Below are 56,761 nucleotides of genomic sequence, written 5' to 3' on the forward strand. Positions count from 1 at the left end.
CCTGTACAAGCGGCGCAACGTGGTCGAACGCTGCATCGGCCGCCTCAAGCAATGGCGCGGCATCGCCACCCGCTACGACAAACTCGCCCGCAACTACCGCGCAGCGATCGTCCTGGTCACAGCCCTGTTCTGGATCAACACATGATCCACCGGACAGAACCTAGGCAGCCCGCGAGCCTTAGCACGCGCCCGCCCCGCGACTAGAGGAAATCCCTCCCGAGCCGGGGCGCGAACGCTGGCAGACATTGCCCGTGCCCCGCGTCCCGGCATTGCGGATCATGAGCCTCTCCCCACGCGAGAGGTGATCCCATGCGGCCCTTCGCTGCCTCCGCCGCCGCGCTCGCGCTCAGCGCGGCCCTGGTCTCACCCGCCCACGCGGCCCCGGGAGGGGCCGCGAAGGAGCAGATCGTCCGGGTGGACGTCCCGGACGCGCCCTCGGCCCGGCGCCTCGCCGGGCTCGGCCTCGACCTCGCCGAGGCGTCCGGCCCCGGGTGGGCGGACGTCGTCCTGCGCTCCCCGTCCGACGCGGCGGCGCTGCGCGGGGCGGGGTACACCTGGCGCGTCCGCGTCGCCGACCTCGGCGCCGACCGCGAACGCGACCGCGCCTACGCCGCGCGGACCGCCCGGTCGCCGCTGCCCAGCGGCCGCACGTCCTACCGGACGCTGCGCGACTACGAGTCGGAGATGGCGGCGCTCGCCCGCCGCCATCCCTCGCGGGTCCGCGGGTTCACGCTGCCGGAGCGGACCCTGGAAGGGCGCCGGGTCCGCGGCATAGAGATCGGCCACCACGTGTCCGCCCGCGACGGGCGCCCGGTGTTCCTCATGGTCGGGCTGCACCACGCGCGCGAGTGGCCGTCCGGCGAGATGGCGATGGAGTTCGGCTACGACCTGCTGCGCCGCGACGGCCGGGACCGCGAGATCACCCGGCTGCTCGACACGACCCGCGTCGTGCTCGTCCCGGTGGTGAACCCGGACGGCTTCAACCTCTCGCGCGGCGGCGGCGCGCTGGAGTACAAGCGGAAGAACTGCCGCGTCGTGGACGGGAAGGACGCCCCGCCGCCGCTGTGCGCCAAGCCGGCGAACGAGGAACTCGGCGTGGACGTGAACCGCAACTACGGTTTCGGCTGGGGCGGCACCGGGTCGAGCGCGGACCGCACCGCCGGCGACTACCACGGCGCGGGCCCCTTCTCCGAGCCCGAGTCCCGCAACATCCGCGACCTGGTGTCCTCCCGGCAGGTCACGACGCTGATCACCAACCACACCTACGGCGGGACGATCCTGCGCCCCTACTTCTCCAAGGCCGAGGGCGTCGCCCCGGACGAGCGCGCCTACAAGGCGCTCAGCGACGCGATGTCCGCGCAGAACGGCTACACGGGGATGCGGTCGGGCGACGACTACGAGACGACGGGCGAGACCAACGACTGGTCCTACTACGCCACCCGCGGCCTCGGCTACACGATCGAGTTCGGCCGCAAGTCGTTCCACCCGGCGTTCGAGACCCTCGTCGACGAGTACCACGGGACCGGCCCGACGGCGGGCAAGGGCGCGCGCGGCGCGTTCCTCGTCGCGCTCCGCAACGCCGCCGACCGCGGCGCGCACTCGGTGCTGCGCGGCCGCGCGCCCGGCGGCGCCACGCTGAGCATCACCAAGGGCTTCACGCTGTGGACGTCGCCGGTCGGCGCCCGGAAGCCCCGGCCGGTGCCGACGCGCCTGACGTCCTCGATGCGGGTGCCCGCGAACGGCCGCTTCGTGTGGGACGTGAACCCGTCGGTGCGCCCGGAGCCGCCCTTCACCCCGGCCGGGCAGAAGCCCGTCACCGGCCTGCTCCAGGAGAAGTGGACGCTCACCTGCACCGCGCGCGGCCACTCCTCGACGGTCAGGGTGCTGGTCGACCGGGGGCGGCAGGCGTACCTCGACCTCGGCCGCTGCCGCTGACACCGCTCCCGCCGCCGCTGAACAGCGCGTCGAGGTGGTAGCGCAGGACGTCCATCGCCGACTCCGAGGTGCGCCGCCCCACCAGCACGCTCGTCCCCAGCCCGTGGACGAGGGCGAGCAGCCGCGCGGCCTCGGTCGCGGTGTCGGCCGACGCCGCGACCGAGCCGCCCGCGACCGCGGCGTCCAGGGCCTGCGCGAGCTGCCGCTCCAGCCGGTCGGGGCCGTCCACGAACGGCTGGTCGGCGAGCGAGGGGTCGGTCATCGACAGCACGGCGTAGGACGTCCACACCTGGTGGAACGCGCGGCTGTCCGGGTCGGTCGGCAGCGCCTCGGCCAGCAGCGCCTCGACGAACGCGCGCGGTGCGGGCGCGGGCAGCGCGGCCAGCCGCGCCGCCCACCGCTCGCGGCTCAGCCGCTCCAGCCGCTCCAGCGCCGCGTTCATGAGCTGCGCCTTGCTCTCGAAGTAGTACTGGACGAGCCGCAGCGAGACCCCCGCCTCGGCCGCCACCGACCGCATGGTGACGGCGTGCAGCCCGTCCCGTCCGGCCACCCGGACCAGCCCGTCGGTGATCTGCGCGCGGCGCGCGTCGTGATCCGCGGTTCTCGGCACCCCCCGATCCTCTCGCACGGCCCCGCCGGTCGTAACATAATAATACATCCGTATCATAATGGACCGACCATGACCCGGCGGTGCTCGTCCACACGTGCGCGGCGCAGTTCATGGTCGTCCTGGACGTGTCGGTGGTGAACGTCGCGCCGCCCTCCCTCCAGGCCGACCTCGGCTTCAGCACGGTGGACCTGCGATGGGCCGTCAACGCCGCCACGGCCGTCCCGCCGCCCGGACGCGCACCGGGCACGCCCGCCCCGGACGCGGCGGCATAATGGGCCGCGTGACCACGACGCGCGGTAACCCCGGCGGGCCCCGCCCGCGCCGCACCGCTCCCGCCCGCCGCCACGGGGGCGACGCCCCCGCCCCGGTCTCCCAGCGGCGCGAGCACCTGGTCAGGCTGGCGGCCGACCTGTTCGCGGAGAAGGGCTTCCAGGCCACGACGGTGCGCAACATCGCCCAGGAAGCGGGCATCCTGTCGGGGAGCCTCTACCACCACTTCGACTCCAAGGAGTCGATCGTCGACGAGATCCTCACCGGCTACCTCGACGAGGTCATGCCCGCCTACCGCAAGGTGGTCGCCGAGCGCGGGAACCCGCGCGCCACGGTCGAGGGGCTCGTCCGCGCCGCGTTCGCCTCCCTCGCGCCGCACCGCGCCGCCGTCACCGTGCTGCAGAACGACTGGAGCTACCTCCAGGGCATGGACCGGTTCGCCTACCTGGCCGACGCCGAGCGCGAGGCGGAGCGGATGTGGGTCGGGGCCATCAAGGCGGGCCAGGCCGAGGGGCTGTTCCGCACCGACATCGACCCGGGGCTGACCTACCGGATGATCCGCGACACGATCCGGCTCGCCGTCCGCTGGGCGGGGCCCGGCGGACGGCTCGACACCGGCGCGCTCGCCGACCACTACGTCAAGGTCATGTTCGACGGCGTCAACGCCCACTGACCGGCTCGACGTGCACCGCGTCCCCGTGCCCGGCACCGGAGGGAAGCAGCCGCGCCAGCGCGCGGGGCATCCACCAGTTCGCCTCACCGAACAGCTCCATCAGCGACGGGACGAGCACGAGCCGCACGATCGTCGCGTCCACGACGATCGCGACGCCGAGGCCGAGGCCGATCTGCTTGACCGCGACGTCCGCGCCGAGCAGCACCGACAGGAACACCATCACCATGATCGCGGCCGCCGCGGTGATCACGCGGGCGGTGTGGGTGAGGCCCTGCGCGACGGCCTCCCGGGTCTCCACGCCCGTCCGGTGGACCTCGCGGATGCGCGAGACGAGGAACACCTCGTAGTCCATCGAGAGCCCGAACAGGATCGGGAACATCATCAGCGGCACCCACGTGGTCACCGGCATGTCCGTGGGGAACCCGAGCGCGCGGCCCGCCCAGCCCCACTGGACGACGGCCGTCAGCACCCCGTAGGCCGCCGCGATCGACAGCAGGTTCATCAGCGCGGCCTGGACCGCCACCGTGACCGACCGGACGAGCGCGACCAGCAGCAGCAGCGACAGCCCCACCACGACCGCGATCAGCCACGGCAGCCGCTCGCTCACGCTGTCGGCGAAGTCGATGGACGCGGCGTTCGGCCCGCCCACGTAGGCGCGGACGCCCGTCCCGGCGGTGGCGGCGGGGATGACCCTGTCGCGCAGCTCATGGACGAGGCGCGGCGTCCGCTCGTCCTGCGAGCCCGTCGTGGGGAACGCCATGACCACCGAGACCGCGCCGTCCCGGCTGGCGCGCGGCGGCTGGACGGCGGCGACGCCCGGGGTCGCGCGGACGGCGGCGGCGACGGGCGCCGCGTCCCCGCCCCGCGTGACGATCACCAGCGGCGCGGCGGTGCCCGCCCCGAAGCCCTCACTGAGGATCTCGGCGGAGGCGTAGCCGCTGGTGTCGTGCGGCTGGGTGCTGGAGTCGGGCAGGCTGAGCCGCATCGACAGCGCGGGCGCGGCGAGCACCAGCAGCACCGCCGCCGCGCACAGCCCGGCGGCGACCGGATGCCGCTGGACGGTCCGCGCCCAGCGCTCGGCGAGCGGGCGGCGCGCCCGGCCGAGGCCCGGCACCCGGAACCGGTCGATCGCGCGGCCGGTGAAGCCGAGCAGCGCGGGCAGCAGCGTCACCGCGCCGAGCATCGTCATCAGCACCGCGAGCCCCGCCGCGACCGCGACGCCGTTGAACAGCTTCTGCTGCATGACGAACAGGCCCATCATCGCGATCACGACCGTGGTCCCGGCGAACAGGACGGCGCGTCCGGCGGTGGTGATCGCGGTGACCGTCGCCTCCTCCGGGTCGCTGCCGCCGTGCAACTCCTCGCGGTAGCGGGTGACGATGAACAGCGCGTAGTCGATGCCGACGCCGAGCCCGATGAGCGCGGCGACGATCGGGCTGAACGACGGGGCCGGCAGCAGGTGCCCGAGCAGCGCGATCAGGCCGAGGCCGGAGCCGATGCCGAGCAGCGCCGTCACGATCGGCAGCCCCATCGCCAGCACCGACCCGAACGCGACGAGCAGGATGACCACGGCGGCGAGCACGCCGATGCCCTCGGCGGGGCCGCCGCCCGGCGTCTCCGCCGCGTCCACGGCCGACCCGCCGAGCTCCAGCCGGACGGGCCCGTCGCTGGAGCGCACGTCGTCCAGCAGCTCGGTGACGGCGCCGGTGGGCATGTCCTCGGAGGTGACGTCGAGGTTGGCGGTGGCGAACGCCGTCCGGCCGTCCCGGGAGATCTGGCCCGGCTGGCCGTAGGGCGAGGCCACCGACGTCACGTGCGGGGTCCTGCCCATCCGGTCGAGGGCCTGCCGCACCTTCGCCTGGACGTCCGGTGCGCGCACGCCGGCGTCCGCGCGGACGGCGAGCGTGATGCTGTCGCCGCTGCGCTCGGGGAAGTGGTCGTCCAGCAGCCGCTCGGCCTTCGCCGAGCCGGAGTCGCCGCCGGAGAAGTCGTTCAGCGGCTCGGCGGCGAAGCCGAATCCGGTGACGAGCACGACGATCGTGCCCAGCACCCAGGCGGCCACGGTCAGACGCCGCCTCCGGTAGCAGAGCCGGGCGAGTCTGGCCAGTCTCATGGGGAACCACCTTCGCGGACATGCCGCTCACAGGGAGAATTGCCTACCCGTCGAGCCTGGCGCCCGGGGCGCCGCGGGACATCCGGCGCACGGCGTCACCCGATCTTCGGCGTACTTCGGTTGGAGTACGTCCGGCGCGGTATCCCACGGCATGGGCCCCCTAACCCCCATAGTGTGCTTAGTCACAATTTGACGAGTAGGGGTGACGCTTTGGCCCTTGGGGACGCTGTTACCGGAGACATCTACGGGGGGAGGCGACATGTCGGCTCAACGGGGCGCCGCCGGTCGTGAGGAACCCACGCCGGCGGCGCTGCGCGCCGCCACGGCGCGGGGATTGCAGGAGCAGTTCCCGGGGGTGCGGGTCTGGTACGGCGAGGCCACCGGATCGTGGTGGGCCCTGGTCCCACGGCGGGACGGTCCGCGGCTGCTGGAGGCGGCCTCGGCCCAGGAGCTGCGAGAAGAGATCATGAGCGCGCGGAACCGGGGGTGACCAGCCCGCACTCGTAGGCCAGCACGACCAGCCGGACCCGGTCGCGCGCGCCGAGCTTGCCCATGGTCCGGCTGACGTGGGTCTTCGCGGTGAGGGGGCTGACCGCGAGCGCGTCGGCGATCTCCTCGTTGGACAGCCCGCGCCCGACCAGCCGGAGCACCTCGCGCTCCCGGCCGGTGAGCACGTCCAGCAGCGCGGCCGCGGCGGGCGCGACCCCGAGCCCGGCCCCGCCGCCGGGCGGGCCCGGATCCGGCGCCCGCGCCACGAACCCCTCGATGACCGCCCGCGTCACCGCCGGCGCCAGCAGCGACTCCCCCGCCGCGACCACCCGCACGGCGCGCAGCAGGTCGGCGGGCTCGATGTCCTTCACCAGGAACCCGGCGGCGCCCGCGCGCAGCGCCCGGTAGAGGTTCTCGTCCTCGGCCCAGGTGGTCAGCACCACGACCCGGACCTCGGCGAGCGCCGGGTCGGCGGTGATCCGGCGGATCGCGGTGAGCCCGTCCACGCCGGGCATGCTCAGATCCATCAGCACGACGTCCGGGCGCAGCTCGCGGGCCAGCGCGATCGCCGCGCCGCCGTGCTCGGCCTCCCCCACCACCTCGATGCCCTCGGCCGACCGCAGCAGCATCCGGAAGCCCGCCCGCACCAGCGACTGGTCGTCGGCGAGCACGACGCGGATCACGGCACGCCGCCCGCCACGTCCGCGAGCGGCGCCCGCGCGGCGGGCAGCGACGCGGCCACCCGGAAGCCGCCGGACGCGCCGGCCCCGGCGGCGAACGTTCCACCGAGGGCCTGGACGCGCTCGCGCATGCCGTTCACGCCGTGCCCTCCCCCGGCCCCCGCGGCCGGGCCGCCGCCGTCGTCGACGATCTCCAGATCGAGCCCGGCGTCGTCGTAGGCCATGCGCACGCGGACGCGCACGTTCGTCCCCGCATGCCGCAGGACGTTGGTGAGCGACTCCTGGAGGATCCGGTAGGCGGCGTGGTCGGCGCGCTGGTCGAGGTCCCGCACCGTGCCCGTGACCGCCAACTCGACCGGGACGCCCGACGCGCGGACCGCCTCCAGCAGCGCCGGGAGCCGGTCGAGCCCGTGGGTGTCCGCGTCCGCGCCGGACCGCAGCGCGCCGAGCGTCGCGCGCATCTCCCGGAGCGCCTGCTTGCTCGTCTCCCGGATCGCGGCGAGCGCCGGACGGGCCCCCTCGTCCTCCTCGCCGAGGACGTGCAGCGCGCTGCCCGCCTGCACGGTGATCGTGGCCATGCTGTGCGCGACCGTGTCGTGCAGCTCGCGGGCGATGCGGACGCGGTCCTCGGCGACCCGCCGGGCGGCCTCCGCCTCGCGCTCCTCGGCGGCGAGCCGCAGCCGCTCCCGCGTCTCCGCGGCCAGGGCGCGGCGGCTGCGCAGCACCTCCGCCAGCAGCATCACGGTCACCGCCAGCGCCGTGTGCGTGAGGAAGTTGGCGAGCGCCTCCAGCGGCTTGCCGTGCTTCAGCGAGACGATGACGAAGCCGACGGTGAAGTACCCGGCGCATACGCCGACCGCCCAGCGGGGCCGCCCCGCGTACACCGTCGAGAAGAACGGGACGGCCAGCAGCGCCGTCGGCGGAATCCCCGGATAGCCCAGCGAGTAGTACACGAACAGGCCCGCGCTGCTCAGCAGCAGCGTCGCGACCGGCTTCCGCCGGTGCAGGACGAGCGGCAGCGTCATCAGGGCGCAGACCAGGTAGGCGCCGGCGTCGACCGGCCGCGCGTGCTGCTCGTCCGACTCGTGGATCATGATGGTGGTGACCGCCCCGACGGCCAGCGCGACGCCCGCGTCCAGCAGGGGCCCGCGCCAGGTCACCGGGCGGAGGATCTTCACGCGTCAACCGTACGACGATCCCACCCGGTATGGCGCCCGCTCAGGGACGAGTCAGGGCCCCCTCAGGGACACACCAGGGTCCGCGGAGAGTACGCCGCACAAGGACCTCGACCGTCACGCGAGTGCGTGGCTGACCGAGGGGGCGCGTGGGCGGCGACTTCATAGGTCCGGTCCGCCGGGGGCGGGGCGCGATCCGCCCCCGGTGGACGTCCGGTGAAACTAACCCGAAACAGGTTCGGGTTCAAGCGCTTGTTCGGTTTCGGCCCGCACTACAGCTCGTACTGGATCGCGGCGCGCGCCGCGGCGATCGGCGTGACATACCTGTCGACCACCTCCCGGTGCGCCGGATGGTCGCGGTAGGCGAGGTAGGCGTCCCGGTCGGCGAAGTCCGCGACGAGCACGAAGTCGTAGGAGGAGGGGTTGATGCCCGCGTCCGCCCCGACGCTGTACTCCCGGATCTGCGGGATGATCCCCGGCAGCTCACCGAGCCGGGCCGCGACCTCCTCCTGCTGCCCGGTCGTCGTCCCCTCGGCCCAGATGAACATCGCCACATGGCGCAATCCGCTCATGGCGGCACGCTACCGCCGTCCGCCCGGCGGCGTCCGGCTCACACCTCGCCGATCTCCGCCGCCGCCGTCGCGCCGAGCTCCCAGCACGCCTCCAGGTCGGCCTTGCCCGGCTCGCCGGTGACGACCACCGGCGGCAGGACGGCCCGCCACCGCAGCCCGGTCGTGATCGACTCCAGGGCCCGCAGCGCGCCCGACGCGTCGCTGTTCCCGTGCAGGAACGCCCCGAACGGGCGCCGGATTGTCTCCTCCAGGCAGGGGTAATACATCAGATCGAAGAAGTGCTTGAGCGCCCCGGAGAGGTACCCGAGGTTGACGGGCGAGCCGAGGAGGTAGCCGTCCGCCTCCAGGACATCGACGGGAGAGGCCGCCAGCGCCGGGCGGGTCACCACCTCAACGCCGCCGACCTCGTCGGTGGACGCGCCCGAGCGCACCGCCTCGAACATCGCCTGCACCGACGGCGACGGCGTGTGGTGGACGATCAGCAGCCTCCTCATCCCACGAGCCTAGCCACGCCGCGGGAATGGGTACCCCGAGGCCGTGGTTGTCGGCTCAGCGGAGGTGCCCACATGCCAGATCCCGCGGACCGGCCGGTGCTGCCGCTCGCGGCGGCGACCGCCGCGGTCGCGGCGCTGGTCGCGGTCCCGGCGACCGGCGCCCCGCGCTGGCTCGACCGGCTGTCGCTGCTGGCCACCGGCCGTCCGCTCGCCGCGGCGCACGCCGTCCTCCTGGCCCTGGTGTTCGCCCTGGTGGCGCGCGGCGTGCTGCTGCGGCGCCGCGCCGCCTGGTACGGGCTGCTGGCGCTGGTGTCCGCGGGCCTGCTCGCCGTCCTCGCCGGCGAGGACGCGCCCTGGCGGCTGCCGCCGCTGGTCGCCGCCCTCGCCGCGCTGTGGACGCTCCGCGACCGGTTCACGGTCCGCCCGCACCCCAAGCGCGTCCGCGCGGCCGTCCGGGCCGGCGCCTCACTGACCCTCGCCGCGACCGTGCTGCTCGGCGGCGCCTCGTGGCTGCCAGGCGTCCTCGGCATGGCGGGGCTGCTCGTCCTGGTCGGCATGCTCCTCGCGCCCGCCCCCGCGCCGCCGCCCGGCGACGACGCCGAACGCGCCCTCGTCGCCCGCCTGGTCGCGCGCTCCGGCTCCGACACGCTCGCGCCGTTCGCGCTGCGCCGCGACAAGACCTATGTGTTCAGCCCGGACGGCCGCGCCGCCATCGGCTACCGCGTCATGTTCGGCATGGCGGTGGCGGGCGGCGACCCGGTCGGCGACCCGGGCTCGCGGGAGGCCGCCGTCCGCGCGTTCCTCGCCCTGTGCCGCCGGACGGGCTGGCGCCCCGCCGTCCTCGGCGCCGGGACCGCGCTGCTGCCCGCCTGGGCTCCCCTGCGCTCCTTCGGATACGGGGACGAGGTCGTCGTGCACCCGTCCGGGTTCACGCTGGCGGGACGTCCGATGCGCAACGTCCGGCAGGCGGTCGCCCGCACCGCCAACGCGGGCGTCACGTCCGAGATCGTCGCCGAACGCGACCTGTCCCCCGACCTGCGCGCCGCGCTGCTGGACGTCGCGTCCCGCTCCCTGGGCGGCGCGGCCGAGCGCGGCTTCTCCATGAACCTGGACGAACTGCTCACCGGCCACCACCCCGGCGCGCTCGTCGCCGTCGCCTACGGCCCCGACGGCCCGCCGATCGCCTTCCAGCGGTACGTGACCTCCGGCCGGGCCGTCAGCCTGGACGCGATGCGCCGCGCCCCCGGAGCCCCGAACGGCGTCAACGAACTGCTGATCGTCGAGATGATCGGGTACGCGTCCGAGCACGGCCACGACCCGGTGTCGCTGAACTTCGCCGCCTTCCGCGCCCTGCTCGACTCGCGGGACCGCAGCGTCCCGCAGAAACTCGGTTACCAGGCGCTCCACCTCCTGGACCCGCTGATCGCGGTGGAGTCGCTCTACCTGTTCGACAAGAAGTTCAGACCCGCCTACGAGCCGCGCAGCATCGTCTTCCGCTCCTGGTTCGACATAGGACGCCTGGCCGCGGCACTGCTCACCCTGGAGTTCGCCCCGCCCCGCAGAACCGGCGCACCGCTCATCGCCGGTAACGTGCCGGTTCATGGAGGTACGCGACCTGCACCCATGGCCCACCAGCGCCGCCGAGGCGAAGGCGATCCAGGACGGCCTACGCCCCCTCCTCGACCTCGGCACACCGGGCCCCGCTGAACCCCGCACGGTCGCCGGGCTGGACGTCTCCTACGCGGGCGACGGCACCGGCGCGCCCCTGGCCGCCGCCGTGGTCGTCCTGGACACGACCACACTGGCCGTCCTGGAGGAGTCCGTCGCGGTGGGCAGGGCCGCCTTCCCCTACGTCCCCGGGCTGCTCGCCTTCCGGGAACTCCCCACCCTGATGGACGCGCTGCGCGCCCTCAAGACGACCCCCGACCTGCTCGTCTGCGACGGCTACGGCCTCGCCCACCCCCGCCGCTTCGGCCTGGCCTGCCACCTCGGCGTCCTCACCGGCCTCCCGACGATAGGCGTCGCCAAAACGAGCTTCGTCGGCACCTTCACCCCACCCGCCCCGCAGCGCGGCGCATCGAGCCCCCTCGTGAACGACGACGAAGAGGTGGGCCGCGCCCTCCGAACCCAGGACAACGTCAAGCCCGTGTTCGTCTCCGTCGGACACCGCATGAGCCTCGACAACGCGTGCCGCACCGTCCTGAGGATCGCGCGCCACCGCCTGCCCGAGACGACCCGCCGCGCCGACCGCCTCTCCCGCGACGCGCTCTCTGGCGCATGACCATCGCGTCCTGCCAGGATGGAGGCCGGCAGCAAGACCCGCTAAGGACCGCTGGACGGTGCCCATGGACACCCGGCCCATGCGGGCCGACGCCCGCCGCAACTACGACCGCCTGGTCGCCACCGCCCGCGTGGCCTTCATGGAACACGGCACCGGCGCGTCCCTCGACGACATCGCCAAACGCGCCGGCGTCGGCTCCGGTACCCTCTACCGCCACTTCCCCACCCGCGACGACCTCCTCCACGCCGTCCTGCGCGACCGCGTCGACTCCCTCCTGACCCGCGCCGCGGACCTCCTCACCGCCCCCACCCCTGAACCAGCACTGGCCACATGGCTGCGCTTCTACCTCGCGGGCGCCGCGACGCCCCGCGGCACGTCCACCGTGATCATCGACGCCCTCTCCCCCCGCTGGACCGGCACCGCCCTCGGCTCCTGCGCGGACGCGATCTGCGAAGCCCTGGGCCACCTCCTGGACCGCGCCCAACACGCGCGTGCCATCCGCCCCGACATCGACCCCCGCGACCTCCTCCGCCTCACCAACGCCATCGGCGTCGCCGCCGAACGAACCCCCGACCCGGGCGAATACGCCGACCGCATGCTGGCCCTCCTCTTCGAAGGCCTCCGCGCCCGATAAGCCGCTGGCCCGCACGGCCCCCGAGCGGGGTCAACGGGGCCGTGCGGGCCAGAAACCTGTCTCATACAGGAACCTCAGTCGACGTTCACTCTGCTCTCCGCCTGAACACCTCCGCCGTCTTCGGATGTGACACCCAGAACGCTAATCCGCCCACCCCACCCCACCCACCCCCTTAACCCTCACTTAGGGAACCGCTGAGCAACGCTTATGTCACTCTCTGTTCGGGCAGGTCAGGTCGCCTTCGTGCTTGCCGCGTATGCTCGGCGGCTGCGGTATCTGAGAAGGGGTTCTGTGAGCGAGAGCGTCACCAATGGCCAGGTCTGGGATCCGTTCGGGACGCTTCGGCGGGTCTTGTGGATCGGCGGCGGGCAGTGGGCCGGGAAGTCCACCGTGGCGCGGATGCTGGCCGGACGATACGGGTTGACCGCCTACCACTACGACTACCACGACCCCCGCGGTCACAACGATCGCCGGATCGCCCGTCGGGTCAGGCTCGGACATTCGACCGATGATCCGGACGGCGAGACCACCTGGGTCAACACCACACCGCAGGACATGGCCGCCGAAACTCTCGCCGGTTTCCCGGTCCGCTTCGAATGGGCCTTGGACGACTTGCGGGCCCTCTTTTCCGGTCGCCCCGTAATCGCCGAGGGCTGGGGGTTGCGCCCTGAGTTGGTCGCCCCGATCGTCGACTCGCCCCGGCAGATGGTCGTCATGGTTCCCACCGAGGCTTTCCGCGATCGACAATCGCGTGAACTCGCCCGGGCCGGCAGCGTCGGGCATGACCTCAGCGATCCCGCTCGGGCCCAACGCAACCGGCTCGAACGGGACCGCCTCGTCGCCGAGGACGCCGTGCGTTCCGCTCAGCGGCTCGGCATCCGTGTGATCGAAGTCGACGGAAGCCGCGACGCCGACGCCATCGCCGCCATCGTCGCCGATCACTTTGCTCTGCCAGCCTCAGAAGCTCGCACACTCTGAGAATGCATTCTCTTTTTCCTGGCTAGCTGGGCTGGGGGCGGTCGGGGTGTGAGCTCTGGCGAGGCGGTGGTGTGAGCGTTGTTGTCTGCTTTTGATAGGCCGTCTCGCTGAGGGCAACGGCGCTCGGTCTGCCGGGAAGGACTCTGATCCGCACCTTTCGTTCGAGCGAGTTGTGGCGTAGCTGAGTTCCGTGACGCGGCCAACGTTCCGGGACGGGAGCCTGCGGCACATCCGCTGTTCGGGAAAGGAGGTCGGGCGAGTTCCTCTCCCGCGCCCAGATCGTGACGGCAACGCGGTTGCGGGCGCCTGGTTCGCGGCGTGCGTCTTGACCGTGCTGGGCGAGATGAACAGCTCGGTGCCGATCTCCGCGTTCGCAATGTCGGTCTCGCGACGGAGAGGTCGCAGTGTGTTGGGCGGGTTGACCAGCGCCTCGCCCTTGACTGCCTCGATGGGCCGGGTCTGAGCGTTTCAGGATGGATCCGTCGGCGCCCGCCTGCGGCGCACGGTGCGCGCAGGTTGCGACCACGACGACCCGGCGTCGAGCACGGTGGTCGGTTCCAGGCCGTTCATCCTGGGCATCCGGACGTCGGGCCGAGGGCGGTGGGGGTCGTCCGCCGTCATCTCCGGTTCGTGTGAGAAGCGTGCCAGCGCCCTCACGACGACGCGGTGGGCGGCGAGGCTGGGCTTGGCGTTCAGGGTGGCCCGCGCGTCACCGGGCGGGGCGAAGCCCGGTTGTTCAGGCCGGTGGCGTTCTCTCGCGGCAGCCGGTTCATGGCGGTCCGGGGCGGGAGCGCTGGGCGTCTCCTCGTGCGGGGTGGGGCGCGCTGATTGCGGGTGCTGTTCGTCTGGTCCCGCTGGGGTTGAGCGAGTGCTGATGGGGGCCGCTGCCCCCGAGTCTGGTGTGCGAACGGCCGGGTGGCGGGGCTTGGGCGCGCCAAGAAGAGTCTTCGTTACTCAGTGAATATGATTCATTACGCTCGGTAAGAAACCGGGCTGTAGGTCGGACAACATGGAGGGACAGATGGACGTTGGACGAAGGCTCGGCACGGGGCTGCTGGCGGCCGCGCTGGCGGGGACGGCCCTGACCGTCGGGACGACGGGCGCCGGGGCGACGCAGCCGCCGCCGCACCCGAGGGGCGACGCCCAGCCTCAAGCCCAGCCTCAAGCCCAGGCCCAGGCTCAGCCGCAGGCCGAGCCGCAGCCGGAGGGCGAGGAGGAGGAAGGGCAAGGCCCCGGTGCCATCGAGGTCGGCCCGGAGGGCGACCAGGAGGCGATGGGGCGCCTGCTGGAGCGGGACGAGCAGCGCGTCCGGCTGTGCCGGGGGACGGTGGCCGTCGCCCACCTCAACGTGCGGACCGGCCCGGGGCTCAGGTTCCACAAGGTCGGCTCCCTCGCGCACGGCACGCGGGTCACCACGGACTGGGACACCATCCAGCGCCGGGACGGCTACCTGTGGGTGAGGCTCTACCACAGCACCCACTGGATCGCCGACTACAAGACCGGTGACGGCAACGGCAAGTGGTACGTGCGCTACTCGCACTGCTGACGGCCGGGGCGCGGCCGGTGACCCGAGCGCGGGGCACCGGCCGCGCCGCCGTTAGGGTCCCGGTATGGAACAGGTGCCGTTCACCGGCGGTGAGAAGGAAAGTCTGCGGGTCGCGCTCGACCGGCATCGGGACGCGGTGCTGTGGAAGCTGCGGGGGCTGGACGAGGAGTCGGCCCGGCGGCCGATGACCCCGTCGGGGACGAGCGTGCTGGGGCTGACGAAGCACCTGGCGGCGGTCGAGTACAGCTGGTTCTGCGAGACGTTCGGGCGCGAGACCGAGCCGCTGCCGCTCGACGACGACGATCCGGACGCCGACCTCAGGGTCGAGCCGGACGAGACCATCGCGGGGATCGTCGCGTTCTACGGGCGGGCGCGCGCCGCGTCCGACCGGGTGATCGAGGAGCTGGACCTGGAGGACACCGGGACGGCCTGGCACGGCGCGACCGTGTCGCTGCGGTGGGTCCTCATCCATTTGGTCGAGGAGACCGCGCGGCACGCCGGGCACGTGGACATCCTGCGCGAGCTCATCGACGGGACGGTCGGCGACCACGACCGGGCGCCGGCCTAGGACGCGCGGGAGTGGCGGCGCCGGACGAGCCGCCGCGACCGCCGGGCGGGGGGCAGCCACCTGGTCCGGAACCACATCTGCACCTGGGCGCCGCCGAGGACGCTGCGGTGGATGCGCAGGTAGCCGCCGGTCGACTCGGCGGCGCGGCGGGCGATGTCGAGGCCGAGGCCGGTGGAGCCGGCGGCGCTGCTGCCGCGCCGCAGGGCGGAGTCCGGGTCGGCGATGCCGGGGCCGCCGTCGGCGACGAGGATGCCGGTGATGCCCTGCCCCTGGTGGAGGGTGACGACGAACCCCGTGCCCTCGGCGGTGTGCCGGAAGACGTTGCCGAGCAGGGCGTCCACGGCGGCGGCCAGCTCGGTGCCGGGGAGCGGTAGCGGCGCCGAATCCTGCGCGCCGACCAGCTCGCAGGAGCGTCCCTCGTCCTCGGCGAGGACCGACCAGAACGCGACGCGGTCGCGCAGCACCTTGGACGCGTCGCAGCTGCCCCGCCCGGTCGGCCGCCGGACGGTCCGGATGATCTGGTCGACCTCGCGCTCGATGCGGTCGACGGCCTCGCGGGTCTGGTCGGCGACCGCGCCCTCGCCGAGCGCCTCGGCGTTCAGCCGCAGCGCGGCGAGCGGGGTGCGCAGGCGGTGCGAGAGGTCGGCGGCCATCTCGCGCTCGGCCGACAGGAGCTGGACGACGTGGTCGGCCATCGCGTTGAAGGCCAGGCCCGCCTCGACCAGCTCGGGCGGGCCGTCCGGCTCGATGCGCGCCGACAGCTCCCCGTCGCCGAACGCGGCGGCGGCCTCGGCGAGGCGGCGGGTGGAGCGGATCATGCGGGCGCCGAGCCGGTCGGCGACGACGACGGACCCGGCGACGAGCGCGGCGGCGACGGCGGTCATGACGAACCACGCCTTCCACACGCCGCGCGTGAGGTCCTCGTCGGGCACGAACACCTCGACGACGGCGGTGCGTCCCGCGTCCAGCGACACCGGTTGCAGGAGCGCGTAGCCGCCGGACACGCGGACGGTGGACGCGCGGCCCCGCCGGGCCGCCTCGGCGAGCTGCCCGGGGCGGGCGCCGGACCCGCCGCGCGGCCTCGGGACGAGCACGCCGTCCGGCATGTGCGCCGTCATCCGCCGCGCGGCGCCCGCCTGGGTGCTGGCGACGGCACGTTCCAGCGCGGCCGGGTCCTCGGTGACGACGAGGACGGGCCCGAGCGCGCTCGCCTGCCGCTCGGCGGTGGTGAGGGCCCGGTCCCGGGCGATCTCGCGGACGGTGAGCGCGAGCGGGATGAGGAACGCCAGCGCCACCATCGAGGTGACCGCGAGCGACACCAGGACGAGCGTCCGCCTCATGGGCGGGGTTCGGCCAGCCGGACGCCGACGCCGCGGACCGTGTGCAGGTACCGGGGCGCGGCGGCGGTCTCACCGAGCTTGCGGCGCAGCCACGACAGGTGCACGTCGATGGTCTGGTCGTCGCCGTAGGCCTGCCGCCACACCTCGGCGAGCAGCTCGCGCCGCGCGACGACCCGGCCCGGCCGCGCGGCCAGGTAGGACAGCAGGTCGAACTCGCGGCGGGTCAGCTCCAGCGGGGTGCCGTCCAGCAGCGCCTCGCGCCGGTCGAGGTCGATGTGCAGCCCGCCGACGGTCAGCTCGGCGGACGGCCCCGACCGCGCCGACCTGCGCAGGACGGCGGCGAGCCGGGCGCTCAGGTGCTCGGCGGAGAACGGCTTGATGAGGTAGTCGTCGGCGCCCGCGTTCAGCAGCCGGACGACCTCGGGCTCGTCGTCGCGCGCGGTCGCGATGATGACGGGCACGTCGGAGACGCCGCGCAGCATCTTCAGCACCTCGGCGCCGTCGAGGTCGGGCAGCCCGAGGTCGAGGATGACGACGTCGGGCGGCGACTGGGTGACCTCGCGCAGCGCGTCCATCGCGGTCCCGGCGCTGCGCACGGCGTGGGACCGGGCGCTCAGCTCGCGGATCAAGGCGGTGCGGACGTCCGGGTCGTCCTCGACCACCAGCACACTCGGCATGGCGGAACCGTATGCCACCATGTGCCCATGCGTCGCGCGATGTCGTATGTTGCGCCCTGGGCCGCGGTGACGGCGCTCGCGGTGACGCTCTCCTGGCTCGGCGTGCGCGGCGTCGTCCGCGACACCGTGTCGGAGCGGTCGGCGCGCCCGCCGATCGCCGGTCCGGTGATCCACGCCAGCCCGTCGGTGCCGACGAGCGTCGGGTCGCCGGCCACGCATCCGACCGCCGCGGCGGGTGAGGACCGGGCGCCCACGCCGACGCGGCCGCCGAAGTGGAGCGGGAACGACGCGCCGCGTCCGCCCGGGGACGTGCGCAGCTACGCGACGCGCGGCGGGCAGGCGGCGGTGTCGTTCGGCGGCGGACGGGTGCGGCTGGTGTCGGCGACGCCCAACCCCGGCTACGAGACGCGGGTGACGGAGGCGAACGGCTGGCTGCGCGTCGACTTCCTCACCGAGGAGCGCACGTCGTCGGTCGTCGCGTCGTGGCTGGAGCGTCCGGCGACGGTCAAGGTGTACGAGTACTGACGGCGCCCCCAGGGGTGCGGCGTGCCGGGACGCAGCCCACGGTAGATTTTCCGGGGAGATCTCCCCGGAGGAACAGGAACGCCAGTGTCCGAGCAGCCCCCGCCGCAACCCGGTGCCGACGCCCCGCCTCCTCCGCCCGGGTCCGCCGGGCCCGGGGCGGACACCCCGCCTCCGCCGCCCGGCGCGGACGGTCCGCAGCCTCCGCCCTATCAGGGCGCCTACGGGTACCAGGGCCACCAGGGCGGCTACCAGGGGCCGCCGCCTCCGGGCGGGCCCTACCCGCCGCCTCCCGGCGGGCCCTACGACCCGCGCTGGGGCTACGGCCCGCCCGGCGTCCCCTACGGGCCGCCGCCGCAGATGCAGAGCAACGACCCGACCTGGGCGATCTTCTCCTACCTCGGGACGCTGCTGGTCGGCTTCCTCGCGCCGCTGATCATCTACTTCGTGAAGATGCGGGACTCGGCGTTCGTCCGCTTCCACGCCGCGCAGGCGCTGAACTACCAGATCACGCTGCTGATCCACATCCTGGCGGTCGCGGTGGTCTGCGTGCCGCCCGCGATCATCGCGAAGAACCCGGCCTTCCTGATCCCGCTGATCCTCCCCTATCTGGAGGCGCTGATCGCCCAGTGGGTGTTCCTGATCCTGGGCGCGGTGAAGGCGGGCAAGCACGAGTACTACCGGTTCCCCACGTTCTTCTGCTTCCGCATGATCCGATGACGCCGGTCCGCCGCGGCCCGCTCTAGTCGAAGGCGCAGACCGCCGCAGTGGCGTCGTCGTGCGGCTTCCCCCGGGGCCAGCGGACCGCCTGCGGGTCGGTTCGCTCGGCCTCCCGCGTCCGCGCGATCAGCGCGGCCGGGCCCGGCCCCGCCGCCAGCTCCGCCAGCGCGTCCCAGCCGATGAGCTGGAACCGCTCGGCGAGCCGCGTCGCGCCGTCGGTCAGCAGGAACGCGCGCCGCAGCTCCGGTACGGGCACGGTGCCGGTGATCGCCGCGTCCGCCACGGCCGGGTCGGCCGCCGCGAACGGCGCCCCGGCGGAGATCCGGGTGAGGCCGCCCGGACCGTCCAGCAGCAGGGTCGAGTCCGCGAGCACGAGGTAGTCGGCCAGGTCGCCGCGCACCCGCAGCGCGACGACGGTCGCCGCCGGGGTGGTCGGCACCGCGAGGTCGCAGGTGGCGCGGTGCGACGCCGCGACATCGGAGATCGCCCCGGCGAGCCGCGCCACCAGCGGCCGGCCCCCCGGCCGGTGCGCCCCCTCGGGCGGCCCGACCGGCTGACCGGCGGGCGGCGCCCCGCCGATGCCGTCCAGCATCCGGGCGAGCAGCCGCGTGCCGAGCGACCGCGCGTACCACGCGGTGCCGTGCGCGCAGCCGAGTTCGGTGCCGAGCGGCAGCCCGCATCCGTCCAGCACGACGACGGCCCCGGCCGCCGCGGCGACGAAGTCCTCGTTCCCGCGCTCGGCGCTGCCCTCATCCGTCGCCCACTCGACCCTCATCGCGCTCCCGCCCTCCGGCCGCCGCCACCGTCCGGCATTCTGGCAGCCCCGGCGCGATCCGGTCCGGCGCGGCGATCAGACGAGCACGACCCGGTCCTCCACCTGGGCGACCGCGCGGACCGGAGCGCCGTCGGCGCCCGCCAGCGCGAGCGGGAACAGGTACACGGTGACGGCGCGGCCGCCGGCCTGCGCGTCCAGCAGCCGGTCGAGCCCGGTGAGGTTCTCGGCGATGACCGCCCCGGCACCGCACAGGACGCGGTGGGCGGCCGGCGAGAAGTCCTCGGAGCCGGGCGGCGGCGTGCGGTCGACGCTCAGCGCGTCGATGCCGACGGTGCGGACGCCCGCGGCGACGATCGCCTCCGCCGTCTCCGGCGCGGGATAGGGATGCGCGAGGTAGCCGTCGCTCCCCCAGTGCTCGGACCAGCCGGTGGCGATGAGCAGCACGACGCCCGGCGCCAGGCCGCCCGGGAGCGCGACGGGCGGGATCGGCGTGCGCGGCGGGAGCCCCCGCGCGTCCATGACGAGGGCGGGGCCGGTGAAGCGGGTCAGGGGCAGCTCGTCCAGGCGCGGGAGGGCGTCGTCGATGTGGAAGGGCGCGTCGACGTGCGTCCCCGACTGCGAGCCCATGTGCAGCCGCAGGACGTTCACGCCGGACTCCCCGACCGTCAGCGCCGGGACGGCCTCGACCTCCGGATCGCCCGGGTAGACCGGCATTCCCGTGGTCACCGGCACGGACAGGTCGAGCAGTTCAACGCCCATGCGGACGATTATCCCGCGTGCGCGCCGACCCGATAGCGTGAGGCGCGTGTTGCCACATGTGACAGCCATCCGGTACGTGACGCCGCTGCGCGAGGGCGGGTCGCTGCCGGGCGTCGTCGAGGCCGACGACCTCGGCACCTACGTGATGAAGTTCCACGGCGCCGGGCAGGGCCGCAAGGCGCTGATCGCCGAGGTGATCGCTGGCGAGCTGGCCCGCCGGCTCGGCCTGCGGGTGCCCGACCAGGTGCTCATGGACCTCGACCCCGCGATCGGACGGCACGAGCCCGATCCCGACGTCCAGGACCTGCTGAAGGCGAGCCCGGGCTGGAACCTCGGCGTCGACTTCCTGCCGGGCTCGCTCGGGTTCGACCCGCTCGCCTGGCACGCCGACCCGGGGTTCGCCTCGCGGGTGCTGTGGTTCGACGCGTTCATCGGCAACGTCGACCGGAGCTGGCGCAACCCGAACATGCTGGTCTGGCACCGGGACGTGTGGCTGATCGACCACGGCGCCAGCCTGATCTTTCACCACGCGTGGCGGAACGCGACCCGGCTGTTCTCCGGCCCCTACGACGTCGACGACCACGTGCTCACCCCGTACGCGACCGAGCTGGAGGCCGCCGAGGCCGACCTCGCGCCGCGGATCACCGAGCCGCTGCTGCGCGAGGTCGCCGCGCTCGTGCCCGACCCCTGGCTGGAGGGCGAGCCCGGTTTCGAGACCCCCGACGCGCTGCGCGACGGCTACGTCGACATCCTGCTCCCGCGCGCCGGGAAGCCGCGCGACTGGCTGCCCGACCTCGACGTCGGCGACCGCGGGCGGCGGAGCGCGCCGCGGCGCGGGCAGAACCGCCCCGGCTGGCTGGGCGGTTCGGCATGACCAACATCAGGACGGCCGCCGAGCCGACGGTCTTCGAGTACGCGGCGCTGCGGGTGGTGCCCCGCGTCGAACGCGGCGAGGCGATGAACGTGGGCGTGGTGGTCTACTGCCGCGCGCTGGACTACCTCGCCTGCCGCTCCCACCTGGACGAGCCGCGCCTGCTGGCCCTGGACGCCTCCCTCGACCTGGACGGCGTGCGCTCGGCGCTCCTCGGCGTGGACGCGGTCTGCTGCGGCGGCGAGCGCGCGGGCCAGGCCGCGGCGGAGGCGCCCGGTGCGCGCTTCCGCTGGCTCACGGCCCCGCGCAGCACGATCGTCCAGCCCGGCCCGGTGCACGCGGGCCTCACCGACGACCCGGCTGCCGAACTCGACCGCCTCCTGGACCTGCTGGTCCTGACCCCCAAATAGCCCGGGGGGCCGGATGACGGACCTCCGCCGTCAGGCCGAGCGCGTGACCGAGCGGTGGGGCGACGCCGAAGGCGAGCCCACCGCTCGGAACGCGAAGCGATGGGATCGGTTCAATCCCATTCCCAGCGGATGCCGTGGAAGCCCGCGGCCATGCCGAACTCGATGAAGTGGACGCTGTGGTAGCTGGACATCCGCAGGTCGGCGGAGTCCTTGAGGGCGGTGTGGCCGTCGGGGCGCCACGTCCGGTAGACGCGGGCGGGCAGCATCGCCGGGTGGAAGCGCACCTCGATGAGGAACTCGTGCTGGGGGGTGCGGAAGCCGCGGCCCTCCTCGGTGACGACCGGGCCGGTCTCGTCGAACCCGAAGCCGTACTCCAGCAGGTAGGTCTCGCCGCGCCCGAGGGCCCGGTCGAACAGCAGCTCGGCGGCGATGAGGCCGCTCGCCTCGTCCATCCGGACGCGGCCGAAGCGGCAGCCCCGGGCGGTGCGCGAGGACGGCAGGATGCCCTGCGGGTGGTGGTAGATCGCGATCCACCGGTCGACGCCACGCTGCTGGGCCTGGAAGACCGCGCGGGTGCGGACCTCCAGCAGTTCCCGGCGGCGGCCGATGACGTGCTGGTCGTGGAGGCTCAGGCCGGTGAGCTGGCGCTCGCCGCGGTCGCCGATCTCGTCCAGCAGGTCCTTCACGCCGGGTTCGGGGCACAGCTCCTCGATCGGCAGCCAGGGCCCGGCGGAGCGCTCGGCGGTCGGTTTCAGCAGCGTGAGCAGCGAGTGGCGCGGCAGCTCCAGGATCACCTCCAGGCCGCGGACGGCGCGCAGCGAATCGGCGCGCTCGGGCCGGGTCCGGCCCCGCTGCCAGTAGCTCAGCGTGGACAGGCTCACCGCGATGCCCTGGTCCTCCAGGCGCCGCCGCAGCGACTCCAGGCTCAGACCGCGCGCCTGGATGGCCGCGTGGAGGGCCACGTTGAACGGCCCGTACTGGAGTACTTGAAGGAGGTCGTCCTCCGTTACGCTCTGCACAGTTCGGCCTCCGGATCAGCTCCGGCCGGCCCCCGTAACGGCCCTGACACCTTGCAATTGCACATCCAGCGCTCACTGTAAGGCCATCCGGGCACCGATTCCAACAGGCAAAGTGTCACAACAAAATCCCCCGTCGGCCGCGGGCGGGGGCGACGGAGCGCTGACTCGCGCCTCGGCGGGCATCTCGCCGGGGCGCCCATCTGGGGTTTCTTTTGTTCAGCGGCAGGCCCGGCGCGCCGTCGGACGCGCCGCCGCCGATGCTGCCGGTCCCTCCGTTTCGGCGTGGCTGAGGTCAGGGCGGAGCCGGGTGCGGGGGGCTTCGACGCTGAAGCCTGCGCTCCGTGTCGGGGCGCCGGGGCCGTGGAGTGGCCGGGCTCACGAAGCGCGAACGCGTCGATACTCAGCCAGCACGCGAGAGAACGTCAATGTTTTCGACGCGTCCGAAAATTCAGTGTGAACGCGGGGCCGCGCCTCCCGGGGCCGTATTCGGCCGAAACCGCACGTCAGCGGTATGCGATCAGTGCCATCCCCTGATCAGTGCCATTCCCATTCGATGCCGACGATCCCCCGCCGGACGTTGCCGACCGCGAGGTTCGCGCTGCCCGACGTGCCGATCCACAGCTCACCGAGCCGCCGCCGGGGCGCGCCGGAGGTGTCGGCGGTGAAGCCGTAGCAGCGCGCGGGCAGCCGCCCGCCCTCGAACTGGATGATCGCGACGTAGTCGTGGACGGGATGGGAGAAGCGCCGCTCGTAGCCGTCGGCCGACCAGCCACCGCCGCCGCCGATGCCGACCGTCCCGGCGCCGGCCTGCGCGCCGTCGGCGGGGCCCAGCTCGTACTCGACCACCGCCGTGTCGCCGGCCGCGAGCACCCGGTCGAAGACGAGCTCGAAGGCCATCAGGCCGTCCTCGGCGCGGATCCGGCCGGGCCGGCAGTACCGCACGCCGGTCAGCTCCACGTCGCCGCCCGCGCCGCCGCCGAGCCCGCCGCCGGAGAGGCCACCGGACTCGCTCCCGGCCGCCGACGCGCCCGCCGGGCCCTGGCCGTCCACCCCGGAGTCGATCTTGGCGGGGCCGGTCTGGTGGACGCAGACGACGCGGTCGATGTCGTCGCCCGCCGCGCGCAGGACGGTCCGCACCGACAGCGTCCAGGTGCGGCGGACGTCGTCGAGCCGGTAGACGTCGTGGATGCCGAGGCGTTCGAGCCGGTGGTCGCCCGAGCGGTCGAGCTGGGCGACGAGGAAGGCGTAGCGGTCGGGGTCGGGCCACAGGTCGCCGGCGGCGCGGCCCCGGTCGCCCGCGCCGACCGTCCCGGCGGCGAGCCCGCCGCGTCCCGGTCCGCCGCGGACGGGCGGGGCCGTCGGCGTCGGGTCGTCCAGCAGTTCGGTCAGCGTCCCCGCCGGGACCTGGAGGATCTCCTCCAGCGTCGTGACGACCGCGCGCGAGCGGGGTCGGCTGCGGCCGCGCTGCCAGTAGCTCAGCGTGGCGACGCTGACCGTCAGGCCACGCTGGCCGAGCCGGTGACGGATTCGCTCCAGCGTCAGCCCGCTCGCCTGGATGGCCTGCCGCAACGCACCGGCGAACTCCACGGGCGGATGGTACCCGTCCAGCGGGCCCGCGTCAGGCTTCCGGGCGTACCTGGCACGCGAAGACAAACCGGGCGCCGGAACGGTCGCATCCCGAAACTATCGGTGGGCGCCCCCCGGGCGGGCGTTCAGAAGAGCACCGACATGAACGATCCGAACTCCGCGAAGCCCACCCGCCGGTAGGCGGCGCGCGCCCGCGTGTTGTAGTCGTTGACGTACAGCGACACGGTCGGCGCGATGGCGCGCAGGGCCTCCCCCACGACGGCGGACATGCCCGCGACCGACAGCCCCCGGCCGCGCAGGTCGGGCGGCACCCAGACGCCCTGCACCTGGCACGCGCGCGGGGTGACGGCGCCGACCTCCGCCTTGAACATGACGCGGCCGTCCTCGATCCGCGCGAACGCGCGCCCGTCGCGGATCAGCTCGGCGACGCGGGCGCGGTAGAGCACCCCGCCGTCGCCGGTGTTGGGCGAGACCCCGACCTCTTCGGTGAACATCGCCACACAGGCGGGGTAGACGATGTCGAACTCCTCCATCCGCACGCGCCGCACCGCGCGGTCGGGCGGGACCTCCGGCACCGACGAGGTCGCCATGACCGGCTGGACGGCGCGGACCGCGCGCGGCGGCCCCCAGTAGGGCGCGAGGATCTCCCACAGGTCGCCGACGGCGCCGACGGGCCCCACGATGGACGAGCAGCGCCGCCCCTGGGCCTGGGCGCGCTCGGCGAACGCGCGGACCGCCTCGGGCCCGGCGGCGATCGGGATGAGGTTGGCGCCGGAGTAGCACAGCGAGGTCAGGCGCCCGTCGCGCAGGTAGCCCCACATCTGGGCGCCGAGGCGGCGCGGGTCGAGCCCGGCGGCGTGCACGCGCGAGCCGACGAACACGTTGGCCACCGGGTCGGCGTCGAGGATCGCGAGCGCCTCCGCCCGGTAGCGGTCGTCCAGAACCCGCACCGGCAGCGAGCCCAGCATGCGCACGGCTACCGGCTCCGAGCCGGGGCCGACCCCCGTGCGGTCGTCAGCACTGTCACCACGTGACAAGCCTATGACGTCCCGGGGACGGGCATCGAAACCGGCTCCCGCGGGCGGCGGCGCGCCGGGGCGTCAGCGGTTCGCAGCGGGCTCCCTGTCGCGTTTCGGGGCCGGGGCGGCGGTGGGCTCGGGCGGCGGTCCCGCCGGGCATTCGACGTCGGGGCCCGGACGGTCGGCGGGCACCCCGCCGCCGTCCAGGTAGGTGATCACGGCCCGGTCCACGCACTTGTCGCCGGTCAGGGAGACGCCGTGGTTGCCGCCGCCCACCTGCGCCACCAGCCGGGACGTCGGGAACCTGCGGTGCGTCTCCAGCGCGCCCGGGTAGGGGGTGGCGGCGTCCTCGGTGCCCTGGACGAGCAGGATCGGCGGCAGCGCGGCCGTCCCGCGCACCGCGGGCGGCGGCCCGCCCGGCACCGTCCAGAACGCGCATGGGGCGTTGTACCAGGTGTTGCCCCACGTCTCGAAACGGTAGCCCTCCCGATACAGCCGCTCGCTGTCGGCGTGCCAGCGGCTCCAGTCGCGCGGCCACGCCGCGTCCCGGCACTGGACGGCGTTGTAGACCGCGTAGTTGTTCTGGTCGAGCGGGCTGGGCGGCTGCCACGCCTTGCGCAGCGGCGCGGGGTCGTGCCGGACGGCGTAGGCCGACAGCGCGGCGGCGTGCGCGGCCCAGGAGTAGTCGCCGTAGCCGTCGGCGAGGAAGGTGTCGTCCAGTTCGGACGCGCCGACCCTCCCCTCGATGGGCTTCGCCCTGACCGCCGCGCGGACCCGCGCGTAGGCGGCGGCCACCCGCGCGGCCGTGCCGCCGAGCCGGTAGACCTCGTGGTGGCGGGCGATCCAGCCGAAGTAGGTCTTGATCCGCTTCTCGAACGCCACGTTCTGGTCGAGGTTGTCCTGGTACCAGACCCCGCTCGGGCGGACGACGCTGTCGAGCACCATCGGCCCGACCCGCTGGGGGAACATCGTCGCGTAGACCGCGCCGAGGTAGCTGCCGTAGGAGTAGCCGAAGAAGCCGATCCGCCGCTCCCCGAGGGCCTGCCGGATCGCGTCGATGTCGCGCGCGGCGTCGGCGGTGCCCATGTGCGGGAGGAGGTCGCGGTACTTGCGCGCGCAGTCGTCGGCGTAGGCCCTGGCGCGGACCGTCCAGGCCCGCTCCTCCCGCTCGTCCGCGGGGACGGGGTCGGCGCGCGGGTGGCCGGGGTCCTGGTAGCGCTCGTCGCACACCAGCGCGGGCCTGCTCGCGCCGACGCCACGCGGGTCGAACCCGATCCAGTCGTAGGACCGCGCGACCTTCTTCGGCAGCCCCGCGCCGAACACGGCGGCGAGGTCGCGCCCGTGCGCGCCGGGCCCGCCCCGGTTCAGCAGGATCGCGCCCCTGGACGCGGCGCCGGTGTGGCGGGCGCGGGTGAGCGCGAGCGTGATCTGCGGCCCGTCCGGACGGCCGTGGTCGAGGGGGACGCCGAGCGTCGCGCACTGAAGGCCCTTGAGGCGGCCCTTCTCCACCGGGTCCTTGGCGGGGCACGAGGCCCACGCGAGCCCGGCGGGACGCGGCGCCGGGTCGGGGTCGGCGTGCGTGATCGGACGCGGCGCGGGCCCGGGGCCGCCCGTCCCGGCGTAGGCGGCCCGCCCGGCGGTGGCGGGGGCGCCGAGGGCGGCCGCGGTGGCGAGCCCGAGCGTGACTGCTGCGGCGGCCGTCGCGGCGGCGGCCCTCTTGCCAGGGACGTTCAGCACCTTCGCTTTCTACCGGCCGCGCGTCCGGAAGCGGTGAACATCCGGATCGCGCGATTCCACCGTGAAGCGGACCTCTCCCAACAAGTCGCGGCGCGCTCCCCGTCCAGGGGAAGCGCGCCGCGAGCGTTCAGCGGACGGCTACGGGCGGCCGACCGGGAGGTCCTTGCCCGCCTTCGCGCGGGCGGACTTCGCCGACAGCGACGTCGGGTCGGGGTCGTTCATCGCGGGGACGGCCTTGCAGTAGGCGTCCGCGCCGCGGCGGCTGCCCGGCAGCCATCCGGTGTCGAGGTAGGCCGCGACCTTGTCGTCCAGGCACGCGTTGCCGTTGAGGGTGTTGGCGTGGGTCTTGCCGCCGACCTCGAAGACCAGGCGCGAGCGCGGGAACACCTTGTGCATCTCCAGGCCGCCCGCGACGGGGGTCGCGGCGTCCTCCGTGGACTGGACGAGCAGCATGCCGGGCGCGTTCCTGCCGTTCAGCCTGAGCGCCGGGCCGCCCTGGAACGGCCAGAACGCGACCGGGGCGTTGAACCAGACGTTGCTCCAGGTGTTGAACCGGTAGCCCTGCTTGTAGAGGCGCGCGGCGTCGTCGTGCCACTTGCTCCAGTTCCGCGGCCACTTGGCGTCCGCGGCCTGGACGGCGTTGTAGACGGCGAACTCGTTGTCGTCACCGCCCTCGCTCAGCCAGTCGAGCAGGCCGGAGGCGTCCCTGCCGTTGACCCACCGGGACAGCGCCTCCGCGAACGGGATGTAGTAGCCGGTGTTGTACCCGGCGCTCAGCACGATGTCGTCCAGCTCGTCAGGCCCGATCCTGCCGCCGATCGGGGCCTTCTTCGCCTCGGCCCGCGCCTTGTAGTACCGCGCCTCGACGGCCTTCTCGGTCGTGCCGAGGTGGTAGACCTTGTCGTACTTGGCGGTCCAGGCCCACCACGCCTTGATGTTGTGCTCGAAGGCCCGGTCCTGTTCGAGCTGGGAGTCGTACCAGATCGTCTTCGGGTTGACGTTGCCGTCCAGCACCATGCGGTGGACGCGGCCCGGGAACAGGGTGGCGTAGGTGGCGCCGAAGTAGGTGCCGTAGGAGAAGCCGTACCAGCTGATCTTCCGCTGGCCGAGCGCGGCGCGGATCGTGTCGACGTCGCGGGCGGCGTCGGTGCTGCGCATGTGGGGCAGCAGCCAGCCGTAGCGCTTGGCGCAGTCCTGCGCGTACTTCTTGGACTTGGCGATCCAGGCCCGCTCCTCCTTGCCCGATCCCGGGACGTAGTCGGGGCGGATCGGGTCGGAGTAGTGCGGGTCGCAGCTCAGCGCGGGCTTGCTGGCGCCGACGCCGCGCGGGTCGAAGCCGATGATGTCGTACTTCGCGGCGGTCGCGGCGTGGCCGACGCCGCCCAGCCAGCGGGCGAGCGCGGGCGCGTAGGCGAGGCCGCCGGCGCCGGGGCCGCCCGGGTTCACGAACAGGGCGCCCTGGTAGTTCTTGGTGTCGGTGTGCTTGAACCGCGACACCGCGATGGAGATCTTGCGGCCGTTCGGCTTGCGGTGGTCCAGCGGCACCGGGACCTGCGCGCACTCGGCCTTGTTCATCGGGTCGTCGGGTCCGGTGACCTCGCACTTGCCCCAGGCGATGCCCGCCGCCGCGACGGGGCTCGCGGGCCCCCGCGCGTCCGCGGACGCGCTCGCGGAGACGGCGGCGCCGCCGCCCGCTGCCACGGCCACCGCGGCCGCGACGATCACGATCCTGTTCACCTAACCCCCTCGGGACCGGCGGCTCCGCGGGCCGGCGGGAGGCCGGGGGAGGCACGCCGATGCATAGCCGATGCGTGGATTGCGTGGAAATTGTGGCGGTTACGTCGGTTATGCCGGGAGGGGCCATTCTGAGTGGATGCCAAATCGTGACAAGACAAGCGGAACTCCGTGACACGGATTCTCGTTTGCCCACTTCCCGTGGGCCGAATGTCGCCGCCCGGAGTCGGCCCGCGCCGGACGCGCCGGACGCGAAGCGAAAGGGCCCCGGGGATCGCTCCCCGGGGCCCTCGTCATGGTGGTGTGTCAGCGAACGCCCGGCGTCAGCGGATGACGTCGTTCGTCAGCGTCCCCGCACCCGACAGCGTCTTGGCCGAGGCGCCGGACGGCGGCTTCGGGTCGCCGAGCTGCGGGACGTGGACCGTCGACTTCGCGGGCAGGGCGCCCGTCAGGAAGTAGGCGTCGAAGTAGGCGTCCACCGCCGCCGAGCCGCGGTGCACGATGCAGTGCGTGCGGTCGCCGTCCTGGACGACGAGGTGCGAGCCCTTGAGCCGGCGGTGCAGCTCCAGCGCGCCCTCGTAGGGGGTCGCCGCGTCGTCGGTCGACTGGAACAGGAGGATGTTCTTCGGCAGGTCCTTGGTGTGCCCCACGTTGACCGGCTTGCCGGCCTTGGCGGGCCAGAACAGGCACGGCGCGTTGTACCAGGCGTTGCCCCAGGTGAGGAACGGGTGCTTCTTGTTGATCTTCTCGTTGTCGCGCTGCCACTTGCGCCAGCTCAGCGGCCACTGGACGTCGGTGCACTGCACCGCGTCGTAGACGGCGTAGCTGTTGTCGTCGGCGCCGCCGGTGGTCTGGGCGCCGAAGGTGAGCGCGAACGTGGCGACGTCGCCCTTCGTGAGCGCCGAGAGGGCGTTGCCGTAGCCGTGCCACAGCGCCTGGTTGCGGCGGTAGGCGGCGTTCTGCAGGACGTCGGTCAGCTCGTCCGGTCCGACGGCGAGGGTCTGGCCGCTGTCGGGGTCCTTGTAGTAGACGGCCTGCTTCTTCAGCTTGGCGCGCAGCCCGTAGAAGAAGTCGCGGACCTGCTTCTGCTTGGCGCCCAGGTGGTACACGGAGTCGTACTTGGCGAGCCAGCCGAAGTAGTACTCCATGTTCTTGTCGAACGCGATGTCCTGGTTGAGGTTCGCGTCGTACCAGACGTCGGAGGGGCCGACGTTGCCGTCCAGCACCATGCGCCCGACGTTCTTCGGGTACACCGTGGCGTAGGTCGAGCCGAGGTAGGTGCCGTAGGAGGCGCCGTAGTAGTCGAGCTTCTTGCTGCCGACCGCCTTGCGGATCGACTCCACGTCGTTGACCGAGTCGATGGTCTTGATGTGGTCGAGCAGGCCGATCTTGTCGGACTTCCCGCAGGCGTCCGCGTAGCCCTTGGCCTTCTTCAGCCACGTGGCGACGGACTTGCCGTCGCCGGTGCCGTAGTCCGGACGGGGCGCGTTGGTGTAGTTCGGGTCGCAGCTGAGCGCCGGGACGCTCCTGCCGACGCCGCGCGGGTCGAAGCCGATGACGTTGAACGCCTCGCGCATCGGGGCGGAGTTCTGCGCGAACACGCGGGGCCCGAAGAGCGCGCCGCCGCCGCCGGGTCCGCCCGGGTTGACGACGATGTCGCCCTTGGCCGCGCCCTTGCCGGTGTGGGGGGTGCGGGTGAGCTGCAGGGTGATCTGCTTGCCGCGGGGCTTGGCGTAGTCGAGCGGGACCCGGAGCTCGGCGCACTGCACGATCTTGGAGACCGGGTACAGCACGTCGTAAAGGTCGTGCACCTGCTTGACGAAGTCCGCGGGACAGGCGTGCCACTTCGGCGCGGCGGGTTTGAACGCTCCCGCCGATCCGGCGGACGGGCCCTGGGCCTGCGCGCTTGTGGCGCCGAGGCCGGTGAGACCGAGCCCGGCCACCGCGGCCACGACAACGATCCTCTTCACATATCCCCCTAAACGTGCTGACTCCAGTTGAGTCAGACATACGGGTAAATGAGTGAAGATTGTGGCGTCCTGCGCGAGCGCGCCGACAGAGCCCCTGACGAGTGGATGCGGAATCGTGACGAGATCCACGGAACTTCGTGATCATAAAGAACGTTCCGGTTCCGGGCGCACGCGCAACGTGAGGAAGGCCCCCGGGTCCTCCACCCGGGGGCCTTCCTTCTGAGCGGTGCGGGACCGCGGGGCTCAGGTCACGATGACGTCGGCGCCGGGGCCGGAGACCGAGCCGTCCTCGCCGATCTCGATGCCCATCTCCTCGGCGATGCGCACGGCCTCCTCGATGAGCGTCTCGACGATCTGCGACTCGGGCACGGTCTTCACGACCTCGCCCTTCACGAAGATCTGCCCCTTGCCGTTGCCGGAGGCCACGCCGAGGTCGGCCTCGCGGGCCTCGCCCGGGCCGTTCACCACGCAGCCCATCACCGCGACGCGCAGCGGCACGGGGAAGTCCTTCAGCCCGGCGGTGACCTCCTCGGCGAGGGTGTAGACGTCGACCTGCGCGCGCCCGCACGACGGGCAGGACACGATCTCCAGACCCCGCTGGCGCAGCCCCAGCGACTCCAGGATCGCCGTGCCGACCTTGACCTCCTCGACCGGCGGCGCCGACAGCGACACCCGGATCGTGTCGCCGATCCCCTCGGCCAGCAGCGCGCCGAAGGCCACCGCGGACTTGATCGTGCCCTGGAAGGCCGGGCCGGCCTCGGTCACGCCGAGGTGCAGCGGGTAGTCGCAGGCGGCGGCGAGCCGCCGGTACGCCTCGATCATCACGACCGGGTCGTTGTGCTTCACCGAGATCTTGATGTCGCGGAAGCCGTGCTCCTCGAACAGCGAGCACTCCCACAGCGCCGACTCCACCAGCGCCTCGGGCGTGGCCTTGCCGTACTTCTCCAGCAGCCGCTTGTCGAGCGAGCCCGCGTTCACGCCGATCCGGATCGGGACGCCCGCGTCCCCGGCGGCGCGCGCGATCTCGCCGACCTTGTCGTCGAACCTCTTGATGTTGCCGGGGTTCACCCGGACGGCGGCGCACCCCGCGTCGATCGCGGCGAACACGTACTTGGGCTGGAAGTGGATGTCGGCGATCACCGGGATCGGGGACTTGCGCGCGATCGCGGGCAGCGCGTCGGCGTCGTCCTGCGAGGGGACGGCCACGCGCACGATCTGGCAGCCGGACGCGGTCAGCTCCGCGATCTGCTGGAGCGTGGAGTTCACGTCGGCGGTGAGCGTCGTGGTCATCGACTGCACCGACACCGGCGCGTCCCCGCCCACCGGCACGCTCCCGACCATGATCTTGCGGGAGGCGCGGCGCGGCGCGAGCGGGCGCGGCGCCCCCTGCTCCCCCTGCCCGTCGTCCTCGCCGCGGATCGTCGGAATTCCCAGTGAAACGCTCATCCCTCTCCTCTGCCTCGCCTCAACCCGCCCGGAGACGCCAGACCCGTACAAGCCTAGGTGCCCTGGACCAATGCGGTGACGGCGGTCGGTACAAAGGTATGTGACCATTCAACTACGGATGGTAAACCTTTGGGGTCATTGCGGTATCCGGAGCGGATTGAGGAGGTCGGCGAGGATCAGCAGCACCCCCAGCCCCACCAGCACGAGGAGCGCCAGATAGGTGATGGGCATGAGTTTCGTCATATCGACCGTGCCGGGGTCCGGGCGCCCCCGCGCGCGGGCGACGCGGGCGCGGGCCCGCTCGTAGGCGACGACGGCGAGGTGGCCCCCGTCCAGGGGGAGCAGGGGCAGGACGTTGAGCGCCCCCAGGAAGATGTTCACCGAGACGACGAGCGACAGATACAGCGCGAGCTTGTCCCGCGCGCTGCTCTCCGAGGAGAAGATCTCGCCCGACACCTCCGTCGCGCCGACCACGCTGCCCACCTGTCCGCCCGGCGTGCTCTCCCGCTCGGGCGTGAACAGCTTCGGGACGGCGGAGGGCAGGTCCACCAGCACCGTCCCGATCCCGGCGACCGTCGTCCCGACGCCGCGCGCCGCGAACCCCACGGCCCCCAGCGGGCCCCTGCGGTCATAACGCCGGCCGACGACCCGGGCGGACATCCCGACGAACGGTCGGCCGCCCACGTCCGCCAGGCGCATCGGCAGCGTCAGCGGACGCGGCGTCCCAGGCCGCTCGACGACCACCGGCACCGTCCGTCCCGGCTCCGCGTCGCCGATCGCCTCGCGCAGCTCCGCCCAGTCGGCGACGCGGACGCCGCCGAAGGAGACGACGCGGTCCCCGGCGCGCAGCCCCGCCGTCGCCGCCGGGGAGGGCGGCGCGTTCCGGCCGCAGCCGTCCTGGATCCGCTCGGGCACGCAGGAGGAGACCTCGTCGACCGTCGAGGTCGCCGTCCCCGGGTCGCGGACGCCGACCGTCAGCGCCATCGCCGCGAGCAGCACGAACGCGAACACGAGGTTGACGACGACCCCGGCGCCGATCACGACCGCCCGGCGCCCGGCGGGCTGCCGGTAGAACGCGCGCTCCCGGTCCGCCGCCGGGACCTCCTCCAGCGGCGTGTAGCCGACGATCTTCACGAACCCGCCCAGCGGGATCGCCTTCACGCCGTACTCCGTCTCGCCCCGCCGCGTCGACCACAGCGTCGGGCCGAACCCGACGAAGTACTCCGTCGCCTTCATCCCGAACCGCTTGGCGGTCAGCAGGTGCCCGCCCTCGTGCAGCATCACCGACACCAGCAGCGCGACGACGAAGGCCGCGGCGCCGAGGAGAAAGGCCATCCGAGCCCCCAGGGGGTTCCGGGGCGGGGCCCCGGGGCCGGCCCCGGGCGGGCCCGGGGCCGTCAGTCCTGTCCGGTCAGTTCCCTGGCCCTGGCGCGCGCCCACCCGTCGGCGGCGAGGACGTCGTCCAGCGTCAGTTCCGCAGGCATGCCCGAACCGAGCCCGTCTATCCGGTCCTCGCCGTCCCGGCGCCCGCCGCCCCGCACGCTCCCCTCGTGCTCCTCCACCACCCGCGTGACCGTGTCGACGATGCCGAGGAACGGCAGCCGCCCCGCGCGGAACGCCTCCACGCACTCCTCGTTCGCGGCGTTGTAGACGGCCGGGGCCGTGCCGCCCGCCTCACCCGCCCGCCGCGCCAGCGCCACCGCCGGGAACGCCTCGTCGTCGAGGGGGAAGACCTCCCAGGTGTGCGGCGCCGTCCAGTCGACCGCCGCCGCCGCGTCCGCGACCCGGTCGGGCCAGTTGATCCCGAGCGCGATCGGCAGCCGCATGTCGGGCGGGCTCGCCTGCGCCAGCGTCGAGCCGTCGGTGAACTCCACCATCGAGTGGATCACCGACTGCGGGTGGACCATCACCTCGATCCGGTCCATCGGCACGTCGAACAGCAGGTGCGCCTCGATGACCTCCAGGCCCTTGTTCACGAGCGTCGCGGAGTTGATCGTGACGACCGGGCCCATGTCCCACGTCGGGTGGTTCAGCGCCTGCTCGACCGTCACCTCCGTCAGCTCCTCGCGCGCCCGGCCCCGGAACGGCCCGCCGCTCGCCGTCAGCACCAGCCGCCGCACCTCGGCCGCGCGACCGCCGCGCAGGCACTGCGCCAGCGCCGAGTGCTCGGAGTCCACCGGCACGATCTGCCCCGGCCGCGCCCGCCCCTTCACCAGCGGGCCGCCCATGATCAGCGACTCCTTGTTGGCCAGCGCGAGCGTCCGGCCCGCGTCCAGCGCCGCCAGCGTCGACGCCAGGCCCAGCGCGCCCGTCACCCCGTTCAGGACGACGTCGCACGGCCACGCCGCCACCTCCGCCACCGCGTCCGGACCCGCCACGATCTTCGGGATCGCGTAGTCGCCCGCCGCGTACCCGCGCCGCTTCGCCTCGGCGTAGAACGCCAGCTGAAGCTCCTGCGCCGCCGACGCCTTCGCCACCGCGACGATCTCCGCGCGGAACTCCAGCGCCTGCTCCGCCAGCAGCCCCACCCGGCCGCCGCCCGCCGCGAGACCCGTCACCCGGAACCGCCCCGGGTTGCGCCGGATCACATCCAGCGCCTGGGTGCCGATCGAGCCTGTGGAGCCGAGCACGACGATCTCGCGGACGGCGTCAGAGGAAGACATCACCAGCCCATTGTCATCCATCCCCGCCCCCGCGTTCACCTCTCGACCGCATAGCCCCCGACGATCACCGTCCGGGCCCCGACACGAAAGCCTTTGCCGCCCCTTTCACCTGCACTAACAGGGACAACAAGGTCTCGCGCCTATAAAGGGAGCTACGTGAGTCGACTTCCCGCCAGGGGGATGGGTACATGGGCCAGACGGGCGAACCGACGGTGGACCCCGCCGCGCTGAGCACCGCCCAGCGCGCGGGCGAGGCCTGCGTCGCCTGCCGCAAGAGATGGCCCCGGCCGCGCGTCCGCGTCGGCCGCCTGCCGGACTCCACCGGGGTGTTCGCGTGCGACGACTGCGCACCCGCCCCGCCGGCACCCCGCCCGCGGGGCCCACGGGAACCGGCCGCGACACCGGCGACGCGCCACGACGCCGTCGCCGTGGAGATCTCTCCAGGGAGAAGGGTGACCCGGGCCTTCGGGGGGAAGCCCGGGACCACCCCAGGAGCGCGCCCGGCTGGGGGCGGCCGGGCGCGCTCCATTTAATTTTTTGTCCTTGGCGGTCGGCGCTGGCGCGCCTCCCTTCGGCGGACAAAAGGACGATCGCTGGCATCGCTTCGGCTCGCCTGGCGGCTCGCTTCGCGATCAAGTTCTCGCAGGCTCGAACTTGCCTTCGGACGCGATCGCAACCTTTCGGTCGGCGCTACCTCTGGTTACGGACGTTCCCGCGCTCGGTGCGGTGGCTGAGGCGTTGGTCGGGGTCCGTGCACATCGCTTTGCGATCTTTGGGGGCTACTGCTTCGTGGACTCGATCCATTTTCTGGTCCAGTCGGCGTAGTCGGTGCACTCGTGCTTGCCCTTCTGGCGGCCGGTGCAGAGCTTGGTGGGGGTGTGGGCGAAGATGACCTTGTCCAGGTAGGCGCGGTCGCCCACGTGGTAGGCGTTGCAGAAACCGGGCTTCAGGCGGTCGCCCGCGCACGCCTGCGGGTTGGCGGGGGCCACGCCGGTCCACTCGGCCACCTGCTGCTGGACGTCGGGGGACGCCGTCCACTGGAGCCACTGGTACATGCAGTTGGGGTGCTGGACGCGCGCGCCGATCATCCAGGCGTCCATCCAGCCGGTGACGCCCTCGGACGGGACGACGCCCTCGACCGGCTTGGACGCGCGGGTCAGGACGTCCACCTGGTAGGGCCACGCCTCGCCCAGGACGGCCTCTCCCCCGGCGAACGCGCTGACGGCGTCGGCGGGCAGGTCCCAGTAGGTCTTCACGTGCGGGCGCTGGAGGGCCAGGACCTTCGCGACGGCGTCGAGCTGCTTCGGGGTCAGCGAGTACGGGTCGGAGATCTTGAGCTTGCGGTCCCTGGCCCGCAGGTACAGGGCGGCCTCGGCGATCGAGAGCGGGCTGTCGCGGACGACCAGCCTGCCGGAGTGGCGGCGGGCCTGCCCGGGGTCGAACAGCGCCGCCCAACTCGACGGCGTCTCCACGGTGCGCGTGTCGTACATGAGCAGGTTGGAGCCCCACACGTAGGGGACGCCGTAGTACTTGCCGTCGCGCTTGAGCAGGGCGCGCAGGCGCGGCTCCAGCTTCTTGTAGCCGTCCACGAGGTTGGTGTTGACCGGGGTGGCCTGGCCCTCGGCGATGAGCTGGCCGGCGACCTCGGGGGGCGCGGCGACGCCGTCGTAGCGGTGGCGCCTGTCGCGCATGAGGGCGGTCATCTCGCGGGGCGTCTTGACGACGTTCCAGTCGACCTTGCAGCCGGTGCGCTTCTGGAAGGGGGTGACCCAGTTGACGCGGGGGTCGCTGCTGCCGCCCTCGACGGAGCCGGGGAGGGTGACGAGCTTGAGCGTGCCCTCGCCGGGGCCGAGCGTGCTGGCGACCTGGACGCTGCCGACCGGCTCGTCGCCCGAGCCGCACGACAGCAGGGTCGCGACGGCGAGCACCGCCGCCACCGCAAGCGCCGTGATCGCCTTGGCCCGCCTCGTGGCCGTCATGTCGCTCCCGATCCGTTCCGCGGACCGTCCCCCTCGTGATCCGGCCCGTCGGCGCAGCGTAGCGCCTCCCGCCCGGCGAGGCGGCCCGGAGCCGGAGCGAGTGCGCTCGGCGGCGACGTTGACGGCGCCTTTTCGGCCGAGCCCTTTTCGGGGTGGGGCATTACTGGCGGGCTCGACCGGGTAATTGTGTTCGCTGTTTTATTTTCGGGCTGCGGTTAACACGAGAAACGCCACGGCCCCGGGGGGCAGGTGGGTGCTGGCGACCGCGCCACACACGGAGGTTGCTGGAGAGGGATGTGGCGCGTCTACTGCCCTGCCCGGGGCCCTGGCGGCTCCGGTGGGCGTGGCGAGGTTGGGGAACAGCGGATCACTTCGCGGTGCTGCCCGGCCACGCGATCACCGGAACCCGGCGGGACGGCGACGGTGTGACGCCCTCGAGACGGAGGAGATTCGAGGGACGGCGCGCGTCCTGCCGGGGGTCGCGGGACGGCCATGGGCCGTCGTCTGCGGGTTTGTCCTGGACCACCTCGATCCATGCGATGAGCCGCTGCGGCGTCTCGGCCTCAAGGAACTCGCCCGAGCCCGCGCCGCGCGGGGGCAGCGCCCACCACCGACGGGTGAACGGGCCGAACCAGATGGTCCAGCCCGGGAAGCGCCGCCCCAGCGCGTCGACCTCTGCGGCATGGTCGTCGGCACTCATAGCGCGCACTCCCTGGCGGACCCCTCGGCCACGGCCCTGACTCAGGGCCCTGACCTTTTAATTCGTCTGAATTAATGGTGTTAGTGAGATTGTGTCGCCGGTCACAGGGCCAGTCAATAGTAGTAGCTATTATTTGCCGGGGGCCGGTGGACGAAAATTGGCGACGGAATCGGGTCGCCCACCGAAAGCAACATACGTCGGACCTGGCGCTTCTCACGGTGGGCCCACCACGGCTCACGGGCCGCAACCCGGCGTTCACCAGGGTGTCACGGTGCACGTCTACCCTGGCTCGCTGCTGATCGTTTGTGACCGAGGACCATCGAGGCGGAGCGGGCGTGCCCCCACGGCTTATCGCGGCCTTTACTGCAATCTGGGCGTTTCGTCCGTATCTTCGCCATGGACCGTTCGCGGTGGCGCTGATCGGAGGCGCGCTCCTGCGCTGGACCGCCGTCCGCGCCTATCCGCAGGGGCTCTGGTTCACCGGCGACTCCTACTTCTACATGGGCTACGCGCTGCGCCCGTCGCCGTCCCGCAGCAAGACGCTCGGCTACTCGTTCATGTTGAACCTCATGGAGCCGCTGCACAGCCTGAAGGCGGTCGTGGTGGTGCAGCACCTCATGGGCCTGGCGGTCGCGGTGATGATCTACGTGCTGCTCGTGCGCGCCCGGCTGCCCGCCTGGGCGGCCGCGATCGTCGCGCTGCCCGTGCTGTACGACGCGTACCAGATCGAGCTCGAACACCTGCTGATGTCCGAGGCGCTGTTCACGTTCCTCATCATGGCGGGCCTGACCCTGCTGCTGTGGCGCCGGCCCGTCTGGTGGACGGCGCTGCCCGCCGGGGTGCTGCTCGGCGGCGCGGTGCTCGTCCGGTCGGCGGGCGCCCCGCTGATCCCGGTGATCCTGCTCGTGCTGCTGCTGCGCGGGCGTCCGGCGAGGCTGCTGCCCCGGCTGCTCCCCCGCGCGCGGCCCGACCTGCCCCCGGTGCTCGCGTTCGGCGCGGCGGCGGCCGTCCCGCTCGTCGCGTACGCGATGTGGTTCCACTCCGAACGCGGCGAGTACGGGCTGACCACGGCCGACGGCCTCTACCTGTGGGGGCGGACGGCGAACTTCGCCGACTGCGCGAAGATGGACCCGCCGCCCGAGGAGCGGGGCCTGTGCCTGGACGCCGCGACCAAGGCGCAGCAGGACCCGCCCGGCCACCTCATCTGGCGCAACGACATCCCGCCGCGCGAGCGGTTCCACAGCGTGACCTCCTCGGAGGCCAACAAGACGCTGCGCGACTTCGCCGTCCGCGCGATCCTCGCCCAGCCCGGCGACTACCTGCACGCGATCGGACGCGGCGTCCAGATGGCGTTCTCGCAGCACCGCGCCCCGCACCCCACCGCCGGCACCGAGCGCCTCTACCACTTCCCCGACCGGCCGCAGCTCTTCCCCGCCGGGAGGAGCATCGGCGGCGGGGGCACGGTCCTGACCGACGCGATGCGCTACGGCGGCACCGACACGCCGAGCCGCGTCGTCCAGCCGCAGGCCGACCGGATGATCGGCTACCAGGAGAAGATCTTCCTGCCGGGGCCCGCGCTCGGCGCCGTGTTCGCGGCCGGCGCCGTCGGCCTGGCCGCCGCGCGGTGGCGGCGCCGGGAGGTGCTGCTCGCGTGGGGCACGGCCGCGACGCTGCTGCTGTTCCCGATCGCCAGCGCCGACTTCGACTACCGGTACGTGGTGCCGCCGATGCCGTTCGCCTGCCTGGCGGTCGGGCTCGCGCTGTCGGCCCTCCGCGCCCGCAGGCCCGAGCCGGTGCCCGCCGGCGCGGAGCCGGTCGAGTCCGGACCCGGGCCCGGGGACGACGAACCCTCAGATCCCGAGGGGACGGGCCCCGGCGACGCGGAGCCCGAGCGGGGCGTCAGCCGTTGGTGGGAAAACCGAGGTTCACGCCACCGTGACTCGGGTCGAGCCAGCGCGCCGTGACGGCCTTCGTCCGCGTGTAGAAGTGGACGCCCTCCATGCCGTGCGCGTGGCTGTCGCCGAACAGCGAGTCCTTCCAGCCGCCGAAGGAGTAGTAGGCCATCGGGACCGGGATCGGGACGTTGATCCCGACCATCCCGACCTCCACCTCGTTCTGGAAGCGGCGCGCCGCGCCGCCGTCGTTGGTGAAGATCGCGGTGCCGTTGCCGTAGGGGTTGGCGGAGATGACCTCCATGGCCTCCTCGTAGGAGCCGACCCGCACGACCGACAGGACGGGCCCGAAGATCTCGTCCTTGTAGGCGTCCATGTCGGGGGTCACGTGGTCGAGGACGGACGGCCCGAGCCAGAACCCCTCGCCGGCTCCGCCGCGCACCGGCGTCCCGCGCCCGTCGATCGCCAGCGTCGCGCCCTGGGCGACGCCGCTGTCGAGGTAGGAGGCGACCTTGTCCCGGTGCTGCGCGGTGACCAGCGGGCCCATGTCGGACTCGGGGTCGTCGCCGGGGCCGATGCTCAGCTTCGCGACGCGCTCGCGGACCTTGGCCAGCAGCTCGTCGGCGACGGGCTCGACGGCGACGACCACGGAGATCGCCATGCAGCGCTCCCCCGCCGAGCCGAAGCCCGCCGAGACGGCCGCGTCGGCGGCCAGGTCGAGGTCGGCGTCCGGCAGCACCACCATGTGGTTCTTGGCGCCGCCGAGCGCCTGCACCCGCTTGCCGTTGCCCGCCGCCGTCTCGTAGATGTAGCGGGCGATGGGGGTGGATCCGACGAAGCTGACGGCCCGCACGTCCGGGTGGTCGAGCAGCCCGTCCACGGCGGTCTTGTCACCGTGCACGACGTTGAACACTCCCTCGGGCAGGCCCGCCTCGGCCCACAGCTCGGCGATCCGCACCGACGCCGACGGGTCCTTCTCCGAGGGCTTCAGCACGAAGGTGTTGCCGCACGCGATCGCCACGGGGAACATCCACATCGGCACCATGGCCGGGAAGTTGAACGGGGTGATCCCGGCGACGACGCCGAGCGGCTGGAGGATCGAGTAGGCGTCCACCCGCGTGGACACGTTCTCCGAGAAGCCGCCCTTGAGCAGGTGCGGGATGCCGCAGGCGAACTCCACGACCTCCAGGCCGCGCGCGACCTCGCCCGCCGCGTCCGAGACGACCTTGCCGTGCTCGGCGGAGATGAGCCGGGCGATCTCGTCGCGGTGCTCGGTCAGCAGCTCGCGGAAGCGGAACAGCACCCGGGTCCGCTTGGTGAGGGACGCGTCGCGCCAGCCGGGGAACGCCGCCTTGGCCGCCGCGACGGCCGCGTCCACCTCGGAGCCGGACGCGAAGTCGACCGTGCCGGCGACGCGTCCGGTCGCGGGCTCGTAGATGTCGCCCCGGCGCTCGGCCACGCCGTCGAAGGGCTTGCCGCCGATCCAGTGGGTGATGTGCTTGCTGTCGGTCTTGCCTGTCTGGGTCACGATGTTGCGGCCTCGTTCACGGTTTCGAGAGATGCGATCAGAATGCCGAGGCCCTCGGCGGCCTCGTCGTCGGTCAGCGTCAGCGGCGGCGCCATGCGCACCACGTTGCCGTACAGGCCGCCCTTGCCGACCAGCAGGCCGCGCTCGCGGGCGGCCTCCATCAGCGCGGCGGCCAGCGGCGGGCTCGGCTCGCCGGTCGCCGGGTCGGCCAGCTCGACCGCGAACATCAGCCCCTTGCCGCGCACCTGCTTGACCACGGGGAACCGGCCGGCGGCACGCTCCAGCCCGCCGATGATCGTGGCGCCCTGGCGGGCGGCGTTGGCCTGGAGGTCGTGGTCGAGGACGTAGTCGAGGGTGGCGTTCGCGGCGGCCATCGACACCGGGTTGCCGCCGAACGTGGACAGGCCCACCGCGTGCAGGGCGTCCATCAGCTCGCCCCGCGCCACGACGCCGCCCACCGCGTACCCGTTGCCGAGGCCCTTGGCGAAGGTCATCATGTCCGGCGTCACGCCGTGGTTGTCGATGCCCCAGAAGCCCTGGCCCGTCCGCCCCCATCCGGTCTGGACCTCGTCGGAGATGAACAGGATGCCGTGCTCGTCCAGCACCCGCTTGTAGGCGGCGAACAGCCCGTCCGGCGCCATCGTGAACCCGCCGACGCCCTGGATCGGCTCGGCGATCAGCGCCGCGACGTCGCCGCCGGTGGCGGTGGCGAGCACGTGCCGCAGGTCCTGGACGCACGCGTCGATGTAGGCCCCGTCGGTCATGCCGGCGAACTGCGGCAGGCTCCGGTCGGCGCCGTGCAGGAAGTGGACGTTCAGCGGCGAGTAGGAGATGTTCGTCCAGGCCCGGTTGCCCGTCACCCCGACCGCGCCGAACGAGCGCCCGTGGTAGCTCTGCCGCATCGCGAGGACCTGGTCGGTGCGCCGCGCGTAGGTCGCCAGCAGCAGCGCCGTCTCGTTCGCCTCGGTCCCGGAGTTGGTGAAGAACACCTTCGCGTCCGGGATGCCCGACAGCCGGGCGATCTTCTCGGCCAGCTCGACCTGCCCGCGCAGCAGGTAGGCGGTCGAGGTGTGCACGACGCCGGTCGCGATCTGCCGCTCCACCGCCTCGCGCACCTCGGGCACGTCGTACCCGATCATGTTGGTGAGGATGCCCGTGAAGAAGTCCAGGTAGCCGCGCCCCTCGGCGTCGGTCACGCGGTTCCCCTTGCCGCCGGCGATCTCGATGGGATCCGCGTAGTTGAGCGCCATCCAGGACGGCATGACCGCCCTGTGGCGCCGGAGCAGTTCCGCGTGTCCTGACGTGACGTTTTCCGACATGCACCCCAGTCTGGTCGGCCGGACCCCACCGCGACACCCGCAGAGTGTCAGGACACGGCCCCAAGGTTTGACGTTCTGCCGGAGGCCCCCCACGCGAATCCGCCGGTGAGGGCGGGTTCGGCGGATATCATCGCGGTTGATGCTTCCCACGCTCGACGACGTCCTCCAGCTCGACGCGGTCCGCCGCGGCAAGCCGCGCGTCGTCGCCTGCGCCGACCGGACCGGCAACAAGGTCCGCTGGGTGCACGTCGCCGAGGTCACCGACATCGCGCACCTGCTGCACGGCGGCGAGCTGGTGCTCACCACCGGGATCGCCCTGCCGGACGAGCCGGACCGGCTGCGCGCCTACATCGGCGACCTGTCCGAGGTCGGCGCCAGCGGGCTCATGATCGAGCTGGGCCGCCGCTACGCCAGCGTCCTGCCGCCCGCGCTGGTCGCCGCCGCCGAGGACCACGGCCTCCCGGTGATCGTCCTCGCCCACGAGCCCGCGTTCGTGGACATCACCGAGTCCGTGCACGCCCGCATCCTCCAGGACCAGTTCGCCGAGCTGCGGGCCTCCGAGCAGCTCCACGAGATCTTCACCCAGCTCTCGGTGGAGGGCGCCTCCACCGACGAGGTCGTCCGGCAGGTCGCCGCGCTCGCCGGGCACCCGGTCGTGCTGGAGAACCTGTCCCACCAGGTGCTGGCCGCCGACGCCGACGGCGGCGACCCCTCCGACCTGCTGTCGGCCTGGGAGACGCGGTCGCGCGCGGTCCGCACCGGGCAGCGCACGGGCTTCGACGAGACCTCCGGCTGGCTCGTGACCACGGTCGGCGCCCGCGGCGAGGACTGGGGGCGGCTGATCATCGTGCTCGGCTCCGCGCCGTCCGCCCGCGAGACCGTGCTGGTCGAGCGGGCCGCCACCACCCTCGCCCTCGGCCGCCTGCTGGACCGGCACGCCGAGGGCGTCGAGCGCCAGGCGCACGGGACGATCATCGCCCGGATCCTCGCGCACGCCTACTCCGACCCGCTGGAGGCCGCCGCCCGCGCCCGCGCGCTCGGCGTCCCGCTCGCCGGCCGCCGCCTGCTCGGCGCCGTCCTGCGGCACCGGGGGCCCGGCACGTCCGTCCCGCACGCCGCCGAGCTGGCCCAGCTCGCCGAGGCGGCCGCCGCCGCCTGCAAGGACGCCCGGCTCGCCGCGCTCGTCGGCGTCCTGGACGAGGGCGGCCCGCACGCCCGCGTCGGCGTGCTGGCGTCCCTGCCCGCCCGCGCCGACGTCGAGACCGCCCTCACCGAGGTCGCCACCCGCATCCGCAAGCAGTCCGGCGGCGAGACCGTCATGGCGACGGGCTCGGTCGTCGACTCGATCCGCGACGTCCGCCGCTCCTTCATGGAGGCCGAGCAGGTCGCCGACGTCGCGTCCCGGGGCTCGGGCGGCCGCCTGTTCTACCGCCTGCCCGACCTGCGCCTGCGCGGCCTCCTGCACCTGCTGCGCGACGACGCCCGCGTCCAGACCTTCGTCGAACGCGAACTCGGCCCGCTGCTGACCTACGACGCCCAGCGCGGCAGCGACCTCACCCGCATCCTGGAGCTCTACCTCGACTCCGGCCGCAACAAGGCCGTCGCCGCCCAGCTCGCGCACCTGTCCCGCCCGGCCTTCTACGAGCGCCTGCACCGCATCGAACGCGTCCTGGACGCCGACCTGGACGACGTGGAGTCCTGCGTCTCGCTCCACGTGGCCCTGCTGGCGCTCAGCTCCGTCCGCTGGGAGCGCCCCTGAGGCGGGTCCGCGCCACGGGCGGGGCGTGGCGGAGATCGGCCGGATCCGACCCGGCAAAGACACCCCCCAAGGGTTCCGATGGCCCTTACGCTTCGACCATGACGGACGCGGCGCTGCATGTTCACCGGTACGGCGACCCCTCGGGGGCGCCGGTGGTCGCCCTGCACGGGATCACCGGGCACGGGGCGCGGTGGCGGCACACGGCCGAGACCTACCTCGCCGACCGCTTCGTCCTGGCGCCCGACCTGCGCGGGCACGGGCGGTCGCCGCACGAGCCGCCCTGGACGGTGGAGCGGCACGTCGCGGACGTCCTCGCGGTCATGGACGCCGAGGGCGTCGGGCGCGCCGACCTGGTCGGGCACTCCTACGGCGGGATGATCGCCGTGCACCTGGCGCGGACGGCGCCGAGCCGGGTCGGCGGGCTCGTCCTCCTGGACCCGGCGATCGGGCTCGACCCCGCCGCGGCGTGGGAGGAGGCGCGGGCCTACCTGGGCACGCGGTGGTTCGCCGACGCGGCGGAGGCGCGGGAGTCGCTGGCGGCGCGGTGGCCCGAGGCGTCGGAGCGGATGCTCGACGACGAGGTGACCACCCACCTCGAACACGACGAGGACGGGCGAACCCGCTGGCGGTACGAGCCCGCCGCGATCGTGACCGCGCAGTCGGAGATGGCGAGGCCGCACCTGCCGCCGCCCCCGGACATCTCCACACACCTGGTGATCGCGACCGGCGCCGACCTGGTGCGGCCCGAGTTCGTCGTCGACTGCCGCACCGCGCTCGGCCCCCGGCTGACGCTCTCCCAGATCGAGTCGGGCCACATGCTCTACGTCGACGCCCCCCACGAGACGGGCACCCTCCTCGACGGCTGGCTCAGCTGACCGAGCCCCGCCCACGTCCCTTCGGCGCGTGCGGCATCGCTTCGCGACCTGACCGGTGGGGCTCGCCCTCGGCGTCGCCCCGCCGGTCAGATCACGTGATCGCGCGCCGGCTCGCACGGCCCTTCGGCGGCCGTGCACCGGACGGGCCCGTCAGGCGGCGGTGAGGCGGCGCTGGAAGGGGAGGTAGCGGTCGGCGCGGCGGGGGCGGGCGCGCAGGCCGGTGGCCTCGACGGCGAGGACGCGGTCGAAGCGGAAGGCGCGGACGCCGCGCCGCATCCGGCACCAGCCGACGAGGTACCAGTGGTCGCGGTGGACCAGGCAGGTCACGGGCTCGACCTCGCGGATCGTGACGTTGGCGCCCGCGTCGCCGTAGCAGAGGCGGACGACGCGGTGCTCGGTGATGGCCGCGGCGACGACGCGCGCGCGGTCGGCGGTGGAGGCGTCGAGGGGCTCGGTGAGGGTGGCCAGGGTGGCGGCGACCACGTCGTCGTGGGCGCCGTCGCCGACGAGGGCGCGCAGGGCGCGGCGCGCGGTGGTGGCCTGGGGGCCGGTGCCCAGGTGCGCGAGGGACAGCGCGAGGGCGGCGATCTCGGCGGTGGACAGCGTGGTCTCGGGGTGCGTCGCAACGTTCGCCATGGTTCGATCATACGTTCGAACACTGACATTTCGCGGGTCCCGGGAGCGTCACATGACACAGTGCGGGAAGCCCGGACGCCCGTCCTTGGGCGCGGCCTTGAGATGGTGACTGCGCATGGGGAAAACTGATCCCCGAGAGTGGCTCCTGCCGGGGGAATCGGGGAAAGGACTTGGGTCGAACGTGGGTCCGCCTTGAATGAGACGACTCCGCCGATGAGCCGGGACGAGGTCGACCGGGCGCTCGAACATCTGCGGGACGAGAAGCAGCGCATCGGGACCGCCCTCCTCGAACTGGAAGGCCATCAGGGCTACCAGTTGCTGGAGGGCGCGGCGGTGGAGGGTGAGACGCGGCGCGTCCAGGCCACCGTGCAGTCCCGCATGTCCGCGATGTGGGCCCTGTTCGACCTGTACACGCGGGCGCTCGGCGCCGCCGAGGAGCTGAGGACGCGGCACTCCCGCCCGGGGCAGGCCGACCTCGCGCGCCTCACCTGGCTGCTCTCGGGCCCCTCGGTGGAACTGCCGGCGGAGGAGGTCCCGCTGGAGCGGCGGACGCTGCTGTCGGTCCCGACCGGGGAGAGGCTGACGCTGGAGGCGGCCGTCAAGCGCATGACGCCGCTGTACGAGGAGGTCGCGCGGGCCGTCGCGGCGCTCGACACGGTGTGGTCGGCGCTGCTGTCGCGGCTCGCCGAGGTGGAGGCCGAGCGCCGCGCGGCGTTGTCGCTGCGGGACGCGCTCGGCGCGGCCGACCCCGAACTCGACCGGCTGGCCGCCGACCTCGCGGCGGCCGGCGCGACCGTGCGCTCCGACCCGATGGCGATGGCGCGGGACGGGCGCGCCGACACCGCCCGCCTGGACGCCCTGCACGCCGCGCTCGGCGGGGCGCGCCGCAGGCTGGAGGACGCCGAGCGGCTGCGCGCCGGGTTCGACGAGCGGCTGCGCGCCCTCGGCGGCCTCCTGGACGAGGTGCGGGCCGCGGAGGCCGCGGCCGCCGCCCACCGCGACGAGGTCCTCGCCAAGATCGCCTCACCCGTGCTGCCCGACCTGCCCGCGCTGTCGGGCGGGCTGGACCGGCGGCTCGCCGCGCTCGGCCGCGGCGGCGACTGGAGCGGGCTCGCGGCCCGGGTCGCGGACCTGGAGCGGGCGGCGCGCGCCGCGCTGGAGGAGGCGCGGCGGACCGCCGAGGTGATCCGCGGCCTGCTCGACCGGCGCGAGGAGCTGCGCGGACGGCTGGAGGGGTACCGCGTGAAGGCTGCCAGGCTGGGCCTCGCGGAGGACGCGGCGCTCGCGGAGATGTACGAGCACGCCCGGCGGCTGCTGTGGTCGTCGCCCTGTGACCTGCGAAAGGCCACCGTGACCCTGTCCGACTACCAACAGGCCATCACCACACGGACGAAAGGAGCGGAACGATGAGCCAGTGCACCGCGACGCCGGGCTGCGACGGAACCATTGACGGCGGCTTCTGCGTCAAATGCGGCATGTCAGCCGCATCGGCCCCCACCGGCTCGTCCGCGCCGATTGTCTGCTCTGTCCCAGGTTGTGGGGGCACGATCGTCGATGGCTACTGCGAGAGATGCGGCTCTCCACCGGCGGCCGTCCCCGCCGCCAGATCGGCGCCCGCGGCGGCCGCGGCATCGGCTCCGGCATCGGCCGCGGCATCGGCTCCGGCGGCGAGCGCCCCCGCCCCCGCCCCCGCCTCCGCCCCGGCCTCGGACAGGTGCGGCCAGCCCGGCTGCTCCGGGACGATCGTGGACGGCTACTGCGAGTCCTGCGGTTCGCCGCCCTCGCAGACGTCGGGCTCGTCCGGCACGTCGGGCGGCACGTCCAGCGGCTCCTCCGGGTACATGTCGGGCAGCACGTCGACCGGTGGGACGTACCGGACGGGCAGCACCCGCACCGGCTCCTCGCGGTCGTCCAGGGGCCGAGGCAGGCTCGGCGAGGGGCTCGTCGAGGTGCCCCCCGTTCCTTACCGCGACCCGTCCACGGCCGTGATGAGCGACCCGCAGGTCGCCGAGAACAAGCGGTTCTGCAGCAGTTGCGGCGAGCCCGTCGGGCGCAGCCGGGGCGACCGGCCCGGACGCACCGAGGGCTTTTGCGCGAAGTGCCGCGCCGCGTTCTCCTTCCGGCCGAAGCTCTCCCCCGGCGACCTCGTCCACGGCCAGTACGACGTGCTCGGCTGCCTCGCGCACGGCGGCCTCGGCTGGATCTACCTCGCCAAGGACAAGAACGTCAGCGACCGGTGGGTGGTGCTCAAGGGCCTGCTGGACAGCGGCGACGCCGACGCCATCGAGGCCGCGGCGGCCGAGCGCGCCTTCCTCGCCGAGGTCGAGCACCCCAACATCGTCCGGATCTACAACTTCGTCCAGCACGCGGGCGACGGCTACATCGTCATGGAGTACGTCGGCGGGCAGTCGCTCAAGGACATCCTGCTGCACCGGCGCCGCGAGCTGGGCGAGGAGTCCCTGCCGGTCACGCAGGCGATCGCGTACGCGCTGGAGGTGCTGCGCGCCTTCGACTACCTGCACACGCAGGGCCTCGTCTACTGCGACTTCAAGCCCGACAACGTGATCCAGTCCGAGGAGCAGCTCCGGCTGATCGACCTCGGCGGCGTCCGCCGGCTGACCCGGCAGGACGGCGCCATCTACGGGACGATCGGCTACCAGGCCCCCGAGATCGCCGACGAGGGCCCCTCGATCACCTCCGACCTGTACACGGTCGGCCGGGCGCTGGCCGTGCTGAGCTTCCCGTTCAAGGGCTACACCCGCAAGTACGTCGACAGCCTGCCGGCGCGCGGGGAGGTGGAGCTGCTGCGGCGCTATGAGTCCTTCGACCGGTTCCTGCGCCGCGCGACCCACCGGGACCCGGCGGAGCGCTTCCAGGACGCGGGCGAGATGGCCGAGCAGCTCACCGGCGTGCTGCGGGAGATCCTCGCCACCGAGGACGGCGAGCCGCGGCCCGAGCCGTCCGGGCTGTTCGGGCCCGAGCGGTTCGCGGCGGGCGACACCCTCGTCAAGGGCGGACGCGCCGCCCCGGGCGACCCGGGCGAGCCGGACGCCCTCGACGGACCCGAGCCGGCGCTGCCGCCCGTCCCACCGGCGCGGGCCGCCGCCGCGCTGCCGGTACCGCTGGTGGTCAGGGAGGACCCCATGGCCGGGTTCCTGCGCGGGCTGACCGCGCTGGAGCCCGCGCAGCTCGCCGCCGCCGTCGCGGGCGCGCCGCAGCACACGCCCGAGGTGCGGTTCGCGCTCGCCCGCGCCAAGATCGAGATGGGCCTGTTCGACGAGGCCGAGGAGTTCCTGGAGGAGCTCGGGCAGGAGCTGCCCGGCGACTGGCGGATCGAGTGGTACCGGGCCGTCTCCGTGCTCGCGCAGGGCCGGGTCGCCGAGGCCGAGCCGCGCTTCGACCGGCTCTACGGGCTGCTGCCCGGGGAGGCGGCGCCGAAGCTGGCGCTCGCCTACTGCCGCGAGCGCGGCGCGCCCGCCGACGCCGTCCGGCTCTACGAGCTGGTGTGGCGCACCGACCAGAGCTACATCAACGCCGCGTTCGGCCTCGCCCGCGTGCACCTGGCCGCGGGCGACCGCGGCGGCGCGATCGCCGCGCTCGACTCCGTCCCGAAGATCTCCATCCGGTACGTGCCGGCGCAGGTCGCGGCCGTCGCGACCGCCGTGCGCGGCCGGCACGCGGACGAGCTGACGGCGGCGGAGCTGGTCGAGGCGGGCGAGCGGCTCGGCCGGCTCGGCCTGGACGGGGAGCACGGCGACCGGCTCGCCGCCGAGGTGCTGGAGGCCGCGCTCGACTGGCTGGTCGTCGGGCCGGGCCCCGGCGCCGGGGCGCGGGGCGGGGCGCTGCTCGGCGAGCAGCTCGCCGAGGCGCCGCTGCGGTCGCTGCTGGAGAGGACCTACCGGGGGCTGGCACGGCTGACCCGCGACCGCGAGGAGAGCCGCTTGCTGATCGACGCCGCCAACACCGTACGCCCGAGGACGCTGCTGTGACCGATGACCAGGCGAGCACCAAGTCGGCCGAGCTCGCGTGCCCGAGCTGCGGCGAGATCGTGTACGCCGGGGAGAAGTTCTGCGAGGAGTGCGGGCACCGGCTGGACGGCGCCGAGCCGGGCGGTGCTCCCGAACCCCGCCCGGACGGGCTGAGCCCCGCCGCCCGCGCGGGCGCCACGATCAAGCAGAGCTCGGCGTCGCCGCGCGCCCGCCGCGCCCCGGCCGCGGTGCCGTGCGCGCAGTGCGGTGGGACGGCGATCGACGAGGACGGCTACTGCGAGCGGTGCGGGCTCCGCCAGCCCGTCGACCGCGACCATGTCGAGATCGAGATCCCCGCCCGGGACGCGGCGCCGCCCGCGAACGGAACCGCGAACGGGGCCGCGGGCAACGGCGTCGCCGAGGTCCGGCGGCTCGTCGCGGCGGGCGCGAGCGACCGCGGCCTGCGCTACCCCCGCAACGAGGACGCCATCGCCCTGATCGCCCACTCCGCCGGGATCGCGGCCGTGGTGTCGGACGGCGTCGGCTCCTCCCAGCGCCCCGAGGACGCCTCCCGCGCGGCGGCCGACACCGGCGCCGCCGAGTTGGCCGCGCGCCTGGACTCGGGCGAGGACCCCGCCGAGGCCACCCGCGCCGCGGCGCTGAAGGCGGCCGAGGCCGTCGCGGCGCTGGCCGAGTCTCCGTCCGAGGCGCCGTCGTGCACCTACGTGTCGGCGGTGACGCGGGACGGGGCGCTCACGGTCGGCTGGGTCGGCGACAGCCGCGCCTACTGGCTGGCCGCGCAGGAGCCGCCGCCGCCCGGGGGCGACGGCGACGACGGGCCCGACACCGCCGAGTTCGCCCTGGCCGACCTCGACACCGGCGACACCCAGCCCGACGGGGGCGACGCGGTCGAGGTCGTGGACCTCGACGGGTCCCGGCAGCTCACCGACGACGACTCGTGGGCCGCGATCATGGTCGCGCAGGGCGCGCTGACCGAGGCCGAGGCGGAGGCGCACCCGAACGCGCACGTCATCACCGCCTGGCTCGGCGCGGACGCCGAGGAGGTCAGGCCGCACGTGCGGACGTTCCGCCCGTCCGGGCCGGGCACGCTGCTGGTGTGCAGCGACGGCCTGTGGAACTACTTCCCGCAGGCGGCGGACCTCGCGGGGCTGCTGTCGAACACCGGCGAACCCGCCTCCGGCGGCGCCGCCCCCGGTGCCGTCGCCGGCGCCGACCCCGCGCCCTCCGCCGCCGGCGGCCCGGCCGCCGACCCCACCGCCGATCCGCTGCGCGCGGCCCGGACGCTGGTGCGCCGCGCCCTCGACGCGGGGGGCCGCGACAACATCACGGTCGCCGTGATCCCCGTCCTGCCCGCCTTTCCGACACAGAGCACGGAGCAGCGCCGATGAGCCAGCACCCCCAGTTCAGCATCAGGATCGACCAGAACAAGTTCCTGCCCGAGGGCGGCCGCGAGGTGCACGCGATCGTGTCGGTGGAGGCGACCGCCGCCGACGGGGCGGCCGCCGCCGCGCCCACCGCCACCGACGCGTCCGAGGTCATCATCATCGACACCTCGGGGTCGATGTCCTACCCCGACACCAAGCTGCGCGCGGCGATCGCCGCCGCGCAGACCGCGATCGACACGCTGCGCGACGGCGTCCGGTTCGCGGTCGTGTCCGGGTCGAACTCGGCGGCGATGGTGTACCCGCAGCAGCCGGGCCTGGTCCCGGCGAGCGAGGAGAGCAGGCGCCTCGCCAAGCACGCGCTGAGCAGGCTGAAGGCGTCGGGCGGTACCGCGATCGGGTCGTGGCTGCGGCTGGCCGACCAGCTGTTCGACGACCGGCAGGGCGCCATCCGGCACGCGATCCTGCTGACCGACGGCAAGAACCAGCACGAGACGGCGGAGGAGCTGGACTCGGTCCTGTTCCGCTGCGCCGGGCGGTTCGTGTGCGACTGCCGCGGCGTCGGCACCGACTGGGAGGTCGCCGAGCTGCGCAAGATCTCCTCGGCGCTGCTGGGCAGCGTGGACATCGTCGCCGACCCCGCCGGGCTGGTCGCCGACTTCGAGGCGATGACGCGGGCGGCGATGGGCAAGTCGGTGGCCGACGTCGTGCTGCGGGTGCAGACGCCGCAGACCGCCAAGCTGCGGTTCGTCAAGCAGGTCATGCCGTCGGTGGAGGACCTGACGGGCCGCCGCGTCGACAACGGCCCGCAGGCGGGCGACTACCCCCTCGGCGCGTGGGGCGCGGAGAGCCGCGACTACCACCTGTGCGTGGAGGTCCCGCCCGGCGACATCGGGCGCGAGCTGCGGGCCGCGTGGGTGAAGCTGGTCGTGCCGGACGCCTCCGGCGGCGAGTCGGCGCCGCTGGCGACCGGCAACGTGCTGGCGCAGTGGACCGACGACGAGGCGCAGTCCACCCGGATCAACGCGCGGGTCGCGCACTACACCGGCCAGGCGGAGCTGGCCGCCGTCATCCAGGAGGGGCTGCAGGCCCGCAAGGACGGCGACCTCGACACCGCCACCGCGCGGCTGGGCCGCGCGGTGGTGCTGGCCGACGAGGCGGGCAACGACGCGATCACCTCGATGCTCCGCAAGGTCGTGGACGTCGTCGACCCCGCCACCGGGACCGTCCGGCTCAAGCGCGACATCGACAAGGCCGACGAGATGGAGCTCGACACCCGCTCGTCCAAGACCGTGCGGACGCGCCACAACGAGGTCCACACGCGGCGGGACGAGACCGTGCACACCCGGCGGGGCGAGGGCTGAGCATGCCGACCTGCCCCAACGGCCACTCCTCGCAGTCGGACGACTACTGCGACCTGTGCGGCGAGCGCATCGGCGCGGCGTCCGGCGCGTCCGCCCCGTCGGTCCCCTCGGGCGGCGGCGGAGGGGTGGGCGTCCCGACGCAGGCGATGCCCACGCCCGGCGGCACCCGGTGCCCCGACTGCGGGACGCCCGCGAGCGACCGGTTCTGCGAGGCGTGCGGCTACGACTTCGCCACGGGCGGCGGCAGGCCGACCCCTCCGCAGCCGGCCCCGGCCCCGGCTCCGAGCTCGTCCCTCTCGCCGCCGCCCGCCCCGGCTCCGGCGCCGGTCCCGGTCCCGAATCCGGCGCCGCCCCCGGCTCCGTCCCCCGCCCCGAACGGCGCGGGGGCGTGGACGGCCGTGGTGATCGCCGACCGCGACTACTACAACGCGGTCATCGCCGAGGAGGGCCCGGACTCGGCGTCCCTCTCCTTCCCGCCCTACGCCCCGGAACGGCGCATCCCGCTCGTCAAGCGGGAGGTCCGCATCGGGCGGCGCAGCTCGTCCCGGCCCGAACCGCCCGAGATCGACCTGCGCGAGCCCCCGGAGGACCCCGGCGTCTCGCACACCCACGCGGTCCTGCTCGCCAAGCCGGACGGCACCTGGACGCTGGTGGACCCCGGCTCCACCAACCGGACCTGCCTCAACGGGTCCACCACCCCGATCCCGTTCAACGTCGAGGTGCCGCTCTCCGAGGGCGACCGCATCCACATCGGCGCCTGGACCACCATCACGCTCACACGAGGCGAGGCGACATGACCGCCGTTCAGCAGACGCCCGCGACGGGGACGGCCGCCACCGCGTCCGGCGCGCCCCCCGCCCGGCGCGGCCCGTCCTCGATCCGGCCGAGGCGCACCCCGCCGCCGGCGCGGAAGGGCCTCGCGCGGACGCTGCCGCGCACGGTCGCGGGACGCGTCCGGACGCTGACGGCGCTCGCCCTCGCGCTGCTGCTCGGGCTGCTCGGCGCGGCGTGGTGGGCGGTCGCGAGCGCCCGCGAGGGCGTCCAGGTGATCGGGTACGACGCGGGCCCGCAGGTCGTCGCGACCGGCGACCTGTACTTCCAGCTCACCGAGATGGACGCGCAGCTCGCCGACGCGCTGCTCATCGGCGGCGCCCCCGGCGGCGGCCGCGACCGGGCCCTCGCCGCCTACGACCGGAGCCGCGCGAAGGCCGGCGAGGCGCTGCTCCAGGCCGCCAAGCTCGCCGACGAGTACACCGAGGACACCACCGCCCGCGAGCTGGTGTTCGCGCTCGGCCGGTACGAGCGGCTCGCCACCCAGGCCCTCGACCTCGACCGGCGGGCCGGGCACACCTCCGGGGCGCCGCCGCAGAACGTCGTGCTGCAGTACCGCGCCGCGACCGACCTGATGAAGCTGGACCTGCTGCCCAAGGCCTACAACCTGACGCTCGACAACGGCACCCTCGTCCGGCACACCTACGAGGACCGGCGGTCCGACGTGCTGGACGGGCGCACGCTGATCCTCGTCACGGGCGTGGCGCTGCTGGTCGTGCTGGTCGGTCTCCAGGTGTACATGGCGGCCCGGTTCCGGCGGACGCTGAACCCGGCGCTGGCCCTCGCCACGCTCCTCACGCTCGTCCTGACCGGGGTGAGCGCGGTGATGCTGTCCGGGCAGGCGAACCATCTGCGCGACGCCAAGGACGACGGTTTCGACTCGATCCTGGCGCTGTCGCGCGCCCGCGCCATCAGCAACAGCGCGAACGCCGACGAGACGCGGTACCTCATCGACCCCGGTCGGGCGGACTCCTACGAGCAGGTGTTCCTGAGCAAGTCCCAGACCGTCCTGTACCTGAAGGCCGGGAATCTGAACGAGTACAACCAGGCGGTGCAGAAGGGGCTGGACTTCGAGCGGGGGCGGGTGCCGTTCCTCGGGTTCTTCGGCACCGAGGCGTCGCGCTCGACCGACGGCAGGCAGCGCGGCGCGCTCGTCAAGGTGCTGGAGGAGTACCGGCGGTTCCAGGCGAACGACCGCCGGATGCGGGACCTCGTGAACGGCGGGCAGCGCGCCCAGGCGGTCGCGGCGCACGACGCCGCCGCGGGCGACTACGTCCGCTACGACAAGTCCCTCCAGTCGCTGATCGAGGCGCACCAGGCCGCGTTCCGCGCCGCGGTCGCGGACGGCGAGGGAGGCACGGAGGGCTGGTACGGCGTCCTGCCGGTGGCCGGCGTGATCATCATCGCGCTCACGCTGATCGGTGTGCGCCCCCGGCTGGCGGAGTACCGATGGTCTAGGTGAGGGGGCGTCATGGGCGCAGCACGGTCGGCACGGTCGAGGCCGGCACGGTCGGGATCGGCACGGTCGGTACGGCGGCGGGGCGCGCCGCCGCGCGCCGGCGCGGGGGCGGTGCTCGCGGCCGGGGCGCTCCTCGCGGCCGGCGCCTGCGGGGTCGCCGACGCGGGCGAGAGCTCCGTCGCGAGGAAGGACAGCCTCGTCGTCGGGGTCAACTCCGACCAGCCCGGCGTCGGCCAGCGCGTCGGAGGCGGCCACCAGGGCTTCGACATCGACGTCGCGAAGGAGGTCGCCCGCCGCCTCGGTGTGCCCCCGGAGAACCTCACCTTCAAGCAGGTCGGCTACGCGACCCGCGACTCGATGCTGCGGTCGGGCAAGGTCGACCTCGTCGTGGCGAGCTACTCCATCACGCCCGAGCGCAAGACACGGGTGACGTTCGCGGGCCCGTACTACGTCGCGCACCAGGACATCCTCGTCCCCGCGTCGGACACCTCCGTCAAGGACGTGCACGACCTGAAGGGCAAGCGCCTGTGCAAGGTCCCGGGGTCGGTCTCGTTCCCGCGCGTGCACGACGAGAAGGGCGTCGCCGCGCTGCCGGTCGAGGCCGGCGGCTACGCGGCCTGCGTGGCCGAGATGTCGGCCGGACGGATGGACGCGGTGTCCACCGACGACCTGATCCTCGCGGGCCTCGCGGCGCAGGCGGCGAAAGACGGGCGGGGCCGCCCGCCGCGGTTCGTGAACGCACCGTTCTCGGACGAGCCGTACGGCATCGGCATCCGCAAGGGCGACCTCGACGGCTGCGAGGCCGTCAACAAGGCGATCACCGAGATGTACCAGGGCTCCACGATGCGCGACCTGCTGGCGAAGTGGTTCGGCGACACCACCCTCAAGGTGACCACGACCGTCCCGCAGTTCGAGGGCTGTGACTGACCGCGACCGCGCGGGACGGGGGCGTGACGTCGGCGCCGTCCACGGGGGCTCGGGGCGCGGTTGAGACCGGATGGCCACTGAGATCAGTCGGTTACGTAAGTTCCGGTCGTCGCACGTGATCGTAAGTTATGGTCGCGAACAAAACCCGAACCGGTGGAATACGGCCGCCTGAGGAGTGCCATGACGACGGTCATCCTGGTGGTGATGTGCGTCGTGGTGGGGGCGCTGGAGCTCTACGCCGGAAAGCAGAGCAAGGACCAGGCGAACGCGTTCACGCGCCGGATCGAGGAGCTGAACCAGCAGGTCACCAAGCAGAACAACGTGCTGGTGACGGTCGGCGAGCAGCTCACGGCCGAGCTGGCGCGGGTGAAGCAGGACGTGCTGCCCGCGCTCGACGACCGGCTCCGGCACAGCAGCGGGCAGGTCGACGAGCTGGCCGCGCGCGTCCACGAGGCCGACGACCACCTGCGCACGCAGGGCGCGCGGCTCCAGGAGCTCGAACAGCAGCGGGTCACGCTCGCCGCGCTGCGCCGGAAGCTGACCGAGGTCGAGGCGACGGTGCGGGCGGTGACCGGCGCGGGCGCCGCCGCCGTCGAGGGCAGGGTCGACGCCGCGCTGGACCGGCTGGCCGAGCTGGAGCGCGGCGGCGCGGAGATCCTGGTGCTCCAGCGCACGCTCACACGGACGCTGGAGACCGTCGAGGACGTCGTCGCCGAGCTGCTCCGCTTCACCGAGGGCAGGCTGGACGACACCGTCGCCGCCGCGCTGACCGGCCGCCCCCAGCCGCCCGCGGGGGCGCTCAGCGGCTCCCCCGCCGCCGACGCCGGCGTCACCGCCACGGGACGGCTGTGGACGCGCGACGAGCAGCTCCAGGACATCCTCACCGACCTGTACGAGCGGTGCGTCCACGCGAACCGGCTCGACGTCCGGTTCCGCACGGCCGAGGGCGGCGAGGGGCCCGCGACGGGGTCCTCCGCGCGGCACCGCTACTTCCTCGGCGGGCAGGACGCCGAGGACCTCGCCGGGGCATTCAGCGCCCTGCTCATCTCGACCGGCGCCGACCTGCCCCGCAACGGCCCGGCGTCCGGCGACGGGCGGCGCGGCCTCGCCCGCGTCGAGCCCGGCCTGCCCTCCGGTGTCGCGCCGAGCCGCCCGCCCGAGGACGAGGCCGCGCTCAAGGCGCTGCTGCGCGCGCTGTTCGAGAGCGCCGGGGCGGTGGCGCAGATCGGCCCGCTGATGGCCGTCCGGACCCGGGACGAGCTGCTGTGCGCGGTGCTGACCGCGCCGCAGTCGCTGGAGCTGGAGAGCGACGAGGTCTTCTGGGACCCGGCCGCCGCGACCGTCCGGCTGCGGCGCCTGCCGTCCCACCAGCTCTGGGACCTCACCGCATGGGCCGCGACGTCCTAGGGGGCCGCGAGGACGGTCCCGTAGGCGCGGACGGTGCGCTCCGCCGGATCCCCCAGGCGCACGTACACCGGGCACCGGGCGGCGCGCGTCGTCGGTTCCACCTCGGCGCACAGCCCGACCCCGGCCGCGCGGTCGAGGAAGACGACGTTCTCCACCGCGCGGGCGCCGCGCACCGCATACGGCACCGAGTCGGCGTCGCCGGCGTCGAGGAGCTCCTCGAAGGTCAGCCTGCGCGCGAACCGCACCAGCGCCGCCGCGTCCACGACCCGGGTGCCGATCGCCGCGCTCGGACCGGCGACGACCAGTCCGAAGCTCGGGCTCTCGCGGCCGCGCACGTAGATCTCGCGGTCGGGCTCCAGGCCCCGCCGCCGCTCGGGCAGGTGCAGGCCGAACCCGGCCTCGCCGTCCAGGAACGCGGGAGGCCCGACCCACACGGGAGCGGCCCGC

Annotated in this window: 52 protein-coding genes and 1 pseudogene (1 of these 53 cut by a window edge); 27 read left to right on the plus strand and 26 right to left on the minus strand. The window is 73.6% G+C overall.

All coding sequences use genetic code 11. The annotated features are described in order from the left end of the window. Together GNZ18_RS35635 and GNZ18_RS35640 are read left to right on the plus strand one after the other, a co-directional pair. A partial coding sequence (locus GNZ18_RS35635) for a transposase (protein ID WP_156221115.1) occupies window positions 1-145 on the plus strand: 145 nt, incomplete at its 5' end. A 164-nt stretch (window positions 146-309) separates the two neighbouring features. Continuing rightward, window positions 310-1,935, plus strand: a complete 1,626-nt coding sequence (locus GNZ18_RS35640; RefSeq protein ID WP_156221117.1) for a M14 family metallopeptidase — start codon at window positions 310-312, stop codon at window positions 1,933-1,935. Here GNZ18_RS35640 and GNZ18_RS35645 read toward each other — a convergent pair. Beyond that, the gene (locus tag GNZ18_RS35645) at window positions 1,877-2,545 is read right to left on the minus strand and encodes a TetR/AcrR family transcriptional regulator (protein ID WP_312874930.1); all 669 of its coding nucleotides are present in this window, start codon (window positions 2,543-2,545) and stop codon (window positions 1,877-1,879) included. The genes GNZ18_RS35640 and GNZ18_RS35645 overlap by 59 nt on opposite strands. Before the next feature lie 80 nt (window positions 2,546-2,625). Here GNZ18_RS35645 and GNZ18_RS35650 point away from each other — a divergent pair, with 80 nt between their 5' ends. Further along, window positions 2,626-2,817, plus strand: a complete 192-nt coding sequence (locus GNZ18_RS35650; protein ID WP_156221122.1) for a hypothetical protein — start codon at window positions 2,626-2,628, stop codon at window positions 2,815-2,817. Beyond that, a complete protein-coding gene (locus GNZ18_RS35655) occupies window positions 2,817-3,488 on the plus strand; it encodes a TetR/AcrR family transcriptional regulator (RefSeq protein WP_156221124.1) in 672 nt (223 codons plus the stop codon). The genes GNZ18_RS35650 and GNZ18_RS35655 overlap by 1 nt, the downstream gene beginning before the upstream one ends. Here GNZ18_RS35655 and GNZ18_RS35660 read toward each other — a convergent pair. Continuing rightward, window positions 3,475-5,601, minus strand: a complete 2,127-nt coding sequence (locus GNZ18_RS35660; protein ID WP_156221126.1) for an MMPL family transporter — start codon at window positions 5,599-5,601, stop codon at window positions 3,475-3,477. The genes GNZ18_RS35655 and GNZ18_RS35660 overlap by 14 nt on opposite strands. 259 nt (window positions 5,602-5,860) lie before the next feature. On the opposite strand from GNZ18_RS35660, the gene GNZ18_RS35665 reads away from it, so the two are divergent. Next, window positions 5,861-6,091 (plus strand): hypothetical protein, encoded by a 231-nt coding sequence (locus tag GNZ18_RS35665; protein ID WP_156221128.1) that lies wholly within the window; start codon window positions 5,861-5,863, stop codon window positions 6,089-6,091. Here the strand turns inward: GNZ18_RS35665 and GNZ18_RS35670 are convergent. From GNZ18_RS35670 to GNZ18_RS35685, 4 genes are all read right to left on the minus strand, one after another. Then, window positions 6,066-6,773 carry a response regulator gene (locus GNZ18_RS35670; protein WP_312874931.1) on the minus strand — a complete coding sequence of 236 codons (708 nt, stop codon included), beginning with the start codon at window positions 6,771-6,773 and terminating at the stop codon, window positions 6,066-6,068. The two genes, GNZ18_RS35665 and GNZ18_RS35670, sit on opposite strands and share 26 nt — an antisense overlap. Continuing rightward, window positions 6,770-7,948 carry a histidine kinase gene (locus tag GNZ18_RS43900; protein ID WP_156221130.1) on the minus strand — a complete coding sequence of 393 codons (1,179 nt, stop codon included), beginning with the start codon at window positions 7,946-7,948 and terminating at the stop codon, window positions 6,770-6,772. The genes GNZ18_RS35670 and GNZ18_RS43900 overlap by 4 nt, the downstream gene beginning before the upstream one ends. 269 nt (window positions 7,949-8,217) lie before the next feature. Continuing rightward, window positions 8,218-8,517, minus strand: a complete 300-nt coding sequence (locus GNZ18_RS35680) for a Dabb family protein (protein WP_156221132.1) — start codon at window positions 8,515-8,517, stop codon at window positions 8,218-8,220. Between the two features lie 38 nt (window positions 8,518-8,555). Further along, on the minus strand, window positions 8,556-9,011 hold the full coding sequence (locus tag GNZ18_RS35685; RefSeq protein ID WP_156221133.1) for a flavodoxin family protein: 456 nt from the start codon (window positions 9,009-9,011) through the stop codon (window positions 8,556-8,558). A 72-nt stretch (window positions 9,012-9,083) separates the two neighbouring features. On the opposite strand from GNZ18_RS35685, the gene GNZ18_RS35690 reads away from it, so the two are divergent. The 6 genes from GNZ18_RS35690 to GNZ18_RS35715 all read left to right on the plus strand — a co-directional run bounded on the left by GNZ18_RS35690 (window position 9,084) and on the right by GNZ18_RS35715 (window position 15,018). After that, window positions 9,084-10,718: an MprF family protein gene (locus GNZ18_RS35690; RefSeq protein ID WP_156221136.1), complete on the plus strand. Its 1,635-nt coding sequence runs from the start codon at window positions 9,084-9,086 to the stop codon at window positions 10,716-10,718. Next, on the plus strand, window positions 10,612-11,292 hold the full coding sequence (locus GNZ18_RS35695; RefSeq protein ID WP_156221138.1) for an endonuclease V: 681 nt from the start codon (window positions 10,612-10,614) through the stop codon (window positions 11,290-11,292). The genes GNZ18_RS35690 and GNZ18_RS35695 overlap by 107 nt, the downstream gene beginning before the upstream one ends. A gap of 64 nt (window positions 11,293-11,356) precedes the next feature. Beyond that, a complete protein-coding gene (locus tag GNZ18_RS35700; protein WP_246251111.1) occupies window positions 11,357-11,926 on the plus strand; it encodes a TetR/AcrR family transcriptional regulator in 570 nt (189 codons plus the stop codon). A 291-nt stretch (window positions 11,927-12,217) separates the two neighbouring features. Next, on the plus strand, window positions 12,218-12,904 hold the full coding sequence (locus tag GNZ18_RS35705; protein WP_312874932.1) for a hypothetical protein: 687 nt from the start codon (window positions 12,218-12,220) through the stop codon (window positions 12,902-12,904). A 1,021-nt stretch (window positions 12,905-13,925) separates the two neighbouring features. Next, entirely contained in the window at window positions 13,926-14,450 is a 525-nt protein-coding gene (locus tag GNZ18_RS35710) for an SH3 domain-containing protein (RefSeq protein ID WP_156221140.1), read from the plus strand. A gap of 64 nt (window positions 14,451-14,514) precedes the next feature. Continuing rightward, window positions 14,515-15,018: a DinB family protein gene (locus tag GNZ18_RS35715; protein ID WP_156221141.1), complete on the plus strand. Its 504-nt coding sequence runs from the start codon at window positions 14,515-14,517 to the stop codon at window positions 15,016-15,018. Here GNZ18_RS35715 and GNZ18_RS35720 read toward each other — a convergent pair. Then, a complete protein-coding gene (locus tag GNZ18_RS35720; RefSeq protein WP_156221143.1) occupies window positions 15,015-16,358 on the minus strand; it encodes a sensor histidine kinase in 1,344 nt (447 codons plus the stop codon). The two genes, GNZ18_RS35715 and GNZ18_RS35720, sit on opposite strands and share 4 nt — an antisense overlap. Next, a complete protein-coding gene (locus tag GNZ18_RS35725; protein ID WP_156221145.1) occupies window positions 16,355-17,035 on the minus strand; it encodes a response regulator transcription factor in 681 nt (226 codons plus the stop codon). Before GNZ18_RS35725 ends, GNZ18_RS35720 begins: the two co-directional genes overlap by 4 nt. A gap of 27 nt (window positions 17,036-17,062) precedes the next feature. Between GNZ18_RS35725 and GNZ18_RS35730 the strand changes: the two genes are divergently transcribed. Together GNZ18_RS35730 and GNZ18_RS43905 are read left to right on the plus strand one after the other, a co-directional pair. Beyond that, window positions 17,063-17,560 carry a hypothetical protein gene (locus GNZ18_RS35730; protein WP_156221147.1) on the plus strand — a complete coding sequence of 166 codons (498 nt, stop codon included), beginning with the start codon at window positions 17,063-17,065 and terminating at the stop codon, window positions 17,558-17,560. 84 nt (window positions 17,561-17,644) lie between these two features. Next, complete coding sequence (locus GNZ18_RS43905; RefSeq protein ID WP_214620764.1) at window positions 17,645-18,277, plus strand: DUF4870 domain-containing protein; 633 nt, start codon at window positions 17,645-17,647, stop codon at window positions 18,275-18,277. 22 nt (window positions 18,278-18,299) lie between these two features. On the opposite strand, the gene GNZ18_RS35740 is transcribed toward GNZ18_RS43905, so the two are convergent. Continuing rightward, complete coding sequence (locus tag GNZ18_RS35740; RefSeq protein ID WP_156221149.1) at window positions 18,300-19,052, minus strand: integrase; 753 nt, start codon at window positions 19,050-19,052, stop codon at window positions 18,300-18,302. Window positions 19,053-19,127: 75 nt separating this feature from the next. Next, complete coding sequence (locus GNZ18_RS35745; protein WP_156221150.1) at window positions 19,128-19,811, minus strand: cyclase family protein; 684 nt, start codon at window positions 19,809-19,811, stop codon at window positions 19,128-19,130. A gap of 46 nt (window positions 19,812-19,857) precedes the next feature. Between GNZ18_RS35745 and GNZ18_RS35750 the strand changes: the two genes are divergently transcribed. Together GNZ18_RS35750 and GNZ18_RS35755 are read left to right on the plus strand one after the other, a co-directional pair. Next, on the plus strand, window positions 19,858-20,685 hold the full coding sequence (locus GNZ18_RS35750) for a HipA family kinase (protein ID WP_312874933.1): 828 nt from the start codon (window positions 19,858-19,860) through the stop codon (window positions 20,683-20,685). Next, window positions 20,682-21,092: a DUF3037 domain-containing protein gene (locus GNZ18_RS35755; RefSeq protein WP_156221152.1), complete on the plus strand. Its 411-nt coding sequence runs from the start codon at window positions 20,682-20,684 to the stop codon at window positions 21,090-21,092. The genes GNZ18_RS35750 and GNZ18_RS35755 overlap by 4 nt, the downstream gene beginning before the upstream one ends. Window positions 21,093-21,202: 110 nt before the next feature. On the opposite strand, the gene GNZ18_RS35760 is transcribed toward GNZ18_RS35755, so the two are convergent. The 11 genes from GNZ18_RS35760 to GNZ18_RS35810 form a co-directional block, all read right to left on the minus strand. Then, a complete protein-coding gene (locus GNZ18_RS35760) occupies window positions 21,203-22,111 on the minus strand; it encodes a hypothetical protein (RefSeq protein ID WP_156221154.1) in 909 nt (302 codons plus the stop codon). 534 nt (window positions 22,112-22,645) lie between these two features. Further along, window positions 22,646-23,698, minus strand: coding sequence for a helix-turn-helix domain-containing protein (locus GNZ18_RS35765; protein WP_156221156.1), 1,053 nt, complete (start codon window positions 23,696-23,698; stop codon window positions 22,646-22,648). Between the two features lie 125 nt (window positions 23,699-23,823). Then, entirely contained in the window at window positions 23,824-24,666 is an 843-nt protein-coding gene (locus GNZ18_RS35770) for a GNAT family N-acetyltransferase (protein ID WP_156221327.1), read from the minus strand. Window positions 24,667-24,798: 132 nt separating this feature from the next. Then, window positions 24,799-26,454 (minus strand): alpha/beta hydrolase, encoded by a 1,656-nt coding sequence (locus GNZ18_RS35775; RefSeq protein WP_312874934.1) that lies wholly within the window; start codon window positions 26,452-26,454, stop codon window positions 24,799-24,801. Between the two features lie 138 nt (window positions 26,455-26,592). Then, window positions 26,593-28,191, minus strand: a complete 1,599-nt coding sequence (locus tag GNZ18_RS35780; protein ID WP_312874935.1) for an alpha/beta hydrolase — start codon at window positions 28,189-28,191, stop codon at window positions 26,593-26,595. 320 nt (window positions 28,192-28,511) lie between these two features. Next, window positions 28,512-30,158, minus strand: coding sequence for an alpha/beta hydrolase (locus GNZ18_RS35785; RefSeq protein ID WP_173390993.1), 1,647 nt, complete (start codon window positions 30,156-30,158; stop codon window positions 28,512-28,514). Window positions 30,159-30,401: 243 nt separating this feature from the next. Next, the gene (gene ispG, locus GNZ18_RS35790) at window positions 30,402-31,604 is read right to left on the minus strand and encodes a flavodoxin-dependent (E)-4-hydroxy-3-methylbut-2-enyl-diphosphate synthase (protein WP_281378229.1); all 1,203 of its coding nucleotides are present in this window, start codon (window positions 31,602-31,604) and stop codon (window positions 30,402-30,404) included. A gap of 135 nt (window positions 31,605-31,739) precedes the next feature. Beyond that, window positions 31,740-32,939 (minus strand): M50 family metallopeptidase, encoded by a 1,200-nt coding sequence (locus tag GNZ18_RS35795; RefSeq protein WP_156221160.1) that lies wholly within the window; start codon window positions 32,937-32,939, stop codon window positions 31,740-31,742. Window positions 32,940-33,001: 62 nt separating this feature from the next. Further along, window positions 33,002-34,267: a 1-deoxy-D-xylulose-5-phosphate reductoisomerase gene (gene dxr / locus GNZ18_RS35800; RefSeq protein ID WP_156221334.1), complete on the minus strand. Its 1,266-nt coding sequence runs from the start codon at window positions 34,265-34,267 to the stop codon at window positions 33,002-33,004. A gap of 779 nt (window positions 34,268-35,046) precedes the next feature. Next, a complete protein-coding gene (locus GNZ18_RS35805; protein ID WP_156221162.1) occupies window positions 35,047-36,246 on the minus strand; it encodes an ABC transporter substrate-binding protein in 1,200 nt (399 codons plus the stop codon). 367 nt (window positions 36,247-36,613) lie between these two features. After that, entirely contained in the window at window positions 36,614-36,946 is a 333-nt protein-coding gene (locus GNZ18_RS35810; RefSeq protein ID WP_156221165.1) for a hypothetical protein, read from the minus strand. A 410-nt stretch (window positions 36,947-37,356) separates the two neighbouring features. On the opposite strand from GNZ18_RS35810, the gene GNZ18_RS35815 reads away from it, so the two are divergent. Further along, the gene (locus tag GNZ18_RS35815) at window positions 37,357-38,910 is read left to right on the plus strand and encodes a glycosyltransferase family protein (protein ID WP_156221167.1); all 1,554 of its coding nucleotides are present in this window, start codon (window positions 37,357-37,359) and stop codon (window positions 38,908-38,910) included. On the opposite strand, the gene GNZ18_RS35820 is transcribed toward GNZ18_RS35815, so the two are convergent. Further along, on the minus strand, window positions 38,846-40,366 hold the full coding sequence (locus GNZ18_RS35820; RefSeq protein WP_312874936.1) for a CoA-acylating methylmalonate-semialdehyde dehydrogenase: 1,521 nt from the start codon (window positions 40,364-40,366) through the stop codon (window positions 38,846-38,848). The genes GNZ18_RS35815 and GNZ18_RS35820 overlap by 65 nt on opposite strands. Next, window positions 40,363-41,685, minus strand: a complete 1,323-nt coding sequence (locus GNZ18_RS35825; protein ID WP_156221170.1) for an aspartate aminotransferase family protein — start codon at window positions 41,683-41,685, stop codon at window positions 40,363-40,365. The genes GNZ18_RS35820 and GNZ18_RS35825 overlap by 4 nt, the downstream gene beginning before the upstream one ends. A 139-nt stretch (window positions 41,686-41,824) precedes the next feature. Here GNZ18_RS35825 and GNZ18_RS35830 point away from each other — a divergent pair, with 139 nt between their 5' ends. Further along, on the plus strand, window positions 41,825-43,444 hold the full coding sequence (locus tag GNZ18_RS35830) for a PucR family transcriptional regulator (protein WP_156221171.1): 1,620 nt from the start codon (window positions 41,825-41,827) through the stop codon (window positions 43,442-43,444). A gap of 98 nt (window positions 43,445-43,542) precedes the next feature. Then, entirely contained in the window at window positions 43,543-44,319 is a 777-nt protein-coding gene (locus GNZ18_RS35835; RefSeq protein ID WP_156221173.1) for an alpha/beta fold hydrolase, read from the plus strand. 150 nt (window positions 44,320-44,469) lie between these two features. Here GNZ18_RS35835 and GNZ18_RS35840 read toward each other — a convergent pair whose 3' ends face one another. Continuing rightward, on the minus strand, window positions 44,470-44,955 hold the full coding sequence (locus GNZ18_RS35840) for a helix-turn-helix transcriptional regulator (protein WP_156221175.1): 486 nt from the start codon (window positions 44,953-44,955) through the stop codon (window positions 44,470-44,472). 213 nt (window positions 44,956-45,168) lie between these two features. On the opposite strand from GNZ18_RS35840, the gene GNZ18_RS35845 reads away from it, so the two are divergent. After that, the gene (locus tag GNZ18_RS35845) at window positions 45,169-46,365 is read left to right on the plus strand and encodes a hypothetical protein (protein WP_156221177.1); all 1,197 of its coding nucleotides are present in this window, start codon (window positions 45,169-45,171) and stop codon (window positions 46,363-46,365) included. A gap of 343 nt (window positions 46,366-46,708) precedes the next feature. Here GNZ18_RS35845 and GNZ18_RS44170 read toward each other — a convergent pair whose 3' ends face one another. Beyond that, a complete protein-coding gene (locus GNZ18_RS44170; RefSeq protein ID WP_374225501.1) occupies window positions 46,709-46,849 on the minus strand; it encodes a hypothetical protein in 141 nt (46 codons plus the stop codon). On the opposite strand from GNZ18_RS44170, the pseudogene GNZ18_RS44265 reads away from it, so the two are divergent. The 8 genes and pseudogenes from GNZ18_RS44265 to GNZ18_RS35880 form a co-directional block, all read left to right on the plus strand. Further along, window positions 46,797-47,075 (plus strand): annotated as a pseudogene (locus tag GNZ18_RS44265) (serine/threonine protein kinase); the annotation flags it as partial. The gene GNZ18_RS44170 and the pseudogene GNZ18_RS44265 overlap by 53 nt on opposite strands. A 45-nt stretch (window positions 47,076-47,120) precedes the next feature. Further along, a complete protein-coding gene (locus GNZ18_RS35850; RefSeq protein WP_512698848.1) occupies window positions 47,121-48,944 on the plus strand; it encodes a serine/threonine protein kinase in 1,824 nt (607 codons plus the stop codon). After that, entirely contained in the window at window positions 48,941-50,332 is a 1,392-nt protein-coding gene (locus tag GNZ18_RS41030; protein WP_312874937.1) for a protein phosphatase 2C domain-containing protein, read from the plus strand. Before GNZ18_RS35850 ends, GNZ18_RS41030 begins: the two co-directional genes overlap by 4 nt. Continuing rightward, window positions 50,329-51,690, plus strand: a complete 1,362-nt coding sequence (locus GNZ18_RS35860; protein ID WP_156221179.1) for a vWA domain-containing protein — start codon at window positions 50,329-50,331, stop codon at window positions 51,688-51,690. Before GNZ18_RS41030 ends, GNZ18_RS35860 begins: the two co-directional genes overlap by 4 nt. Before the next feature lie 2 nt (window positions 51,691-51,692). Then, window positions 51,693-52,487 carry an FHA domain-containing protein gene (locus GNZ18_RS35865; protein WP_156221181.1) on the plus strand — a complete coding sequence of 265 codons (795 nt, stop codon included), beginning with the start codon at window positions 51,693-51,695 and terminating at the stop codon, window positions 52,485-52,487. Next, window positions 52,484-53,983 (plus strand): GlnX family signal transduction membrane protein, encoded by a 1,500-nt coding sequence (locus GNZ18_RS35870; RefSeq protein WP_246251112.1) that lies wholly within the window; start codon window positions 52,484-52,486, stop codon window positions 53,981-53,983. Before GNZ18_RS35865 ends, GNZ18_RS35870 begins: the two co-directional genes overlap by 4 nt. Window positions 53,984-54,091: 108 nt before the next feature. Continuing rightward, on the plus strand, window positions 54,092-54,907 hold the full coding sequence (locus GNZ18_RS35875) for a glutamate ABC transporter substrate-binding protein (RefSeq protein WP_312874938.1): 816 nt from the start codon (window positions 54,092-54,094) through the stop codon (window positions 54,905-54,907). Window positions 54,908-55,087: 180 nt separating this feature from the next. Further along, entirely contained in the window at window positions 55,088-56,314 is a 1,227-nt protein-coding gene (locus tag GNZ18_RS35880) for a hypothetical protein (RefSeq protein WP_156221184.1), read from the plus strand. On the opposite strand, the gene GNZ18_RS35885 is transcribed toward GNZ18_RS35880, so the two are convergent. After that, on the minus strand, window positions 56,311-56,761 hold the 3' portion of the coding sequence (locus GNZ18_RS35885; RefSeq protein ID WP_246251114.1) for a hypothetical protein. 224 nt of this gene lie beyond the right edge of the window; 451 of the gene's 675 nt are visible here — the last part of the coding sequence; the start codon falls outside the window, past its right edge — the gene reads right to left on this strand; the stop codon is at window positions 56,311-56,313. The two genes, GNZ18_RS35880 and GNZ18_RS35885, sit on opposite strands and share 4 nt — an antisense overlap.

This window comes from Actinomadura litoris, assembly GCF_009733595.1.
Taxonomy (GTDB): Bacteria; Actinomycetota; Actinomycetes; order Streptosporangiales; family Streptosporangiaceae; genus Spirillospora; species Spirillospora litoris.

Coding starts and splice junctions, on each gene's coding strand:
- GNZ18_RS35640 (WP_156221117.1), top strand. CDS start 310: ATGCGGCCCTTCGCTGCCTCCGCCGCCGCGCTCGCGCTCAGCGCGGCC.
- GNZ18_RS35655 (WP_156221124.1), top strand. CDS start 2,817: ATGGGCCGCGTGACCACGACGCGCGGTAACCCCGGCGGGCCCCGCCCG.
- GNZ18_RS35660 (WP_156221126.1), bottom strand. CDS start 5,601: ATGAGACTGGCCAGACTCGCCCGGCTCTGCTACCGGAGGCGGCGTCTG.
- GNZ18_RS35665 (WP_156221128.1), top strand. CDS start 5,861: ATGTCGGCTCAACGGGGCGCCGCCGGTCGTGAGGAACCCACGCCGGCG.
- GNZ18_RS35680 (WP_156221132.1), bottom strand. CDS start 8,517: ATGAGCGGATTGCGCCATGTGGCGATGTTCATCTGGGCCGAGGGGACG.
- GNZ18_RS35685 (WP_156221133.1), bottom strand. CDS start 9,011: ATGAGGAGGCTGCTGATCGTCCACCACACGCCGTCGCCGTCGGTGCAG.
- GNZ18_RS35690 (WP_156221136.1), top strand. CDS start 9,084: ATGCCAGATCCCGCGGACCGGCCGGTGCTGCCGCTCGCGGCGGCGACC.
- GNZ18_RS35695 (WP_156221138.1), top strand. CDS start 10,612: ATGGAGGTACGCGACCTGCACCCATGGCCCACCAGCGCCGCCGAGGCG.
- GNZ18_RS35700 (WP_246251111.1), top strand. CDS start 11,357: ATGGACACCCGGCCCATGCGGGCCGACGCCCGCCGCAACTACGACCGC.
- GNZ18_RS35710 (WP_156221140.1), top strand. CDS start 13,926: ATGGACGTTGGACGAAGGCTCGGCACGGGGCTGCTGGCGGCCGCGCTG.
- GNZ18_RS35715 (WP_156221141.1), top strand. CDS start 14,515: ATGGAACAGGTGCCGTTCACCGGCGGTGAGAAGGAAAGTCTGCGGGTC.
- GNZ18_RS35720 (WP_156221143.1), bottom strand. CDS start 16,358: ATGAGGCGGACGCTCGTCCTGGTGTCGCTCGCGGTCACCTCGATGGTG.
- GNZ18_RS35725 (WP_156221145.1), bottom strand. CDS start 17,035: ATGCCGAGTGTGCTGGTGGTCGAGGACGACCCGGACGTCCGCACCGCC.
- GNZ18_RS35730 (WP_156221147.1), top strand. CDS start 17,063: ATGCGTCGCGCGATGTCGTATGTTGCGCCCTGGGCCGCGGTGACGGCG.
- GNZ18_RS35740 (WP_156221149.1), bottom strand. CDS start 19,052: ATGAGGGTCGAGTGGGCGACGGATGAGGGCAGCGCCGAGCGCGGGAAC.
- GNZ18_RS35745 (WP_156221150.1), bottom strand. CDS start 19,811: ATGGGCGTTGAACTGCTCGACCTGTCCGTGCCGGTGACCACGGGAATG.
- GNZ18_RS35755 (WP_156221152.1), top strand. CDS start 20,682: ATGACCAACATCAGGACGGCCGCCGAGCCGACGGTCTTCGAGTACGCG.
- GNZ18_RS35770 (WP_156221327.1), bottom strand. CDS start 24,666: ATGCTGGGCTCGCTGCCGGTGCGGGTTCTGGACGACCGCTACCGGGCG.
- ispG (WP_281378229.1), bottom strand. CDS start 31,604: ATGAGCGTTTCACTGGGAATTCCGACGATCCGCGGCGAGGACGACGGG.
- GNZ18_RS35795 (WP_156221160.1), bottom strand. CDS start 32,939: ATGGCCTTTCTCCTCGGCGCCGCGGCCTTCGTCGTCGCGCTGCTGGTG.
- dxr (WP_156221334.1), bottom strand. CDS start 34,267: ATGTCTTCCTCTGACGCCGTCCGCGAGATCGTCGTGCTCGGCTCCACA.
- GNZ18_RS35805 (WP_156221162.1), bottom strand. CDS start 36,246: ATGACGGCCACGAGGCGGGCCAAGGCGATCACGGCGCTTGCGGTGGCG.
- GNZ18_RS35810 (WP_156221165.1), bottom strand. CDS start 36,946: ATGAGTGCCGACGACCATGCCGCAGAGGTCGACGCGCTGGGGCGGCGC.
- GNZ18_RS35825 (WP_156221170.1), bottom strand. CDS start 41,685: ATGTCGGAAAACGTCACGTCAGGACACGCGGAACTGCTCCGGCGCCAC.
- GNZ18_RS35830 (WP_156221171.1), top strand. CDS start 41,825: ATGCTTCCCACGCTCGACGACGTCCTCCAGCTCGACGCGGTCCGCCGC.
- GNZ18_RS35835 (WP_156221173.1), top strand. CDS start 43,543: ATGACGGACGCGGCGCTGCATGTTCACCGGTACGGCGACCCCTCGGGG.
- GNZ18_RS35840 (WP_156221175.1), bottom strand. CDS start 44,955: ATGGCGAACGTTGCGACGCACCCCGAGACCACGCTGTCCACCGCCGAG.
- GNZ18_RS35845 (WP_156221177.1), top strand. CDS start 45,169: ATGAGCCGGGACGAGGTCGACCGGGCGCTCGAACATCTGCGGGACGAG.
- GNZ18_RS35860 (WP_156221179.1), top strand. CDS start 50,329: ATGAGCCAGCACCCCCAGTTCAGCATCAGGATCGACCAGAACAAGTTC.
- GNZ18_RS35865 (WP_156221181.1), top strand. CDS start 51,693: ATGCCGACCTGCCCCAACGGCCACTCCTCGCAGTCGGACGACTACTGC.
- GNZ18_RS35870 (WP_246251112.1), top strand. CDS start 52,484: ATGACCGCCGTTCAGCAGACGCCCGCGACGGGGACGGCCGCCACCGCG.
- GNZ18_RS35880 (WP_156221184.1), top strand. CDS start 55,088: ATGACGACGGTCATCCTGGTGGTGATGTGCGTCGTGGTGGGGGCGCTG.